The 57,671-nt window shown below is 44.2% G+C and carries 60 protein-coding genes (2 of these 60 cut by a window edge); 37 read left to right on the forward strand and 23 right to left on the reverse strand.

Annotated features, from left to right (window positions below; all coding sequences use genetic code 11):
- The 12 genes from V7O63_RS06990 to serA all read right to left on the reverse strand — a co-directional run.
- On the reverse strand, nucleotides 1-625 hold the 5' portion of the coding sequence (locus tag V7O63_RS06990; RefSeq protein WP_340817669.1) for an isopentenyl phosphate kinase. Its footprint begins 161 nt before the window's first position; 625 of the gene's 786 nt are visible here — the first part of the coding sequence; its start codon is at nucleotides 623-625; its stop codon lies beyond the left edge, outside the window.
- Nucleotides 615-1,535: a mevalonate kinase gene (locus tag V7O63_RS06995; RefSeq protein WP_340817670.1), complete on the reverse strand. Its 921-nt coding sequence runs from the start codon at nucleotides 1,533-1,535 to the stop codon at nucleotides 615-617. The genes V7O63_RS06990 and V7O63_RS06995 overlap by 11 nt, the downstream gene beginning before the upstream one ends.
- Nucleotides 1,536-1,571: 36 nt before the next feature.
- Nucleotides 1,572-2,369, reverse strand: coding sequence for an MEMO1 family protein (locus V7O63_RS07000; protein ID WP_340817672.1), 798 nt, complete (start codon nucleotides 2,367-2,369; stop codon nucleotides 1,572-1,574).
- Between the two features lie 68 nt (nucleotides 2,370-2,437).
- On the reverse strand, nucleotides 2,438-3,094 hold the full coding sequence (gene rpsB, locus V7O63_RS07005) for a 30S ribosomal protein S2 (RefSeq protein WP_340817673.1): 657 nt from the start codon (nucleotides 3,092-3,094) through the stop codon (nucleotides 2,438-2,440).
- 13 nt (nucleotides 3,095-3,107) lie between these two features.
- Nucleotides 3,108-3,284: a DNA-directed RNA polymerase subunit K gene (locus V7O63_RS07010; protein ID WP_340817674.1), complete on the reverse strand. Its 177-nt coding sequence runs from the start codon at nucleotides 3,282-3,284 to the stop codon at nucleotides 3,108-3,110.
- A 305-nt stretch (nucleotides 3,285-3,589) separates the two neighbouring features.
- On the reverse strand, nucleotides 3,590-3,778 hold the full coding sequence (locus V7O63_RS07015; RefSeq protein WP_340817675.1) for a DNA-directed RNA polymerase subunit N: 189 nt from the start codon (nucleotides 3,776-3,778) through the stop codon (nucleotides 3,590-3,592).
- A 10-nt stretch (nucleotides 3,779-3,788) separates the two neighbouring features.
- Nucleotides 3,789-4,193, reverse strand: coding sequence for a 30S ribosomal protein S9 (locus V7O63_RS07020; RefSeq protein ID WP_340817676.1), 405 nt, complete (start codon nucleotides 4,191-4,193; stop codon nucleotides 3,789-3,791).
- Between the two features lie 17 nt (nucleotides 4,194-4,210).
- Nucleotides 4,211-4,630, reverse strand: a complete 420-nt coding sequence (locus V7O63_RS07025; protein ID WP_340817677.1) for a 50S ribosomal protein L13 — start codon at nucleotides 4,628-4,630, stop codon at nucleotides 4,211-4,213.
- Nucleotides 4,631-4,639: 9 nt separating this feature from the next.
- Nucleotides 4,640-5,020 carry a 50S ribosomal protein L18e gene (locus V7O63_RS07030; protein ID WP_340817678.1) on the reverse strand — a complete coding sequence of 127 codons (381 nt, stop codon included), beginning with the start codon at nucleotides 5,018-5,020 and terminating at the stop codon, nucleotides 4,640-4,642.
- A gap of 137 nt (nucleotides 5,021-5,157) precedes the next feature.
- On the reverse strand, nucleotides 5,158-5,634 hold the full coding sequence (locus V7O63_RS07035) for a DUF2240 family protein (protein ID WP_340817679.1): 477 nt from the start codon (nucleotides 5,632-5,634) through the stop codon (nucleotides 5,158-5,160).
- Entirely contained in the window at nucleotides 5,634-6,074 is a 441-nt protein-coding gene (locus tag V7O63_RS07040) for a hypothetical protein (protein ID WP_340817680.1), read from the reverse strand. Before V7O63_RS07040 ends, V7O63_RS07035 begins: the two co-directional genes overlap by 1 nt.
- Nucleotides 6,075-6,166: 92 nt before the next feature.
- The gene (serA, locus tag V7O63_RS07045) at nucleotides 6,167-7,741 is read right to left on the reverse strand and encodes a phosphoglycerate dehydrogenase (protein ID WP_340817682.1); all 1,575 of its coding nucleotides are present in this window, start codon (nucleotides 7,739-7,741) and stop codon (nucleotides 6,167-6,169) included.
- A 402-nt stretch (nucleotides 7,742-8,143) separates the two neighbouring features.
- Between serA and V7O63_RS07050 the strand changes: the two genes are divergently transcribed.
- Nucleotides 8,144-10,537 carry an ATP-binding protein gene (locus V7O63_RS07050; protein ID WP_340817683.1) on the forward strand — a complete coding sequence of 798 codons (2,394 nt, stop codon included), beginning with the start codon at nucleotides 8,144-8,146 and terminating at the stop codon, nucleotides 10,535-10,537.
- 18 nt (nucleotides 10,538-10,555) lie between these two features.
- On the opposite strand, the gene alaXM is transcribed toward V7O63_RS07050, so the two are convergent.
- Nucleotides 10,556-11,308: an alanyl-tRNA editing protein AlaXM gene (alaXM, locus tag V7O63_RS07055; RefSeq protein WP_340817684.1), complete on the reverse strand. Its 753-nt coding sequence runs from the start codon at nucleotides 11,306-11,308 to the stop codon at nucleotides 10,556-10,558.
- 60 nt (nucleotides 11,309-11,368) lie between these two features.
- Between alaXM and V7O63_RS07060 the strand changes: the two genes are divergently transcribed.
- On the forward strand, nucleotides 11,369-12,673 hold the full coding sequence (locus tag V7O63_RS07060; RefSeq protein ID WP_340817685.1) for an MFS transporter: 1,305 nt from the start codon (nucleotides 11,369-11,371) through the stop codon (nucleotides 12,671-12,673).
- A 42-nt stretch (nucleotides 12,674-12,715) separates the two neighbouring features.
- Here V7O63_RS07060 and V7O63_RS07065 read toward each other — a convergent pair whose 3' ends face one another.
- Together V7O63_RS07065 and V7O63_RS07070 are read right to left on the reverse strand one after the other, a co-directional pair.
- Entirely contained in the window at nucleotides 12,716-14,086 is a 1,371-nt protein-coding gene (locus V7O63_RS07065) for an NAD(P)/FAD-dependent oxidoreductase (RefSeq protein ID WP_340817687.1), read from the reverse strand.
- A 126-nt stretch (nucleotides 14,087-14,212) separates the two neighbouring features.
- Nucleotides 14,213-14,410, reverse strand: coding sequence for an MM0924 family protein (locus tag V7O63_RS07070; RefSeq protein WP_340820818.1), 198 nt, complete (start codon nucleotides 14,408-14,410; stop codon nucleotides 14,213-14,215).
- A 218-nt stretch (nucleotides 14,411-14,628) separates the two neighbouring features.
- Between V7O63_RS07070 and V7O63_RS07075 the strand changes: the two genes are divergently transcribed.
- The 6 genes from V7O63_RS07075 (at nucleotide 14,629) to V7O63_RS07100 (ending at nucleotide 22,104) form a co-directional block, all read left to right on the forward strand.
- Nucleotides 14,629-15,738 (forward strand): transposase, encoded by a 1,110-nt coding sequence (locus tag V7O63_RS07075; protein ID WP_340817689.1) that lies wholly within the window; start codon nucleotides 14,629-14,631, stop codon nucleotides 15,736-15,738.
- A gap of 144 nt (nucleotides 15,739-15,882) precedes the next feature.
- Entirely contained in the window at nucleotides 15,883-16,419 is a 537-nt protein-coding gene (hsp20, locus tag V7O63_RS07080) for an archaeal heat shock protein Hsp20 (protein WP_340817691.1), read from the forward strand.
- A 145-nt stretch (nucleotides 16,420-16,564) separates the two neighbouring features.
- Nucleotides 16,565-19,321 carry a PAS domain S-box protein gene (locus V7O63_RS07085; RefSeq protein ID WP_340817692.1) on the forward strand — a complete coding sequence of 919 codons (2,757 nt, stop codon included), beginning with the start codon at nucleotides 16,565-16,567 and terminating at the stop codon, nucleotides 19,319-19,321.
- A gap of 150 nt (nucleotides 19,322-19,471) precedes the next feature.
- Nucleotides 19,472-20,974 carry a homocysteine biosynthesis protein gene (locus V7O63_RS07090; protein WP_340817693.1) on the forward strand — a complete coding sequence of 501 codons (1,503 nt, stop codon included), beginning with the start codon at nucleotides 19,472-19,474 and terminating at the stop codon, nucleotides 20,972-20,974.
- A 2-nt stretch (nucleotides 20,975-20,976) separates the two neighbouring features.
- A complete protein-coding gene (locus V7O63_RS07095; protein ID WP_340817694.1) occupies nucleotides 20,977-21,369 on the forward strand; it encodes a 4Fe-4S binding protein in 393 nt (130 codons plus the stop codon).
- 21 nt (nucleotides 21,370-21,390) lie between these two features.
- A complete protein-coding gene (locus V7O63_RS07100; protein ID WP_340817695.1) occupies nucleotides 21,391-22,104 on the forward strand; it encodes a UPF0280 family protein in 714 nt (237 codons plus the stop codon).
- A 28-nt stretch (nucleotides 22,105-22,132) separates the two neighbouring features.
- On the opposite strand, the gene V7O63_RS07105 is transcribed toward V7O63_RS07100, so the two are convergent.
- On the reverse strand, nucleotides 22,133-22,828 hold the full coding sequence (locus V7O63_RS07105) for an AIM24 family protein (RefSeq protein WP_340817696.1): 696 nt from the start codon (nucleotides 22,826-22,828) through the stop codon (nucleotides 22,133-22,135).
- A 168-nt stretch (nucleotides 22,829-22,996) separates the two neighbouring features.
- On the opposite strand from V7O63_RS07105, the gene V7O63_RS07110 reads away from it, so the two are divergent.
- The 4 genes from V7O63_RS07110 (at nucleotide 22,997) to V7O63_RS07125 (ending at nucleotide 25,609) form a co-directional block, all read left to right on the forward strand.
- Nucleotides 22,997-23,245 carry a thioredoxin family protein gene (locus V7O63_RS07110; RefSeq protein ID WP_340817697.1) on the forward strand — a complete coding sequence of 83 codons (249 nt, stop codon included), beginning with the start codon at nucleotides 22,997-22,999 and terminating at the stop codon, nucleotides 23,243-23,245.
- Nucleotides 23,246-23,250: 5 nt separating this feature from the next.
- Nucleotides 23,251-24,165: a thioredoxin-disulfide reductase gene (trxB, locus tag V7O63_RS07115; protein ID WP_340817698.1), complete on the forward strand. Its 915-nt coding sequence runs from the start codon at nucleotides 23,251-23,253 to the stop codon at nucleotides 24,163-24,165.
- Between the two features lie 33 nt (nucleotides 24,166-24,198).
- A complete protein-coding gene (locus V7O63_RS07120) occupies nucleotides 24,199-24,618 on the forward strand; it encodes a DUF2111 domain-containing protein (protein ID WP_340817699.1) in 420 nt (139 codons plus the stop codon).
- Nucleotides 24,619-25,186: 568 nt separating this feature from the next.
- Entirely contained in the window at nucleotides 25,187-25,609 is a 423-nt protein-coding gene (locus V7O63_RS07125) for a DUF2023 family protein (RefSeq protein ID WP_340817700.1), read from the forward strand.
- A gap of 50 nt (nucleotides 25,610-25,659) precedes the next feature.
- Here the strand turns inward: V7O63_RS07125 and V7O63_RS07130 are convergent, their stop codons facing one another.
- Nucleotides 25,660-25,869, reverse strand: coding sequence for a hypothetical protein (locus tag V7O63_RS07130; protein WP_340817701.1), 210 nt, complete (start codon nucleotides 25,867-25,869; stop codon nucleotides 25,660-25,662).
- 204 nt (nucleotides 25,870-26,073) lie between these two features.
- On the opposite strand from V7O63_RS07130, the gene V7O63_RS07135 reads away from it, so the two are divergent.
- The 11 genes from V7O63_RS07135 (at nucleotide 26,074) to V7O63_RS07185 (ending at nucleotide 36,480) form a co-directional block, all read left to right on the forward strand.
- Entirely contained in the window at nucleotides 26,074-27,312 is a 1,239-nt protein-coding gene (locus V7O63_RS07135; protein WP_340817702.1) for an ABC transporter permease, read from the forward strand.
- 101 nt (nucleotides 27,313-27,413) lie between these two features.
- A complete protein-coding gene (locus tag V7O63_RS07140) occupies nucleotides 27,414-27,989 on the forward strand; it encodes a TetR/AcrR family transcriptional regulator (RefSeq protein WP_340817703.1) in 576 nt (191 codons plus the stop codon).
- A 129-nt stretch (nucleotides 27,990-28,118) separates the two neighbouring features.
- Nucleotides 28,119-28,313, forward strand: a complete 195-nt coding sequence (locus tag V7O63_RS07145) for a hypothetical protein (RefSeq protein ID WP_340817705.1) — start codon at nucleotides 28,119-28,121, stop codon at nucleotides 28,311-28,313.
- Nucleotides 28,314-28,458: 145 nt separating this feature from the next.
- Nucleotides 28,459-29,511 (forward strand): MBL fold metallo-hydrolase, encoded by a 1,053-nt coding sequence (locus V7O63_RS07150; protein WP_340817707.1) that lies wholly within the window; start codon nucleotides 28,459-28,461, stop codon nucleotides 29,509-29,511.
- Between the two features lie 549 nt (nucleotides 29,512-30,060).
- A complete protein-coding gene (locus tag V7O63_RS07155) occupies nucleotides 30,061-30,657 on the forward strand; it encodes a DUF4367 domain-containing protein (protein WP_340817709.1) in 597 nt (198 codons plus the stop codon).
- A gap of 403 nt (nucleotides 30,658-31,060) precedes the next feature.
- Nucleotides 31,061-32,230, forward strand: a complete 1,170-nt coding sequence (locus V7O63_RS07160) for an iron-containing alcohol dehydrogenase (RefSeq protein WP_340817710.1) — start codon at nucleotides 31,061-31,063, stop codon at nucleotides 32,228-32,230.
- Between the two features lie 65 nt (nucleotides 32,231-32,295).
- Nucleotides 32,296-32,721, forward strand: coding sequence for a cupin domain-containing protein (locus V7O63_RS07165; protein ID WP_340817712.1), 426 nt, complete (start codon nucleotides 32,296-32,298; stop codon nucleotides 32,719-32,721).
- A gap of 48 nt (nucleotides 32,722-32,769) precedes the next feature.
- Nucleotides 32,770-34,248, forward strand: coding sequence for a cupin domain-containing protein (locus tag V7O63_RS07170; RefSeq protein WP_340817714.1), 1,479 nt, complete (start codon nucleotides 32,770-32,772; stop codon nucleotides 34,246-34,248).
- Between the two features lie 28 nt (nucleotides 34,249-34,276).
- A complete protein-coding gene (locus V7O63_RS07175) occupies nucleotides 34,277-35,206 on the forward strand; it encodes a DUF3737 family protein (RefSeq protein WP_340817715.1) in 930 nt (309 codons plus the stop codon).
- A gap of 18 nt (nucleotides 35,207-35,224) precedes the next feature.
- Entirely contained in the window at nucleotides 35,225-35,746 is a 522-nt protein-coding gene (locus tag V7O63_RS07180; RefSeq protein WP_340817717.1) for a cyclophilin-like fold protein, read from the forward strand.
- 206 nt (nucleotides 35,747-35,952) lie between these two features.
- Entirely contained in the window at nucleotides 35,953-36,480 is a 528-nt protein-coding gene (locus tag V7O63_RS07185; RefSeq protein WP_340817718.1) for a flavodoxin, read from the forward strand.
- A gap of 133 nt (nucleotides 36,481-36,613) precedes the next feature.
- Here V7O63_RS07185 and V7O63_RS07190 read toward each other — a convergent pair whose 3' ends face one another.
- Complete coding sequence (locus V7O63_RS07190; protein WP_340817719.1) at nucleotides 36,614-37,363, reverse strand: twin-arginine translocase subunit TatC; 750 nt, start codon at nucleotides 37,361-37,363, stop codon at nucleotides 36,614-36,616.
- Between the two features lie 100 nt (nucleotides 37,364-37,463).
- Between V7O63_RS07190 and tatC the strand changes: the two genes are divergently transcribed.
- The 13 genes from tatC to V7O63_RS07255 all read left to right on the forward strand — a co-directional run bounded on the left by tatC (nucleotide 37,464) and on the right by V7O63_RS07255 (nucleotide 51,408).
- Nucleotides 37,464-38,198 (forward strand): twin-arginine translocase subunit TatC, encoded by a 735-nt coding sequence (gene tatC / locus V7O63_RS07195; protein WP_340817720.1) that lies wholly within the window; start codon nucleotides 37,464-37,466, stop codon nucleotides 38,196-38,198.
- A gap of 282 nt (nucleotides 38,199-38,480) precedes the next feature.
- Complete coding sequence (gene tatA, locus V7O63_RS07200) at nucleotides 38,481-38,660, forward strand: twin-arginine translocase TatA/TatE family subunit (protein WP_340817721.1); 180 nt, start codon at nucleotides 38,481-38,483, stop codon at nucleotides 38,658-38,660.
- Nucleotides 38,661-38,724: 64 nt separating this feature from the next.
- Complete coding sequence (locus tag V7O63_RS07205) at nucleotides 38,725-39,753, forward strand: iron ABC transporter substrate-binding protein (RefSeq protein WP_340817723.1); 1,029 nt, start codon at nucleotides 38,725-38,727, stop codon at nucleotides 39,751-39,753.
- 32 nt (nucleotides 39,754-39,785) lie between these two features.
- A complete protein-coding gene (locus V7O63_RS07210; RefSeq protein WP_340817725.1) occupies nucleotides 39,786-41,381 on the forward strand; it encodes an iron ABC transporter permease in 1,596 nt (531 codons plus the stop codon).
- Nucleotides 41,382-41,395: 14 nt separating this feature from the next.
- Nucleotides 41,396-42,445: an ABC transporter ATP-binding protein gene (locus tag V7O63_RS07215; RefSeq protein ID WP_340817726.1), complete on the forward strand. Its 1,050-nt coding sequence runs from the start codon at nucleotides 41,396-41,398 to the stop codon at nucleotides 42,443-42,445.
- A gap of 536 nt (nucleotides 42,446-42,981) precedes the next feature.
- Nucleotides 42,982-44,181 (forward strand): aldo/keto reductase, encoded by a 1,200-nt coding sequence (locus tag V7O63_RS07220; protein WP_340817727.1) that lies wholly within the window; start codon nucleotides 42,982-42,984, stop codon nucleotides 44,179-44,181.
- A 147-nt stretch (nucleotides 44,182-44,328) separates the two neighbouring features.
- On the forward strand, nucleotides 44,329-45,114 hold the full coding sequence (gene larB, locus V7O63_RS07225) for a nickel pincer cofactor biosynthesis protein LarB (RefSeq protein ID WP_340817728.1): 786 nt from the start codon (nucleotides 44,329-44,331) through the stop codon (nucleotides 45,112-45,114).
- A 50-nt stretch (nucleotides 45,115-45,164) separates the two neighbouring features.
- Nucleotides 45,165-46,349: a nickel pincer cofactor biosynthesis protein LarC gene (larC, locus tag V7O63_RS07230; RefSeq protein ID WP_340817729.1), complete on the forward strand. Its 1,185-nt coding sequence runs from the start codon at nucleotides 45,165-45,167 to the stop codon at nucleotides 46,347-46,349.
- Nucleotides 46,350-46,416: 67 nt separating this feature from the next.
- Complete coding sequence (locus V7O63_RS07235; RefSeq protein ID WP_340817730.1) at nucleotides 46,417-47,313, forward strand: RIO1 family regulatory kinase/ATPase; 897 nt, start codon at nucleotides 46,417-46,419, stop codon at nucleotides 47,311-47,313.
- 32 nt (nucleotides 47,314-47,345) lie between these two features.
- Nucleotides 47,346-49,325 carry a DUF460 domain-containing protein gene (locus V7O63_RS07240; RefSeq protein WP_340817732.1) on the forward strand — a complete coding sequence of 660 codons (1,980 nt, stop codon included), beginning with the start codon at nucleotides 47,346-47,348 and terminating at the stop codon, nucleotides 49,323-49,325.
- 43 nt (nucleotides 49,326-49,368) lie between these two features.
- Nucleotides 49,369-49,989, forward strand: coding sequence for a molybdenum cofactor guanylyltransferase (locus V7O63_RS07245; RefSeq protein WP_340817733.1), 621 nt, complete (start codon nucleotides 49,369-49,371; stop codon nucleotides 49,987-49,989).
- A gap of 24 nt (nucleotides 49,990-50,013) precedes the next feature.
- Nucleotides 50,014-50,583: a hypothetical protein gene (locus tag V7O63_RS07250; RefSeq protein ID WP_340817734.1), complete on the forward strand. Its 570-nt coding sequence runs from the start codon at nucleotides 50,014-50,016 to the stop codon at nucleotides 50,581-50,583.
- Between the two features lie 183 nt (nucleotides 50,584-50,766).
- On the forward strand, nucleotides 50,767-51,408 hold the full coding sequence (locus V7O63_RS07255; RefSeq protein ID WP_340817736.1) for a tetratricopeptide repeat protein: 642 nt from the start codon (nucleotides 50,767-50,769) through the stop codon (nucleotides 51,406-51,408).
- Nucleotides 51,409-51,448: 40 nt separating this feature from the next.
- Here the strand turns inward: V7O63_RS07255 and V7O63_RS07260 are convergent, their stop codons facing one another.
- From V7O63_RS07260 to V7O63_RS07280, 5 genes are all read right to left on the reverse strand, one after another.
- On the reverse strand, nucleotides 51,449-52,696 hold the full coding sequence (locus V7O63_RS07260) for an MBL fold metallo-hydrolase (RefSeq protein WP_340820819.1): 1,248 nt from the start codon (nucleotides 52,694-52,696) through the stop codon (nucleotides 51,449-51,451).
- 6 nt (nucleotides 52,697-52,702) lie between these two features.
- On the reverse strand, nucleotides 52,703-54,937 hold the full coding sequence (locus V7O63_RS07265; RefSeq protein ID WP_340817738.1) for a DNA topoisomerase I: 2,235 nt from the start codon (nucleotides 54,935-54,937) through the stop codon (nucleotides 52,703-52,705).
- 314 nt (nucleotides 54,938-55,251) lie between these two features.
- The gene (locus V7O63_RS07270) at nucleotides 55,252-55,749 is read right to left on the reverse strand and encodes a ferritin-like domain-containing protein (RefSeq protein ID WP_340817739.1); all 498 of its coding nucleotides are present in this window, start codon (nucleotides 55,747-55,749) and stop codon (nucleotides 55,252-55,254) included.
- 37 nt (nucleotides 55,750-55,786) lie between these two features.
- Entirely contained in the window at nucleotides 55,787-56,461 is a 675-nt protein-coding gene (locus tag V7O63_RS07275; protein WP_340817740.1) for a peroxiredoxin, read from the reverse strand.
- 1 nt (nucleotide 56,462) lies between these two features.
- On the reverse strand, nucleotides 56,463-56,858 hold the full coding sequence (locus tag V7O63_RS07280; RefSeq protein WP_340817741.1) for a Fur family transcriptional regulator: 396 nt from the start codon (nucleotides 56,856-56,858) through the stop codon (nucleotides 56,463-56,465).
- 247 nt (nucleotides 56,859-57,105) lie between these two features.
- On the opposite strand from V7O63_RS07280, the gene V7O63_RS07285 reads away from it, so the two are divergent.
- Nucleotides 57,106-57,671: the 5' portion of an exodeoxyribonuclease III gene (locus tag V7O63_RS07285; RefSeq protein WP_340817742.1), read on the forward strand. It continues 208 nt past the right edge of the window; only the first 566 of its 774 coding nucleotides appear in the window; the start codon lies at nucleotides 57,106-57,108; its stop codon lies beyond the right edge, outside the window.

Consider the following 57,671-nt stretch of genomic DNA (forward strand, 5'->3'; position numbering starts at 1 on the left):
CTGTTACATCGGTATTGGCCGAACCACCGAGATATTCCTTAATCTCACTGAAGTTCTCATTACTGATATTTGGTATAACCTTGCCTTGGTTGTCAAGGACCCCTTCTTCAGCGCTTCCTATCCCTATCCTTGAGGCTTTCATCTCTATTGCAAGATATGGGACGATCTGGTCCCCGGACAGGACGGATGTCCCGAGCTCGGTATCCATTACCATGTCACCATGCAAAACAGGTACAAAGCCGTTCTCAAGCATCTCCTCTATCTGTTCAAGGAACATGCTCTTTATGCGGCTGTTCTCTGATACTGCACAGGCCATGGGGTGTACCGGCAATGCGTTAACCCCTGCATCGTTCAGGGTTTCAACGACCATTGTGTTGAGTTCCCTTACGGACATGTGTGTTACTATCGATCCTGTGTGGTCGAACTTTCCTGTAAGTCCGAAACGTTTGACCTGTGGATGTCCGAAGGATCCTGCTCCGTGTACAATGATAAGCTTTCCTTCAAAACCGACTATTTCGCCGGCAATACGTCTGATCTCATCCATTCTTGCAGCACCGTCATCTGCACTCTTATCGGTGATGACACTACCGCCTATCTTCAGGATGGTGATATCTTTATTGTCCATTCAATGTCTCCAGTCGTACACCTTCTTTCGTGTTCCTGGTGATTATCGCTTCTCCGCCTGCATCCTCAATGGCCTTTGCGATCGAGGAGGCTGTATCATCCTCTGCCAGTGCTATCATGCATCCACCGCCACCTGCTCCTGTGATCTTGGAGCTTATGGCACCGTTGTTGCGTGCTGCGTATACCAGGTCGGAGAGTTCTGCACTACCCACACCAATGGCATCCAGCAGTCCCTGATTGACGTTCATCAGCCTGCCTATGGTCCCATAGTCCTTTTCATGGACAAGTTCCTCGGCAAGTAATGACATCTGTCCTATATCGGAGAGTATGGGTTCGATGATGTCGGGGAATTCGTTTCGAAGTTTTGCAACATTCCCTACAAGTTCCTTCGTAGAGGAGAATCTGTTAGTGTTCCCTATCACAATGGGACATTCGATAAGCGGAAGTCTTTTCCTTTGCGGTATCATCACAACACCGCCCATGGTACTGACATATGTGTCAGTAGGGCTTGCATTCCCCTGAACCATCCTTTCAACTTCGTGTGCCATCTCTGCAATATCCTCAAGGGATAGCTTACATTCAAAAAGCAGATCAAGTGCCTTGATCGTGGCAACGGTCACAGCTGCGGATGAACCAAGTCCCGAACCAACGGGCAGTTCCGATTCGATAACGATCCTTATGCCTTTAATATCAGCTAACGGCTGCATCTTCTCGATGGCATAGGATACATACGGATGGATCGCGTGATCGATCCCGGTTGTCCCGAGGGTCGACTCTATTATTATGTCGTCACTCTTCTCAACATGGACCTTTGTGCGCAGTTCCACAGCACAACAGATAGCACTCTCTCCGTAAACTACTGCGTGTTCACCAAAGAGGTAAACCTTCCCGGGTGCAGAACATGTGATCACTCAATTCCCTCGTGACATTTGTCCTTATAATTGCCCTTACTCCACGACAATGGCCGCGTATCCCACAACACCTGACATATCTCCGGTGATATCTCCACTGGTAGCATACTTTAACAGTGATACTTTACTGGCACCAAACTCCATTGTAGCTGAAAGCATTGCTGCGATCGGACCGAATCCGCAGGCTGAGATGTTCCTTTCTTCCCTGCGTCTGTAGAACTCGGGAATGTCCATCTTCATTATAGGTTCGATAAGATAATTGTCATTATCTCTGGCAACATCGGCAGATTCATAGTGCGTGAAGTCGCTGGATGCGATGAACACTACTTTCTTTCCGGTATCCTTTGCTGCCCTTGCAACTTCCCTGCCTACCTCTATAGCGGTCTCTTCATCCTGAAGTCCCATGCATATTGGAAGTATCCTGAAGTCACTGCCGAACCTGTGCTGCAAAAAAGGTACCTGCACTTCAATGGAATGTTCGTAATGGTGTGCAAGCTCATCGAAGTCTATGATGGTACCAGCAAGAGCCTTCCCGATCTCCTTATCAGTCTCAACAACTCCGAGGGGAGTGGTCCATGTTTCCTGTGAAAGTGCCACAGGGGAGCCATAACCTGTATGGTTAGGCCCGAAAATGATATAGGTATCTGCCTCTGGCAGCTGGGCATATGCATGTGCTGCTACCTCTCCTGAATATATGTATCCAGCGTGAGGTACAACAGCACCAAGGATGGGCTTCTCTGAGATAGCCACATCCTTAAAGCATCTGCTGAGTTCCTTCTTAAGACCTTTCAGATTTAGTGGATAGAACTGACCGGCAACTACTGTCTGTCTCATACTACTATTCACCCTATATTATAATACGGGTTTTTGGTATATGTAGTATGTTAAACAAGCTGTCAGTTTCAGACTCCTGCTTCAAAGTCTTCAAGTTCGTAAGTGAACATTGAATCGTTGGACTTTGATATTTCCCTTGCAAGCAGCCAGTAGACGAGGGACAGTGCCTTTCTACCCTTGTTGTTGGTTGGGATAACGAGGTCCACGTTGGATGTCATGTTGTTAGTGTCACAGAGTGCCACAACAGGGATACCGACGTTAACGGTCTCTTTGATGACCTGTGCATCTCCGGTTGGGTCTGTTACAATTACCACATCAGGCTCGTAGAAGCTCTCGATAGCAGGGTTTGTAAGGGTTCCAGGGATGAATCTTCCAACCATTGACTTTGCGCCGATCGCTTTTGCGAACATCTTTGCAGGGAACTGACCGTACTGTCTTGCAGAGACCACAAGGATCCTCTGTGGGTCATACTTTGAAAGGAAGTTTGCTGCGAGCTTTATCCTCTCATCGGTTGCCTGAATGTCGAGTACATAGAGACCGTCTGTCCTTACACGGTAGACGAACTTCATCATGTTCTCTGTCTTCTGCTGTGTACCGATGTGTACACCTGCTGCAAGGTATTCGTCTATTGGTACAAGGGATGTTGTTTTCGGCTCTTCGCTTACATCTCCTGTTGTTTCTTCAATGTTAGTTTCAGTAATTGTAGTTTCTTCTGTAGAATCCATAATATCACCTTAATTATATGTCTCTTTTAACTGTGATCGGAATTACTCCGAGTTCAAATTCCCTTTTGGCAAGGAATAATGAGTTCATGCTTGGATCATCGATGAGCACCGGGGCTCCCATAGAAATCTGCAGTGCTCTTGCACCCACAATTCTCGCCTTTTCATACCTGGTATAGTGTTCTGTAGTCAATAGATCACCTGATCAATATCATTATCGAAAATATCAATAGTCCATTTGTTGATAGCTACTCCTATTGCTTCCAAAAAAGGTTCCTGTATGGGTATGAATAGCCATTAATGCGGTCAATGATAACCATGATAGATATATTCTATTCGGAATCCCTCCGAATGTGGTTGCTAGTCTGTCCTTTCCAGTGGTCATACCTGTAAGGGGTATGGGTTGAGGTCTGAACTCAGGTCTCGGTGTGCTTCGCATAGAAGATACATCTTGTATGTACTGAAACCGAAATATGGTCCAGACTGCCCAATTATTCCTTACTGGTATGGGGCAAGTGTATCTACTAGCTCGACATGTGAAAGGATCATCCTTCTGCAGCAGTATCTTGTGACACCAAGGTCAGTAAGGACCGTTGCAGGGTCTTCTCCTTCAGCTACACGCTGTTTGTACTCTTCCCAGCAGTTTGAAACTACTTTTCCACAGCTGAAACATCGAACTGGTAACATATCCTATTGCCTACCTGTATGATTTCTGATATCTGGCACGTGCACCTGGTCCACCAAACTTCTTGGTTTCCTTCTGTCTGGAGTCGTTGACCAGAAGATTACGGTCGTATGCCATATATGCATCTCTGAGATCTGTATCGCTGGTCCAGTCTACAATGCCTCTTGCAATTGCAGTTCTGGCAGCATTTGCCTGACCGATGATACCGCCGCCACTGACGACCACATCGATGTCAAGACCTTCTGCAGCAGCACCAGCGAGTGAAACAGCTTCAAGTACCTTGAGCTTTGCGAATTCAGGACCATAGATCTCCAGTGGCATCTTGTTGATGCGCACCTTTCCATTTCCCTTCTTCACTGTTGCACGTGCGATAGCTGTCTTCTTTTTACCTGATGAGGTTATGATTTTAGTGGACATGATGATCTTCCTCCTGATTAGAACTTAGCACCGAGCTTCTTACTGAGGTCGCCAAGTTTGAGGTATTTGTTAGAACTAAGGCGGTCCATGTTTGCCTCTGCGATCTTTACACTTTCCTTGCCTTCGAACTCTGCAGGAACGCCTACATGCACCTTAAGGCGGGACATTGCGTCTCTTCCTCTTGCACGCTTGTATGGGAGCATTCCTCTTACGGTTCTCTTAAGGATCCTGTCCGGTCTCTTTGGGAAATATGGTCCGAACTCCGGCTTTCCTCTTTTCAGAGTCGCGTCATATTCTCTCATTGTTGTGTACTTTGAACCGGAAATGACTGCCTTTTCAGCATTGATGATGTCAATCTCTTCTCCTGCAAGCAGCTTTGTTGCCACGGTACTTGCAAGTCTTCCCATAATGAGTCCTTCTGCATCGATAATTGTCATTTTGTTCACCTACTGCAAGATCTTGATGCCAGACCCTTTAGGGTTCTCTTTCATCATCTCTTCGATAGTCAGGCACTTGCCGCCGACCTCTGCGATCTTCTCCATTGCAGTTGCGCTGAAGTTGTATGCAGCAACTGTTACTGCCTTGTTGAGAAGTCCTGAACCGAGGACCTTGCCTGCAATAAGGACTGTCTCTCCGTCCTTTGCATACCTGTTGATCTTACTGAGGTTTACCTGTGCGTAGTTCTTGCCAGGCTTTTCCAACCTCTTTGCCACATCTCTCCAGATAGCAGCTTCGTTCTGACGTGCCTCTTCCTTGAGTGCTGCGATGAGCACAGGGGTGCGAGGGTTTGTCTTTCTTTGGATCTTTACGTTTGTATTCTTGCTCATTAATGTTCCTCCGCAAGAGTATGTCTCACTCACGCACGGTTATGCGTTCGAACATCCGTTAGGTGTCAGTAAAGTAAGAACATGAATGGTCTGATCACTCAGACTGGTGTCTGAATAACATTAATAGTACATAAAGATTATGTGGATATTTCCTTTTCGCTGAAGACCTTACTATATACTCTGTCATATATAAGGTCTATATCACAGCCCAGTTCCTTTGCGGTCAGAATTCCCGCAACCTCTATATCCACAAGATCCTCAAGTTGCTCCTGCTTCTTATTTATCAGTGCAGTGGTTTCCCTCGCACTTGTCCCGCAGCTTGCGACTATCATGGCTATTATATCCTCGATGACCGACCTTTCCTTAAAAATAGACTCAGAGGGTTTGAAACCATGCGGTATCTCTATGGTACTTATATCAAAATTGGGTGCAAGTTCCGCTCCCTCGAACTTAAGGAGCTGGGAACCTATTGCTTTGTCCCTTACCTTCGATGCAACATCAGGAGCCATCCACTTCAGGTCAAAGGACAGTACGAATTCAAAATCCTTGATAGAAAGCGAATCTTTGTTGTTTCGTTTGAAGGGTGTTGCAGCTACAAGCATCAATTCATCCATTATGAACCTCTGCGTAGCTCATCGATCACAGTGTCGGCAACCCTGCCACACTCTGTTCGCTTCGGACCATCGATATGGTTGATCTGGAGTACCAGAAGCTCACTTTCGACAATAGCCCTTACAAGATAGATGTCGCCCCTGAATGGAACACGATTGTATTTCCCGTCAAGGTAACTATATCTCAGGTGGATCCTGAAATCCATTATCCCCTCAGGTTCCAGTGTATCAAGCACACCGTCAACAGTATCATAATTAAGAGGGGAGAAATCGACACCATTGGTAACGATCTCAACGCTTATCTCTCGTTTTGCCTGTATTCGGTGTCCTCTTTGCGTTACGGATTCGGTAACGAACATGCCGAACTTCCCGTCCATGTTCGCCATGACCTTCACAAAAAAAGGCAGATCAGAATGGTAGCGATACTTCTGTTCAAACTCCACCGTCCTGTGAGGAAATCGATGATATATTCGTTTTCGCATCATTTTAGTCTGCTACCACCCATGTTTGTATAATAATTGCCTGTTCACCCTATTTAAAGTTTGATGAGCTTGGCATCGATCATTCCCTCAACAGCTCTCATCTCCTGAAGGATCGGCTCAGGAACTTCTGAGTCTACGTTAAGTGCCATTATGGTGGATCCGCCTATTTCAGCTCTTCCTACCTGCATACCGGAGATATTGATGTTGTTCTTTCCGAGGATGATACAGCAGGGTCCTATCACATTAGGCTTGTTGATGTGGTTTGCAACTATGAGGTATCCTGTAGGGATAAGATCGACATGCTCCCCATTGATATTGATTATCTTTCCTTTGCCACCGACGACGGTACCTGTGATGGATGTCTTCTCGTCGCCCATTGTGATCTCTACCTTGATTGTGGAACTGAACTCTTCAGTTGTCTCGGACTTGCTCTCTACGACATCTACCTTCCTTGACTTTGCAAGTGAACCTGCATTGACGTAATTGACCGCGGAACCAAGTGCTACCTGAAGCATTCCTTTGACTGCTGCTACAGTTACGGGTCTTGTGTCCTTCTCGGAGATCTCTCCGTTATAGGCTATCTCTATCTTCTCGTAGTTCTTACCAAGAAGCTGTGCACATGCGCTGCTCATTGTCTCTGCAAGCTGGATGTATGGTGCCAGCATGGTCATTACCTCTGGCTTGACAGAAGGTATGTTAATTGCATTCTTTGCAGTTCCGCCATTGAGCACGGAAACAACTTCCTCTGCAACGGATACGGCTACATTGACCTGTGCTTCCTGTGTGGATGCACCGAGGTGAGGTGTAGCGATAAGTGTCTCACAATCAAGGAGCGGGCTGTCAAGAGGTGGTTCATTGACGAATACATCGATGGCAGCACCTGCTATTTTCTTGCTGTTGAGTGCTTCTGTAAGTGCCTCCTCATTGATGATGCCTCCGCGTGCACAGTTGATGATCCTTGCGTTGCTTTTCATCATGGCGAACTCTTCAGCATCGATGATGTTCCTTGTATCCTTGGTGAGTGGTGTGTGAACTGTGATGAAATCAGCAGCCTTTACAATATCATGAACTGACATCATCTTCACTCCCATTTCCTTTGCCCTCTCGTCAGAGACGAACGGGTCGTATGCAAGGATGTCCATGTTAAGGCCCTGTGCCCTCTTTGTGACCTCAGCACCGATACGTCCAAGTCCGATGACACCGAGCGTCTTGCCGTTGACCTCTACACCCATGAACTTCTTACGTTCCCATTTCTTTGATGACTTGAGAGATTCGTTTGCCTGGGGTACGTTCCTTGCCAGTGCCATCATCATGGCAATGGTGTGTTCTGCTGCAGAGAGCATATTTCCTTCAGGGGCATTGACAACTATAATGCCCTTTTCTGTTGCTGCCTCCACATCCACATTATCGACACCGACGCCTGCTCTGCCTACTATCATCAATTTGTCTGCTGCCTCTATGACATTCCTGGTGACCTGTGTTCCGCTTCTTATTACAAGTGCTTCATAGTCAGGTATCTTCTCAACGAGTTCCTCTTCGGAAAGTCCTGTGAGGACGTCAACTGTGAAATGCTGCTGAAGTATTGTTAATCCCTGTTCTGATAATGGATCACTAACTAGTACTTTCATATTATATATCTCCGCAGATAAGTGCAATTATAAGTGTAATTACAAATGCAATTACAAGTTCCATTGGTAATTGCGCATTCGATCTATAGGTTTAAAGGACCAATGCAATTATATCTTTTTCTACATAGCTCTGTGCGTCATAGTCGCATTCAAGCTATTTTAACCTACTTTGAGAATGCACCATTTTACATATACTTGTCTCTTTAAAAACTTAAGTCCCTGTCTTTTGCTTAGTGGAATATGATATTATTTACATCACTCTCATGTTTTTTCTTTCAGGAAAAAATAGAAACGTATATATAAAATCCTCTGTATTATCTTTAAATACCGGAAGATTCCGGTCATTGGTCAATTCGAACAACAATGGATGCCATGAATGAGTTTTTGATCGAAGGGTCCTATATGAGAAAAGACGTTAGAATATTGTTGATATCAATATCATTTGGTCTCGCATTCTGGGTCTTAGATGCATATCTGATACATCTTGTTTTCAATGCTCCTGTTCTTTCCCTTTCCTCTTCACAAAAGGAATTCTTCCATGACCTGTACGTAAAGGTCTTCATACTCATCGGTTTTGCACTGTTCGGCGTGACCGTTTCAAAAATGTCTCAAAAATGTCAATGTGCTGAAGGTGAATTACTCTCCCAATTAAGGTTTGAGAATATCGTTGCCGATATATCGTCTCATTTTATAGGAAAAAGGTCGGAGAATATCGATGAAGGTATTCATCTTTCCCTGAAGAAGATCGCAGAGTTTGCTGATGCGGACCGTGGTTATCTGGTCCTCCTGTCCCCTGATGGTGAACTGAAGGATAGTATGTACCAATGGCATGGTGAACATGTTGATATTGGCAGCATCGGTAACTTTCCGGGACGTGATTTCCCATGGTGGATGGAACAGATGTTGTCGCCTGAGATCATCCATATATCGGATATATCGGAACTTCCTGCTTCAGCGGAAAAAGAAAAAGAAGCTCTCAAGGCTGCAGGCATAATGTCAGCCCTTTCTATCCCCCTTTTGTCAGATGATATTCTGATAGGTTTTTTGGGTTTTGAATCTTTCAGTCAGAAAAAGGTATGGCCTCCTAATTACATTAAGCTCATCAGGGTCGTGGGCGATATCTTTGTGGACAGCATAGAACGTAAGAAAGCCGAAGCCTCGGTTCTCGATCACCAGATAAGGCTTGCAAGGGCTCAGGAGATATCCCATATAGGGAGCTGGGAGATCGACCTCAGGACAAAGAAGCATATCTGGTCCGATGAGATGTATCGTATAATGGGTTTTATCCCCGGTGAGGTATCGGTCACCAGAAACACATATCTTGATATGGTCCATAGTGATGACAGGGACCATTTCAAGGAATCTGTTGACCGGGCACTTTCAACCCCTGGATACAAGGTAGACATAAAGACAAGGGTCATAAAAAAGAACGGGGCTATATGTGTTCTGCATACATTGGGAGAGGTAGTATGGGATAATGATGGGAACCAGCTTTTCTTTCAGGGGACCACACAGGATATAACCAAAATATCCATTGCAGAAGAGGAACTTCACAGGAAGAACCGTAATCTTCTCATCCTGCAATCAACAGCTCTCATAGCTGCCAGTTCTCTGGAAATGGATGACTTCCTTGGTGATATCCTTGAGGAAATAAATTCATATGTGGGCTGCAGATCCGGTTCGATCTATCTTTTCTCTCCGGAGGAAAAAAGCTTCATGCTTTGTTCATCGACGGGCATATCAGATGGATTCAGAGAACATATCAGTTCCATATCCATGGATGACCCGATACTCGGGATGATCCCTGATATAAAGGATACCTGGATAACGGGGAAGAAGGATCATGTGGAAGTATTTCTTAAAGACCCCCTCACAAATGAGAATGTTGGGAAATTCGTTTTCATACCTATAATCTCAAGGGATGACCTTGCAGGCATTATATTCCTGTTCCCTGATACAGAGACCGTGATATCAAAAGCTGATATGCAGATACTGGGTAACGTGGGTCGGCAGATAGGTATCACTGTGGAGAACATACGTCTTCTTGATGAAACAAGGAATGCTTATGAAGAACTGAAATCCCTTGACAGGATGAAAGACGAGTTTGTGTCCAATATCACCCATGAACTGAAAACGCCTCTTATCTCCATAAAGGGATATAGTGAGGTCATCTATGAAGGACTTCTGGGTGACCTTGATGACAGGCAAAAGGAGTGCATGAAGGTGGTCGTTTCGAATTCGGAACGTCTTGAAAGATTGATAGAATCGCTTCTCAACATCAATTCCCTGAATTTTGAGAGACATCATGTGTTCTCTCCCGTACATCTGAAAGAGATCCTCGACAATGCTGTTAACAAACTTGCCCTGAAGATGGAGGAAAGGGATGTAGGTGTCACAAAGGATTATTCTTTTGAAATACCTCTGCTATATGGTAACAGCGAGTTTCTGACATCTCTCTTTGTCTATATCCTTGACAATGCGATCAAGTTCTCTCCGGAATCTTCAGATGTATCGATAACGATACGTGAGGATGACCGTTATATCCATGTCAAAATAAGTGATCATGGTATTGGCATTCCGGAGAAATGTATGGAAAAGATATTCGAGAGATTCTATCAGGTGGATGGTTCAGCAACCCGTATCTACAGCGGTAACGGACTTGGCCTGTATCTTGCAAAGAATATAGTGGACCTTCATTTTGGTATGATCAGAATTGAAAGTGAGGAAGGTGTCGGTACGGATGTATATGTTTCGCTTCCTCTGTATGATTCCGGGATACATGACCAGGAAAGATGATCATCCCGGATAGGCAACTCAGTTATCTCTGAATTTGAAATATACTCTTCTGTTGTTCTTGCCCTTGTTCTCTGCCTTTGTGATCTCTATATGTGGTATATCTCCGGTATTTGCGATATGTGTGCCACCACATGCCTGTGTGTCAACACCGGGGATGCTGATGACCCTTATGTCCTTTATCTCAGGAGGGAATGCATCCTTGAGCTTAACAAGGGATGGTATCTGAAACGCCTCCTCTCTTGGCATGATATCTATGCTCACAGGGATCTTGCGGTCTATGACCTCATTGACCTTTGCTTCATATGACTTGATAAGCTCCCTGTCGAAATCCTCAAGATTGAAATCAACACGTGTCTTATCTTCACCAAGCTGGTTCCCTGATATCTTTGCTCCGGTCTCGTCATGGATTATCGCGCTCAATATGTGGCATGCTGTATGATATTGCATGAAAAGGTATCTTCTGTCCCAGTCAATGACGCCCTTTACTCTGTCACCTGCCTTCAGTCCTTCAGTTGAGACCTCATGGCTGATGTTGTCATCGAACTTTCCCACGAAGACCACCGGGAACTCTGTTCCATCCTCTTTCACGAGCATACCGGTGTCATGTGGCTGGCCGCCGGAATTTGGATAGAATGCTGTCCTGTCAAGCACTACGAACTTCCCGTCCCTGACACTTTCAACCGTTGCATCGAACTCTTTCATATAACAGTCAGTAAGATACAGTTCTTTCATGGTCCCGATAAGACCCTTATCAGAATTAATTCTTTTCATATCCCTGTTACAGGTCACCAAAAGATCATATAGTATCCGCACCCTGAAAATATTGGGAGTATGTCTGACAAGGGAACAAAAGGGATATCAATATATCCTCTTCTTCTGGTGAACTTTATCGGTACCATGGGACTCAGCCTGGTCCTTCCTTTCCTTATATTCCTTGTGGAGAGGTTCGGGGGGAATGCACTGATATATGGTATCATGTCCTCGATGTATCCTGTATTCCAGCTTATAGGCTCTCCATTACTGGGACGCTGGTCTGACACATACGGACGAAAGAAAGTACTCTTTCTCAGTCAGGCAGGTACCCTTCTTTCATGGATCATATTTTTCATAGCCCTTTTTGTGCCGGTCCTTGCCATTGTAGATGTGAACTCAGGGATACTTGGGAGTTTTGCGATAACAGTTCCTCTGGTCCTGCTGTTCATAGCAAGGGGATTCGATGGCCTGACCGGTGGCAACGTCTCGGTCTCCAATGCATACATTGCCGATATCACGGAGGACAAGGACAGAAGTAAGAATTTCGGGAAAATGTCGGTTTCCACAAATCTTGGATTTATAGTCGGTCCGGCACTTGCAGGGATCCTCAGTGTGACGATATATGGTGAGGCACTACCGGTGTTTGCAGCTATTCTTATCTCTCTAGCAGGTACTATCCTGATAGCTCTCTATGTGCCGGAATCCCGAAGATGCATCCCGGAGGACAGGATACCTGGTGAATTATCAATGACATCTGACATGCCCGGGGGATGCGCAGATGCCACGCCTGTTCAGAAACAGAAGTTCATGGATGTCATGGGATTGAAGCACATTCCTTATATGTTCCTTATCTACTTCCTGATATTCCTGGGTTTCAATACGTTCTACACCGCCTTCCCGGTACACGCAGCCAATGACCTTCAGTGGAGCATCGCAGAACTTGGATTCTTCTTCTCGTTCCTTAGCATCCTGCTTGTCATAGTTGAGGGCCCTGTGCTCTCCTATGTCTCAAAAAGATATTCCGATCCTTTCCTGATAATCTCCGGCAGCCTGATACTGGGAAGCAATTTCGTACTTCTGGCTTTTGGAAGCAGCATCCTGACATATGTAGCTGCTTTGCTGTTCGCAGCAGGAAATGGTTTCATGTGGCCATCCATACAGTCCATGCTATCAAAGCTTGCAGGAAAGGATAATCAGGGACTTGTTCAGGGAGTATCCGGAAGTGTTGTGAGCATTGCCAGCATCCTTGGTCTTATAGGTGGAGGATTCATCTATGAGCTGCTTGGAAGGGGTGCTTTCATAGTCTCTGCACTTATCATCTATCTCGTGTTCGTGCTTTCCCTGCGTCTGAGGTCCTTTGATCTGTCTGGTAAGGATGCATGATATGATCAATTATACTTATGTGGCGAATATAGCTTTCTGCTTTCATCTGAGCATGTACCTGACATCATAGCTGCTTGTCGGATATGCGTACATAGCTTCCCTTACCTGTTCCGATGTAAGTCCTGTTTTGATCGCAAGGGCGAAGAGATTGATGATATCCTCCGCATCAGGTCCGATCACATGTGCTCCGACTATTTTCCCGGTATCTTTTTCGATTATGATCTTGGAGGCGAAGGTCCCAAGACCCGTCCTCCTTGCAGAATAATTATTGCTGAGGTCATTGAAGAGTACCTCGTGTTCCTCAGTCGCATCCTTTTCCAGCAGACCAACACCTGCAAGTGTAGGTATGGTGAACGCTGCTGATGCTATTCCGGAGTAATCGGCAGTATGTTTGTTCTCTTTCAGTATATTGGATGCGATCACATTTGCCTGAAGGCTGGCAGTGGGAGTAAGTGCAGGTCCGGGAATGATGCAGTCCCCTGCTGCATATACCGATGGGTTCGATCTGCTTTGCAGGTATTCGTTCACGGCAATCCCTCCGTGTTCGATATCCACTTCGCCCTTTTCCGGTTCAAGTCCGTCGATCGCAGGCACCCTTCCAAGTCCGTGTACCACCATATCACATTCGTATGTGAGCTCTTCACCCTTCTTTTTATCAAAAGTGACAAGTTCAAGGACATCGTTCTTCTTTCTGATCACCCTGAGCTCCTCTCCGGTAATTATTCTGATGCCTGCTCTCTCTGATGCCTTCACCAGCATTTTCACAAGGTCCGGGTCGAACGTCTTAAGGATGTTCTCTCCCCGGTGAATTACAGTAACTCTGGCACCTGTCCTTGCAGCTATATGTGCGAACTCGAGCGAGATGTATCCTCCGCCGGCAAAAATGATATTCTCAGGTAATTCTTCCAGGTCCAGGAATTCATCACTTGTAGTGAGATGATCGGAACCGGGAATGTCGATGGCCCTTGATGTTGAACCAACGGCCAGAAGGATATATTTTGAGCTTATGAGCCTGTCCCCTACAAGAAGTGTGTTCCTGTCATGGAAACTGACCTCGGCGTGATAGGTGTCTATTCCGGCTTTTTTGAATGCATTTTCCTTTGGAGCGGTGAGTGAGTTGACAAGTTCATCCTTGAATTTGACGACCGATGCCCAGTCAAGTGTGCTGCTACATTCAGGGCCTTTGCCTTTCATCCTGGTCCCTGAATCTACTATATTGGCAGCTCCACTCAATATCTTCTTAGGGGTGCAGCCGTGGAATGCACAGATACCACCGAACCTGTCCTTGTCGGCAATAGCTACTTTCATTCCTGCCTTCCTTAGCTTATATGCAAGGGATGAACCTGCAACTCCGGTACCTATTACAAATGCATCATAATCCGTTTCCATTGGTCTTGCTCCATTAAGTGTCACATATGAATGCACTTCATAAAATTATAGTCTTATGCCAGATCCGCCTATGCCCAATATCCACTTATGATGGGATAAAAAAGTGTTATGTAAAGTATCAGTAAAGGTACAGGCAATATTAAGATAAGATCAGCTATTATCCGGCAGGTCGTCAGGTGTTATCGTGATTATCCTGTCAACAGATATGTGTGAATAACGCTCATCTGTGATCTCAAGCGTAAGTACTCCATCACAACAGGCCTTCACGGTCCCTCTGAATGTGAGGATCCCTCCGCAATAAACAGAAACATCTTTTCCCATAAGATGGCCGACGATGAATGGCTGTATCTTCTCATCCTGTCCTTTGATGGTCATATCTATCAATTATATTATTGTCCGATCTCTATAAGTATTGATCGTTATTCCCATTCCGGCCTTTTGAGTCCATCAAATTAGAATTTTGACTTAAAAGCTTACCTCTTTTTTCTTTAAGACCTCGCCCCCCCCCCCCAAAAAAAACAGTAGCTAGGTCAATAGATTCATATAGTATAAATTTGGCCAGTCTCATGGAGGATATTTGTACTGTGTATAAAGGAGTCCTCTTTGAGGACTCCATTCGAAACTACGTTGGTAAAGATAATGTGTCAATTTGCCGGTTGCTACATTCTCTTAATATCGATGATATCGCACAGCATGTTGAAAACAACTACTATTCCAATAAAGACTGGCATTTCAAGTATCGTGTTTCTTCTATGATAAAACTCACCATTGTCATGTGTTTCAGAAAACTCTCATTTGACAAAACTATCTCATCGCTAACAGATGAAGAAGCTCTGCTTCTTCGTTTTGTTAATACGAACGATGATATTTCAATGCCAACTGGAGCAACACTTCACCACTTTGTGAAATACAGGTTAGGAGAAAATGGATTCCGGGAAATAATGCAAAAAGTAGCTTCGAGAATACTAGATCTAACATCTTCAAAGGACCTAAAAACAGATTCAACACCTATTGAAGCTTCTAGGTACGACAAGCATAGTGATTATAATCCGCATTATAACTGTAAAATGGATAAAGCGCATATCACATTAATCGGAACTTGTCCATTGTACATGACGTATACAAAGGGACTGGCACATGATTCTCCACAACTGGAACAGCATATTGAGTTCTTGAAAAGATTGAATCCTGAAGTTGATTCATATGCTTTGGATGGTGCATATGATTCATTCACTAACTACGCAGATATCTGGAATGATCTTAATGTGAATCCTACAATATCCCTTCCTTCTGATGCTGTTGTCAGTGAGGAAGGAAGAATAGAGAGAATCAATCATTGGATGAACAAGATGTGGAAAAGTGGGGGAGACCCCCACTTTCCACTTAACAGAAAATTGAAGTTCCTCTACAAACATGGAAGGTCAAAGCAAGTTGGAATGTATCTAAGAAATCAGAACATGGAGGATGCAGAATTCCAGAAGAAAAAAGGGACAAGACAAGATTGTGAAAGGTTTCACAAGCATGTGAAGCATATTCTCAAATTTGATGTTAGATCAATCAGAAAAGGAAGCAGAGAACTCTATGTTACCATGAACTTTGTTGTTTATCAATTGATGCTGATTGCAAATTTGCAAAACAAGGTCAAAAATCCAAATTCATTTGCAAATTATGTGTGAGAAAAAGCTTGTCAAATTAGAATGGAGAAAAAGATGAGCTAATTTGATAATCTCCTTTTGTTCATATCCTGCTCCAAAAGAGTGAAATAGTTCCCAAAAGATAAATAGTGCGGATCCTATCTACCTATCAAAGTGGTGTTATCTATGGCTGATAAAAGAAAAAAACGAGGTTTCTTTGACGATATCTTTAACGAAGGTAATTTCACTGATATTGAAGACATCATAGAGCATATGATGGAAAAGTTCGGTATCGACCTCGATGATGTTGAAAAGCAGCCATTCTTCTATGGTTTCTCTGTAACAGCTCATCCCGGGGAGGAGCCTGAGATAAGGGAGTTCGGTAATGTCTTCCCTGACGACGACGATGAGGAACTGGATTCAGTTATACAGCAGTTCAGGGTGAATGAAAGGCAACCTCTTATAGATGTCTTTGAGATGGATGACCGGGTCTATGTAACGATCGAGCTTTCTGATGTGGACAGGGACGATATAGGCCTGAATGTTACTGAAACCGTACTTGAGCTTAAAGCAGAGAATGAGGAAGTGCTCTATTCTGAGAAGGTCGACCTTCCTTCAAGTGTTGACCCGGATACTGCAAAGGCGACATATCGTAATGGTGTCCTTGAGGTAGTAATGGATGTGAAAGAGCTTGGGGTCGCTCGCTCGGTCCATATCGGATAATCTTCATAATATATTTCATCTCATTTAATTTCATTTTATTTTTGTTGTTTTTTACCTGATTCTTATTTTTGATGTTCGACCATCATGTATATAAGTAATACATAAAATCTATATTATCTTACAGAGTAAGTTGTGGAGTACAAGAATGTCGGTGGATAAAGGGGCTGGTAATTGCAGATATGGAGTATTTCCGGGAAAGATGGATCTGGCTCATTCAGATATGTTGTCCAGGCTCGATGTCGGTGTGGTATGCCTGGATAAAGACGGCAGGTTCATTCATTTCAATAAGACCATTCAGGATATTACGGGTATCACGGATGCAGATGTCATTGGGAAAGAGCTCCATGAGCTTTTAAGTTCATACAGGTACAGTGGTAATTCTCTCCTGCGCAACTTAATGTCAGCAGGGGATCAGAACCACGGATCTGAAAATACCTATCTCAAACTGGTTACACATGATGGCTATCTGAAGTATCTGACATGCGAACAGATGCCATGTGTGGATGAGAATGGCATTTGTAATGGTACTATTTTCTTCATAAGGGACGAGACCATCAGAACAGTGTGCTCGAATGATCGTCTGTTCAGCAATTATGAAATGGATACATCCCATCTTCCCTTCGTTTCCTTTTTGTGTAAAGGGGATGATACCTGGTCGGTGGAGTATGTCTCGGATAACATAGTTCAGTTCGGCTACGATCCGGCTGCTCTCCTATCCGGAAAACTGTCATTTGCCGATATAGTTCATAGTGATCATATTGAAAATATAAGAAATGCTGTTGATTCATGCACTGATGAATATTTCTCGCATGAATATATGATCCTCCCAAAACATGGAGAACCACGCTGGGTACTTGAAAGGTCATATGCTGTGCGTGATGATGATGGCAATATAACTCATTTCCATGGTGCTGTCCTTGACATCCATGAGAGGAAGCTGGCTGAGAAAGAACTTGAAAGTATGAACCTTCAGGAGAGGGCTCTTTCAACACTGGGAAGCAAGGCTCTTTCCTGCAACAATGTGGATGCTCTTATGGACTATGCAGTCGAACTGGTTGCGACCACCCTTGACATTAAATGTTGTTTGATCATGGAAAGGTTGTCAGACGGTCGTTTTCTTTTAAGATATGGATATGGGGTGAGTGATTGGTGTATAGGTTCTGTTATAGTAGGTGGTGATTCCGCTTCCCAGGCGGGAATGACCGTTGTATCGGGAAAACCTCTCATTATGCGTGATACTGAAAAAGAGAACCGTTTCCAGGTCCCTCGTTTTCTTTATGAGCATGGTATCCTGAGTGGGGTATGTGTGATCATCGGCAGTATGAACTCACCATTTGGTACATTATGTGCCTATGCGGATGAGAAAAGACAATTCTCTGAACATGATATCAACTTCCTTAAGTCCGTTTCGAACATCCTTGCAGAATCCATTGGATTACGTGAATCGATCGGTTCACTGGAACTATATAAAAAAATGATAGGGCATTCAAATGACTATATTATGGTCCTTGATACGGTGACAAAGAAGTTCGATCATGTAAGTGACAGAGTTATTGAGGATCTCGGTTTTTCGGAATCCGAACTGATGTCCCAGAATGTATTCGAACCCGGTTGCTTCATGAGAACGATGGATATGTTCGATGTTATCAGGAAAGCAGCTGACGAAGGTACTTTTGTGGTGGCTTCCGAGTTTATAAGAAAGAACGGCACGTCCTTCCCGGTGGACATAAGTTTCTCATTCGTGGAGAACGAAGGCAGGATATACATGGTGCTGATAGGCCGTGATGTCACTGAAAGGGAAAAGGCTCATCGTATCCTTCATGAATCCAGGACCAAGCTGAGTGCTATCTTTGAGAATGCTACTGACCTTATATGTCTGTCCGACCTGCATGGCAGAATACTGCAAATAAATAAGACTATGACAGAATTCATGGGTTACCAGAATGGTGAATTGGTGGACTCATCTTTGGAGGACCTGTTCTCTCCTGACATCAGGATGGATGTACAGACGATCATAGCAGAGGTCGTGAGCAAAGGATCCATTACAGTTGAGATCGATATGTTGAAGAAGAATGGTGATTCCCTTCCTATGGAGATAAAGATCCAGCTGATAGAATACAATGATAAGAAACGCCTTCTTTCAATGGGTCGTGATGTAAGTGAAAGGAGACTGCTGGAAGAGGCAATAAGGGGACATGCAGAGCAGCTTGAATACTCAAATAATATCAAGGATATGTTCGCTGATGTTACCAGCCATGATCTCATAAGTTCAGTATCTCTTATAGAAGGATATGTGGATTATCTTACTGGTGTCGAAGAGGATAATGATAAGGTACGCATCCTTGAAACTATCACGGCTTCCACTGAGAAACTGAAAAGAACGATAAATTCAGCTTCTTTATTTGCAAAGATGAACAGTTCTAAAGAACTGGAACTTCAGACAATGGACCTTCGATATGTTTATCGTAATTCTGTGGACCGTCTCTTTGAAAGGATCACAAGTCGGGATATAGATGTTGCACTTAATGCCCCCGATTCCTGTCCTGCATACATGAATCCTATCATGGAGGAAGTTTTCTTCAACCTGCTGTCAAATGCCATAAAATACTCTCCTGAAGGTGATGAGGTACTTGTTGGTATTGAAAGTGCAGGTGACAGGTGGAAGGTCAGTGTCTCAGATCACGGTCCCGGTATATCGGATGAGGATAAGTCAAAGATATTCGACCGTTTCAGCAAAGCATCGAATTCCGATGTGAGTGGGAAGGGACTTGGACTTGCCATAGCCAGGCTGGCGTTGAAATGTCATGGTGAGGAACTCCACGTCGATGATAATGTGGATGGCAAAGGCAGTACTTTCTGGTTCAATGTACGTGTATCGGATGAGTTCGATGATTTCCAATGAAAACCTTAATTAAGAAACGTATTCATAGGTCTTGGTCCTGTCATTTGTTTTTGTGTGTATTGTCTCTAAATTGCAGTGTCATGCATGCAATAACCACAAGTAATATATAGGTACTAAAAAATTACTTTTTGTACTTGTAGAGGTAGTCGAATGGTTAAGAAAACAATTCATGAGATCAACAGCAGAATAAGGGACGGAAGTGTCAGCGTGGTCACTGCCGAGGAAATGGTCCACATAGTCGGTGAACTGGGTGCAGAGGGCGCTGCAAAGGAAGTCGATGTGGTAACTACCGGTACTTTCGGTGCAATGTGCTCGTCCGGTGTATGGTTGAACTTCGGTCATTCGGAACCTCCTATCAAGATGCAGAAGGTATTCCTGAACGATGTGGAGGCTTACACGGGTGTTGCCGCGGTAGATGCCTTCATAGGTGCCACACAGATATCCGAGACACTTGGAATGGATTATGGTGGTGCGCACGTAATTGAGGATCTTATACGTGGCAAGTCCGTTAACCTTCATGCGATATCCCATGGCACTGACTGTTATCCGCGAAAAGTGCTCGATACTACCCTGACCCTCGAGGACATGAACCAGGCGATCATGATGAATCCCCGTAATGCCTATCAGAAGTACAATGCTGCTACAAACAGCACCAAGAGTACTATTCACACTTATATGGGATCACTTTTACCTTCCTTCGGTAATGTCACCTATTCAGGTGCAGGTGTACTCTCACCACTCTCCAATGATCCTGATTACATGACCATCGGTACCGGTACGAGGATATTCCTGGGCGGCACACAGGGTTACATAACCGGGCAGGGAACACAGCATTCCTCTGGTGGAGGATTTGGTACCATGATGGTCCAGGGTGACCTCAAGAATATGAGTCCCGATTACGTCAGGGCAGCTAACTTCGCCGGATATGGCACTTCACTCTATCTTGGAATGGGTGTCCCTATACCCATCCTCAACGAACAGATCGCACAGGCAACAGCGGTCACAGATGCAGATATCACAACCAATATACTGGACTACGGGGTTCCAAGCAGGGACCGTCCGGCCGTTCGCCAGGTGACTTACGCGGAACTGCGCAGTGGCTCTGTTGAGATAGATGGTCGTGATGTCCCTACATCCTCTATGTCAAGTTTCAAGAAGTCAAGGATGATTGCCTCAGAGCTCAAGGAATGGATCGCAAGGGGTGACTTCTTCGTGTCCATGCCTGCTGAAAGACTCCCAAAGGACGTATCCGCAAGACCTATGAAACAAACAGAAGGTATTGCCCTTGTTTCTGATATTATGGCGGTCAGTGTGGTGACCATTGGCATGGGAGCCAGTATCTATGATGCTGCAAAGACTATAATGGATACCGATTTCAATCATCTTCCTGTTGTCGATGAGAATGAATGCCTTGTGGGGATCATCACCGCATGGGACATATCAAAGGCAGTTTCCCAGAACAAGTTCGATCTTGTGGAGGATATAATGACCCGTAAGGTAATAACGTCAAGTGCTGATGAGAGGGTCGCGGTAGTTGCAAGAAGGATGGACCAGGATTCCGTATCAGCAATGCCTGTGATCAACAAGGGAAGGCGTGTTATTGGAATGATCACCAGTGATGATATCAGTAAACTATATGCCAGGAGGTCATAAATATGAAGATCAAGATCAACATCTCAAGTGATATCCTGACAAAGCCTATAATGGCAGAGGCTATTCTTGAGACAGGCGTGCTGCTTAACATCTCCCAGGCACATTTCGACCGTTCCCACGGTGAGGTTGTTGCTGATGTGGAAAAGGACAAGTTCGAGCTTATGTGTAAGGCACTTATGGACAGGGGTGCAAAGGTCACGAAGCTGGATACTCCTATCAGATGGGATGAGAATGAATGCGTTGAATGCAGTGCATGTATCTCCGTCTGCCCTACAAAGGTTTTCGCACTGGCTGATGATTTCAGTCTGGAAGTTGACGAGACAAAGTGCATCCAGTGCGCAACATGTGTTGATATGTGTCCTCACAATGCGCTGTCACTTGAGAATAACAAGTGACATCTCTACTTTTATTTTACCATGAAAGAACATTTCAGACTTAAAGAGACCATCGTGACCATTCAGGCCGATGACCTCTCCTATATTGAAATAGCTAAGGAAGCTATCAGGGAGAAACGAAGCGAACTTGAGTCCTACATAGCCTCAGACCCGTTCTTCCAGAGCACCCTTGAACCCTATGATGTTGAAGGTGACTTCCCGGAGGTCGTCAGGAGGATGATCGAAGCCGGAAATGCCATGGGTATCGGTCCCATGAGTGCTGTTGCAGGCACTATCTCCTCTTTTGCGGTGGAAGCCATGGTTGAGGCTGGTGCGACCTTTGCGATAGTGGACAACGGTGGGGATATTGCCATCATCAATGACCGCCCGGTCCTGATGGGAATCTATGCAGGTAATTCTCCACTGAAGGATATAGGTTTTGTAATGGAAGCACGTGATTCCATTACAGGTGTATGTACCTCTTCCGGCAGTGTCGGCCCTTCGATCAGTTTCGGGATGGCCGATGCGGCAGTTGTTTTCTCTGACAATGTATCGCTGGCAGATTCCGCAGCTACAGCTCTTGGTAACGGAACTGATATAGGTAAGGAAGCTGTGGAAAGGTCCTTCGATGTTGTGAAGGATGTTCAGGGTATCAAAGGTGCCATTGTCATTCAGGGTGAGTTCATGGGATTCTGGGGCGACGTGCCTGAGATACAGAAGGCCGATGTAAGGTATGAGTGTATAACTAAAGGTTGACACAAAAAAGAAAAACAAAAAAGGGACTTTACGCCTGTGGAACGACGTAAGGTATCTCCTCATAAGGCTGTATCACAACAAAGCCGTCTCCCCTGAAAGCCATCTGTATGCTTTCACCGCTTGACCTTCCTACTAAGGTCTTCAGTGATATGTCTGTTTTAATGTCCGGCATAAGATTGCCTGACCATGCTACGGTTGCATTGGGATCGGTGAACACCGGTCTGTCCTGTGAGACCATAAGTGTCAACGGGTCGTAGTGTGTAGTGATGGCAACCATTCCTGTTCCTTCGAGCTTGACGTTGAAGAGTCCTCCTGCCATCATGCCTGCAACCTTCTTCATCATCTTGATGTCCCAGCTGATGCTTTCCTCGAATGCCAGAAGGTCGTTACCGTTCACATATATTGCTTCATTGTTCAGGTTGAGTATGGATATCTTCTTCCCGCCGTCTGCAAGATAGACCTTGCCGTTCCCTTCTGCTTTAGTAAGGGAGACACCCTCTCCTGTAACAGCCTTCTTCATCATTTTTCCAAGTCCGTGCTCAAGTATGCCTTCTCTTGTGAATTTCACATCACCAAGGTATGCAACCATTGCCCCTCTTTTCATCCATGCACGTCCGTTCAGGTTAAGCTCCAGCATCCTGTCACGCTCAAGTTCGAACTTGCCCTGACCAAGGTCCTTCTGGCCTGTATTCCTCACAAATTCACTAATTGAATATCTGGACATTTCTATTCCTCCATATTCATTATAAATATTGTTCATTTGTGATATACTTTTTCAAAAGATGGCGATCATATCGGTTAACAGCGAAAATCGAGATTTCACAGTCATTAATTTGATATACTCTCCTAACTAATAGAATATTGACCAATAAAAAAGGAGTGTGGAATATATATGGTAAAGGTTACTTTAGTTCATTCTGAATGGTGTCATTTCTGTCCTACTGCAAAGAAGATGTGGCGGGAATTAAGTGAGCAATGCGATTTCGAATACGAGGAAGTAGAACTGGACACTCCTGAAGGAAAAGAGCTTGCAAAGAAGTTCAAGATCCGTTCCATACCTACAACGATAATTGATGATGAGGTTGCCTTTGTAGGAGTTCCTGATAAAACACAGGCAAGCAATGTTTGTGATGCCAGTTGATAGATATGCATGATCTTATCATAATAGGTGGAGGTCCGGCAGGTCTGACCGCAGCCATCTATGCGGTACGTTATGGTCTTGACACCCTTGTACTTGAGAAGAACGTTGTTCCCGGTCAGATAGCAACCGCTGACAGGGTGGAGAACTATCCCGGCTTCTCATCGATCACCGGCATGGAATTGATGCAGAGGTTCAAGGACCATGCAGAGAGCATGGGAGTGAATGTACAGGTCACTGGTGTAAAGACCGTTAAGGATCAAGGTGACAAAAAGATAGTTATCACCGATGATGGCGAGTTCGAGGCCCTTGCGGTGATAGTTGCCACCGGCGCCAACCCCAGACGTCTTGGTGTGCCCGGTGAGGACAGATTCCTGACAAAAGGTGTCTCCTATTGTGCCACCTGCGACGGTCCGTTCTATGCTGGTCTGGAGGTTATCGTTGTAGGAGGTGGCGAATCAGCAGTCACTGATGCTCTGGTCCTTGCGGATATCGCCAGCAAGGTCTATGTTGTACACAGGCGTGATGAACTGAGGGCATGTTCTCTGCTTCAGAAAAGGGCATTCGATAAGGAGAATATCAGTTTCATATGGGATACGGAGGTTCAGGAGATCAAAGGCGACGAGCTTGTGGAAAAGGTCATCCTGAAGAACGTGAGGACAGATGAGATAACTGAGATGAATATCGAAGGTATCTTCATTTATGTGGGTATCAATCCGAATACTTCCATGGTGGATGTGGATAAGACGGATGTAGGTTTCATTGTGACCGACGAGAAGATGGAAAGTTCGGTAAGTGGTATATTCGCTGCAGGCGATTGCAGGCGGACTTCCATGTGGCAGGTTGTCACAGCCGTTTCAGACGGAGCGGTTGCTGCAATATCTGCACATGAGTACATCCTGTCTGTAAGGTCTGATACTTAATTTCCTTCATTCAACTAGAAAGGTGAGTCAAAAATGAAGTGTGATGAAGAACTCAATGGTAGTTTCTGTTTGAAGATTTGCTCCGACTCCACGGCTGAAGACCTGGAGCCCATAGCAATTGCCGTACACACCCTGCTAGGAATACCGACAACCATTCGCAGTCTCAATTGTAAGGGTATCCGTATGGAAAGGGGCATGATCATTGACAGGGACTACACAGGCCCGGTCCTTGAGGAGGTCATGAGAACGAACATAAGTATCAGGACAGTGCCAAAAGAAGGTGTTTACAAGGGTAAGTCAGTTGTGGTGGCTCCTATAAGGACGACCAACGATGAAGTTGTTGGTGCGATAGGCGTTGTTGACCTTGTTGCAGCACTTGATATCCTGGTTATGTTCAGGGAATATCCCGGTGTTATTGATGAAGTGGAAGAGTCACGAAAAAGGATGAAGTGAAGTACTTGTTGCAACCCGGTAATACCTGGCCGGGCCACTATCTTATTTTGTCTGTTCTTGCTATCTGTTCCGTGTGATAATTCCGGTCTTATCTTTTTCTTTGTATTCGTGCCTGATCATGTGGACCGCTGAGGTCATGCTTGGTAGTATCTTGTCATATCCTGTTCTATTTCGAAGTTATTATCTTCTTTTCTCGTTCATTCTCATACTCATGGAGGTTCATACCACTATATTTGTTAGGCATGCCAACATAATTATATAGTAATTAATCATTATATGGGTTGTTACTATGCAACACAAAATGCCTTAAAAGAAATATGATAACTATTGAAGCTACAAAGGTCACTTCCTTTAGACAAACACTCTTCTCCGTAAGTGTTGCATAGTAGCATTCGATGTTCACAGGAATATTAAGAAAAAATGAAAAATGGAGTCTTAGGAATGGAATGGAAATTGCCAAGAAGGACACAGCAACGATTCAGACATTTCAGGGTATGGCATGGAACTATCACATCTCCAGATCCTGATGAGTAATGGCCATTGGGACCGAAAAACGCAAGGTGATAAAATGACCTATTACAAAAATACAGGCGCTATTCAATTGAAAGAGATGAATGAGGAGATACTGGGTTCTTACTTCCGTGGCAACATGCAGGTTCTGAGACATCACATATATGAGTACCAGAAAGGTCTGAGGGACCTTATACTACATACTTCCATTGCCCCTATGGAAGGTGATATCATTGATCTTCTCGAGAAAAAGAATGTGAGCTATCTCATCAGGAAGGCTTCGGATAAGAAGATAAATGTGTTCTTCGGAGACAAAAAATGCATCAATGTTCTCAGAAATATCGGTGACAAGAGTCTTTCTGATTACACGGATGAAGAGGATTTCATACTTGGTATAATGCTGGGATACGACCGTGTACAGCAGTGTGACCGTTATCTCAGAAGAAAGAAAAGGAATTCAATGGCGGAGTTGTTCCTGTGAGATGCACGGGAAAGCGTTATACTCCGTCTGTTGTCATGAGGTCAATGTCCTTATAGTTCTTTGAACTTCTGGAACTTGATCGCCCTGCTGATCACAAAAGCTACTATCGATATTGCTACTGCCAGCAGTATTACCATCAATATGTTCCCGTTCTCTGCCGCTTTCATAAGGCTATAGAAAAGGAAAGCACTCAATACCATACCCACTAGCAGCAATACGGCTGCTGGCATACTGTATATTTTTCCAAGTGGTCCTTCCATAGTGTTCAACAACACCTGATCCATATTATAGTTTTCTATTAATTTCCAGTTCATCAATATTATAATATTGTTTTTCTCTGGATATCCCATAATTTTAGCATAAGTTTTTATATGTACGATTTTAATTCATTTGAATGACTGAACAGTCATTCCAAGGTCATCAGTAATAAAGGCAGAATAGAATTAAATTGGGAAGAATAAGCAATGAAGAAAAGGACCTATCTTAAACTTGCTACAAATATCCTGATCCACAGTAAGATCAGAAGCTGGCTCACTATCATAGGCATTGTCATTGGTGTTGGATCAGTGGTCACTATCATGGCACTAAGTGACAGCATGGAAGCGGACATGGAAGAAAGGTTAGCTGATCTGGATCTTACCCTTATTACAGTGACCCCTGGCTATACACAGGCAACTTCAGGCTTTAGAGGAGGTCCGGGTGGTTTTGGTGGTGATACCTCGTCCTCTGATGCAGAACTGACAGACAAGGATGTAATGGCAATAAAACTTGTAGAGAATATCGATCACATCTATGGCCAGATATCAGGAAGTAATCTGGATGTCTACTTTATGGGTGAGACTGCAGGACTTTCTGTGACAGGAGTAGACCCGCAGGTGTGGCAGTATACTGTGACCTATGAGGTGGAATCCGGCAGATTGCTTGAACCAGCTGACAATAATGTTGTAGTTATTGGTTACAGGATAGCTCATGAGATGTATGATCAGGAGATAGGCCTTAACCGCATACTTGCCATCGAAGGCAGATCCTATCGGGTTATAGGCATACTGGCAGAAGGTGAAAGCGACCGTGCTATTATCATGCCCATCGATTCTGCAGTGGATATAATAGATGATGCAGAAAAAGATGTATTTGACAGTATAATCGTAAAAGCAGATGATGTCGGAAACGTTGAAACGGTCGTAGAGGACATCGAAGAGAAGCTCATGATCTCAAGGCATGTCATGAATGATGATGACCGTGATTTCAGTGTTTCGGATTCATTGTCCATGGCAGAGTCTTTCAGTGAGATGATGTCGTCATTCACAATATTCCTGGGAGCAATAGCAGGTGTTTCACTTGTTGTCGGTTCTGTAGGTATCGCAAATACAATGTTCACATCAGTATTGGAAAGGACCAAGGAGATAGGTACTATGAAGGCGATCGGGGCCAAAAACAGTGATATTCTCATGATCTTCCTTTTCAACTCCGCACTGGTTGGTTTTGTTGGAGGAGTGCTCGGCATATTGCTAAGTCTGGTTCTGACATCTTTCTTCCCATATCTTGGACTTCCAATGGCACGTTCATCCACTGGTATGACAGTTGCTCCTGACCTGATGCTTCTGGGGATTGGCATAGCAATGTTCATAGGGGTGATCTCAGGCCTGATACCGGCGTACAATGCATCAAAAATGAAGCCTGTAGATGCACTGAGGTATGAGTGAACCAGATTTGTCCGAGAATCGGGAAATGACACAAACTATTTATACAACAAACCATTTTTATTAATATAAAATGACTAAATAGTCAATCCAAGAGACCACCCATGAAAAAACAGGTTGAAGATAAGAAAGCAGCCCTATTAGAGGCTGCCCTGAAGCTCTTTACTGAAAGGGGCTTCCATGGTACATCCACAGCCCAGATATCAAAAGAAGCAGGTGTAGCCACAGGCACTTTATTCAATTATTTCCCTACTAAAGAGGATCTCATCAATGGTCTGTATTTTGAGGTAAAGGGTGACCTGAGCCGAAAAATGGGAAAAGATGTCCAGACACAGAATACCTTTAAGGAAAAATTGAGGAAAATGTGGTATAATCTGGTCGAATGGGGACTGGATAACCAGGAAGAATTCCTTTTTGTAGGACAGTTCTGTTCTTCTCCTTACATAACAAGCCATACCCGTGAAGTAGTTATGGAAGAGTATGTTTTCTTCCATGATCTTGTGGCGGAAGGATTAGCAAATGGTGAGCTTGGAGATTACCCTCCAGAAATGATAACTTCAATGTTCTATCAGTCAAGCAGGACAATAGTTGACTACATTCTTTATTCTGAACCAAAGGACAGGAATAAAGCTATAGAAGATGGATTTAAGGTTGTCTGGGAGGGGCTTGCCAGAAAATAATATTTTTTTCATCGATTAAATGAGTGAGCAGTCACTCATATGCTTTTAATGGTGCATCCACTTCAAGGATATCAGGTGAATGAAACAATAATAAAAAGTGATGCGGCTTATGGGTGAGGAACTATTCCTTTGCTGATGGAATGGCTACGGCATGGTATGAGTCAGGGTGCAGCAGCAGCTTTCATGATTACCGGACCTGCAACGAAGATCACGAACCTTGGTGCTGTGAAGATCGTTCTTGGTTCCCGGCAGTTCAGCATATTTCTAGTATATACAATAGTTTTCGCAGTTACAACAGGACTTATTATAGATAATTCTCTATAATATATTATAGTGAAGTTATGCAAGAAAGGTATTTAGAAAAATTGGTGTTCTTGTGATCCAAAAAGTAAAAAAGTTAAAACTTAGAAAGATCGTGTTACATTCATTCTTATTTTTGCTTCTATTTTGTGCAGGTCTCATATTATTTATGAATATAGGCCCGGCTTTTGGTGGGGACCCGACCACAGAACAAATAGAAGAATATCAGCAATTAAGTAATTATGTTGATGGACATTTTGTAAATGAGCTCCCTACAAGTACATTCGTTGATCAGTCAGATACTTCATCAGCGAACTATTCTTTTGATCCAGATGTATCAGATCGTGATCCTACAAGTCCAATCCCTGTTTCTACTATTGACTGGGACAAAGTGAACAGTGAAAATGATAGTCTTACGTGGTTAGGACACTCTGCTTATCTGCTTAGTATTGATGACAAAAAGGTCTTGCTAGATCCCATGCTGGGTCCTGTTGCATCACCTGTCTCATTTGTTGGGATCAACAGATATGAGTACAGTGAAGATATCATGATGAACATCATTGATGAAATGCCACCGATAGATGCAGTTCTCATAACACATGACCATTATGATCATCTGGATTACCAATCCATTGTAAAGCTAAACAGCAAAGTATCGCATTTCTTTGTCCCTCTTGGATGTGGTGCTCATCTGGTCAGATGGGGCATTCCTGAAGAGAGGATTACAGAGCTTAACTGGTGGGAAGAAGCGGAGTATCAGGGCATGACCGTTGCTTTGACACCATCCAGACACAATTCCGGAAGGGATCCGTTCAGTATCGATACCACACTATGGGGTGGCTGGGTCATTCTTGGAAATGGCACCCGGATATATACCAGTGGTGATGGTGGCTATGGTCCACATTTCAAGGAGATCGGGGACCAATACGGACCTTTCGATATTACACTGATGGAAGGTGCTCAATATGACCAGAGGTGGGCTGAGATCCATATGACACCGGAGCAGTCTGTTCAGGCTCATGTGGATGTGAATGGTGAGACCATGATGCTGATGCATTGGGGAGCATTCACGCTGGCTAACCATGCATGGAATGAACCAATAGAAAGGGCGCTTGAAGAAGCAAATGAGAGAGAAGTGAACATAATTGCTCCAATGATCGGTGAGACAGTCCTGTTGGACTCAGATCTGCAAACATCTCCACCTTCATGGTGGGATCTCTGATCTGCAAATTCAGGCTCTGTAGAAAACGTATAGATATTACTATCTATTGTCAAAATCTGGGCTCTGTAGAGATCCTGTCAATTCCAGCTTTGAAGTCAACACCTATCAATTCCGAATAAAACCAATTGTTTTCAATTAGTGGAAATGGAACGTGCCGCCTGCGGCGGGTGGCCGTACTGTTCTTTGTTCCCAAATGATCTTTTGCAGAACTATCATAAACACAAGGATGCGATGGACAATAGTTTTGCTAACTGGAAGTCATGAATAACTACAACCATCGCGAAGGATCCGGCGAAGCTGGCACGGTTCAAACAGATGAAAAATAGTTGATTGACCTATTGATTGACTTAAATTCATTTCTGTATTCAAATGAGGATCTCTACAGAGCCAAATTCTGCAAAAATAATCACTATTCTGAAAGACAAATAAAATTATTATTAAAAATAGTGCATATTTTGAAGATTAAGCCATAAAGTAATTATAAAGTAGTTGCTACTATATTAAAAATAAATACTGAGGTCTAGATCTCAAGAGTGGAAGGGTATAATTATGATGGGTAGGGAAGTATTGATTATTTTGTTAATTTTGTTATCTGTATTTTTTACAGCAGGTTGTGTGGATGAACAGGCCAACCAGGGAGAAATTGCAGAAACAAATATTCAAAAAGAAAAGGAACTACAGGATTCTACTTCGATAGAAGAAAATTTATCTGTTGCTGAAGTGCAAACAGATATTTCAAATAAAGATGAACCTCCTGTTCGTCTATCACTGGAAGAAGTGCAGGACAGGGCAGGTTTTGAGGTAATTTATCCTTCATATATTCCAGAAGATTATAATTTCTCCCATGCGTTTATTCATAAAAGCGTTGATGGAACAGCTCTAGAGGGTGTTTTGGAAAGTGTTGATATATGGTACAAGAACGACACTGATTTTATAAGTATCAGTGAAAGGATCTATTATAATGATTCTTTTAAGTATCAGGCAACTGATTATGATGAAACTGTCAATATCAATGGACATGAAGCTATATACATAGAATTTTCACAGACTCATGCTTTGATATGGGACGTAGACGACATCCAGATATATATTTTTGCTACGACTAGTAAGGAAGAGGCTTTAAAGGTGGCTACATCTATAAAGTGACCTGTAGGGTCCTGCATTTTCCTTTTTTATATTTGGCTTCGTAGAAATCCTAGATATCAATTAGTTTTAACTATGGCCAAAGATAACGATTATTTAAATCTGCGTTTATCTGCGTGACCTGCTGAACGGAAGTTCAGCAGGCACTCAACTCCTTTGGAGATGAGTGTATCTGTGGTTTATAGCAAAGTAATGGTTTTTCTATAAGCCCAAATTAATTCCATTCAAATATTCTGTATAAGATTACCCTTATATAGTAGCAGACATATTATACACTTGACTGATTAGTCACTCATCATTGTGTATACTTAAGAATACAGCATGGTTATATCAATGACTGATTGCTCACTCACTATGTTGTCTGAGAATATAAGACTTTTCAGGAAAGGAAAATTGAGGATCTAATATGAGTTATAATATGTATGTACCTACCAGAACCCTGTTCGGTGCTGGTCAGTTAAACAATTTGCATGAACAGAAAATGCCTGGCAAGAAGGCTATGATCGTTATCTCTAATGGTAAGTCTACAAGAGAGAACGGTTATCTTGCAAGGACAGAAGAGCAGCTGAAACTGGCAGGTGTGGAAATTGCGGTCTTTGACAGGGTTGAACCTAACCCGCTAAGATCAACAGTTATGGCAGGCGGTGCTTTTGCAAAAGAGAATGACTGTGACTTTATAGTCGCTCTGGGGGGCGGAAGCTGTATGGATGCGGCAAAGTCGATCGCTGTAATGGCCACCAATGATGGTGATTATTGGGATTACATTCCTTCCGGCAGCGGAAAAGGAATGCCGGTAAAGAATAGTCCTCTACCGCTCATAGCCATCACAACCACAGCCGGAACTGGGTCAGAGACCGACCCCGGTACAGTGATCACTCATGAGGAAAAGCATGAGAAGACCGGATTTATGCATGAGGAACTTTTCCCTGTTCTGGCTATTGTCGATCCTGAACTTATGCTGACCGTACCACCGAAGTTCACTGCATATCAGGGATTTGACGCATTGTTCCACAGTGTAGAAGGGTACGTTTCCAACGGTGTCAATCTTATGAGTGACATGTATGCGATCACTGCCATAGAGAATATCGCGAAGAACCTTGCAAAGACCGTGGAGAACGGGAATGACCTGGATGCACGTGAGAAGGTTGCTTTTGGTAACACTCTTTCCGGTACAGTGATGTGTGTAGGCCTTGTAACCAGTCAGCATTCACTGGAACATGCGATGTCAGCCTATCATCAGGAACTTCCGCACGGTGCAGGTCTTATCATGATAAGCAAGGCGTATTTTACACATCTTATTGACAAGCACGTCTGTGATGACAGGTTCGTACAGATGGCAAAGGCCATGGGAACGGAGGATGCCAAAGAGCCGATGGATTTCATCAAAATGCTCGTGAAATTGCAGGAAGACTGCGGTGTTGCAGATCTTAAGATGTCCGACTACGGAATCAAGCCAGAGGAATTCGAGACAATGGCCAGGAACGCAAAGGATACCATGGATTTCCTGTTCACCTGTGACAGAACCAATCTTAGTGTTGATGACTGTGTTGCCATCTACGAGGCTTCCTACAAGTGAGGATAGTCCTCTTCATTTTTGACAACTGAATGAACTGTATTACAAAGTCAAGGGTGATTCAAAATATGACCAATTCAAATGATCTAAGTGAAAGTGCAATTTTCCCTAAAGGAGTAGAACTTCCTGAATTTTTAAGCAAGTACTTTACAGGTAAAGTATGGGTTAGCATGCTGGTTGATAGGGATAATGAATTCAATTGTCCCATCGGCAATGTAACATTCGAACCCGGATGCATAAATAACTGGCATAAGCATCCCGGAGGGCAGATTCTGTTAGTAACAGGCGGACGTGGCTACTACCAGGAAGAAGGAAAGCCTGCATGCGAACTCAAAGCAGGTGATGTAGTGACAATAGCTCCGGATGTAAAGCACTGGCATGGAGCAGCACATGATAGCTGGTTCGTACACCTTTCCGTTGAGACAAATGCCACCGCAGGTCCGGCTGAATGGATGGAACCGGTAGCTGATGAAGACTACAAAGAACTGGAATGAATTATGTCTAAAAATAACAAAACCAGGTTACTGATGCTGTGTTTTTCTTTGATCTTCATTTTTGCAGCAGGATGCATTAGTGATACTGATGGTGAACTGGAAGATGACACAATATTCCCAAGAGGGAATAATGTAGCCGGAAGTCCGCTCGGGGAGAGTTTTACAGGAGACGTATGGGTCGAAATGCTTGTGACTGACGATACCTACAACTCCCCATCATATAACGTAATATTTTCACAAGGAGCAAGGACCGATTGGCATTCACACCCGGGAGGGCAGCTTCTGTTCGTAACCAGTGGAGAAGGATATTATCAGGAAGAAGGTGAACCTGCAAGACCACTGGAAGCCGGTGATGTTGTGGAAATTGCACCAGGTGTCATACACTGGCATGGTGCAACAGCAGATAGTACATTCGAACATGTCGGAGTAACCACCAATCCAGATGCAGGTGCTGCAGAATGGTTTGGAGACGTTACAGATGAACAATACAATAATTTAGTCATTAATACAGAACAAAATTCAGAGGAAGATAACATGGTAGAAAATAACGAGCAGGGAAGATATGATCCAGGAGATCTTACATTCGAACTAAGTGAAAATGTCATTTTAGAAGAGGTCAGATTCAAGAATAAATTCGGAGCCGAGGTTTCAGGACACTTATACGTGCCTGAAGACATAAACAGATCCCAGAAATACCCTGCAATTATTGTTGGAACTCCTTACGGCGGAGTAAAGGAACAGGGAGCAGGACTCTATGCTCAGGAACTGGCACAAAGAGGCTTTGTTGCTATGGCATTCGACGAATCCTATAATGGAGACAGTGGTGGAGAACCAAGACATATTTCATCCCCTGACCTGTTTGTTGAGGATTTCAGTGCAGCTGTTGACTTCATCGGTACAAGAGACTTTGTAGACAGAGAGAAGATCGGAGTTATTGGAATTTGTGGCAGTGGAGGATTTGCAATTACTGCAGCCCAGGTTGACCCACGTATCAAAGCAGTTGCTACTGCAAGTATGTATGATATTAGCAGCATGTTCAGAGATGGATTCGGATATTCATTGACCGATGAGCAGCGTGCTGCAGCTTTAACCCAGATGGCTGAGCAGAGATGGGTAGACTTCGAGAATGGCAGCCCATTGGTGCCTGAAGGATTCCCTGGTGAACCAGCAGCAGCAATTCCGGAAGGTTTGGATCCAATTACAAGTGAGTTCTTTGAATACTATGCTATGGAAAGAGGATTCCATCCAAATGCAGGAGCATCATTTACTGCAACAAGTGGTATGTCCTTTATGAACTTCCCTCTGATGAACTACATTGAGACAATTTCCCCAAGACCAATTCTTTTCATCATGGGAGAGAATGCTCACTCCAGATATTATACAGAAGAAGCATATGAAAGAGCAGCTGAACCAAAAGAGCTGGTAATTGTCCCAGGTGCAAGACACATCGATTTGTACGATGGCGGAGACAATGACTATATTCCATTTGACAAGCTGGGATCATTCTTCAAAGAAAATCTGGCATAAAAACAGGTTCAACTATATGAGTCTAAAAATGAATGCATTTAAGGACTTGATATTGGATGAAGAGCGTGCTCTGTATGCCATACAGAACGCTACGATCTCTCGCTGTACCTTTGATGGTCCTGCAGATGGCGAGTCTGCTTTGAAGGAAAGTTCAGACATACACGTTTCAGATTGCGACTTCAGACTACGTTATCCCTTCTGGCATGTAAAGAATGCTCTGATCGAGAATATTCGAATGACCGATACATGCCGTGCTGCATTATGGTACAGTAACCAGGTGACAATAAAAGATAGTCATATGGGAGGCATCAAAGCTGTACGGGAATGTGAGGATATCACTATTGAAAACTCTAACATTGTATCACCTGAGTTTGGATGGTTATCACACAGGCTAGCCATGAAGAATTCAGAGCTTGAGTCTGAATACCCATTCTTCTACAGCACAGATATCCTGCTTGATAACTTTGAATTGAAAGGCAAATACTCCTTTCAATATGTGGAGAATGTCGAGATAAGGAATTCCCGACTGGATACAAAGGATGCTTTCTGGCATAGCAAGAATGTCACCGTCTCAGACAGTATCGTAAAAGGTGAATACCTTGGCTGGTACTCTGAAGATCTCAAACTTGTCAGGTGTAAAATAATCGGAACCCAACCGCTTTGTTATGCAAAAGGTCTGGTCCTTGAGGATTGTGAGATGATCGATTGTGATCTTTCATTTGAATACAGTGACGTTCATGCTACAATTACAGGTTCAGTAACAAGTGTAAAAAATCCACGCAGCGGACACATCAGTGCCGATTCTATTGGAGAACTAATACTGGATGACAATAAGCTGGCAGATGATTCATGTGTGATCGAGGTACGGGAAGGAATGAATAATGAAAAAATTCAAAATTCAGATACTTATAATGAAAATATACTGAACAATAAGAATGCGCCTGTTCAGGAAATGTGACAAAGTGAGGAATTCCCAATGAAAAATACTTCGGAATATAATGCTAGTGCAAAAAGGATAGTGATTTGTTTAGGAGTATTTTTACTGGTATTTTTAGCGATCGGATGTATTGAACAAAATAAAATGGATCAAAACTCCATCGACAATCAATCAGAAGAGGAACAGGGCGAAATCATCCGTGAAGAGGAGGAAACTAAAATGCAAATAAGTGTTCAATCAAACGGAAAAACAACGATCTTTGAGCTCAATGATGGAAATGCTGCAAAAGATCTCTATGAACAGTTACCCTTAACGATCGATGTTGAAGATTTCAGCAATAATGAAAAGATATTCTATCCACCAAAAAAACTCGATACAACTAATACACCTATGGCAAATGCAAAAGCTGGAACGCTTGCATATTATGCTCCATGGGGAGACGTTGTGATGTTCTATGAAAAATTCGGTTCTGCAGGCGGTCTGTACGAGTTAGGTAATGTCGTATCAGGTGGAGAGCATATCAAAAATATGTCCGGCACGATACTCATAGAGAAAGTGTAAATGGATCCACGAATTGGTCTGGAAATAAATACAGTAAGCAGAGAGGACAATTTTAGTGACCACAAAAGAGTGTACGTGTTTCGATGAAACCGCAAAGAAAATTCGAATAGGTACTTTTTCGCATTCAAGCGACATACGTGAGATCACAGGTCTGATCAATGAAAAGGTGTTCCTGCAAATTAACAAACATAAAGCGTGGGATATAAATGACGAATTTTAATGAAAAGAAGTGTCTGATAGCATATTATTCCCGTAAAGGGAATAACTATGTCAGTGGAAAAATAGTGAATTTGCAGGTAGGTAACACAAAAGTAGTAGGCGACATGATCCGGGACATAACCGGAGGCGATGTTTTCCAGATCGATACTGTAAGACCTTATCCAAAAGACTATACAGCAACTACCAACGTGGCAAAAAAGGAATTGAATGAAAATGCCAGACCTGAGCTTACCAGCCATGTAGAGAATATGGAGTCCTATGAAGTGATCTTCCTGGGTTATCCTAACTGGTGGGGAACCATGCCAATGGCGGTCTGCACATTCCTGGAAGAATATGACCTTTCAGGAAAGACCATTGTTCCGTTCTGTACACATGAAGGAAGCGGAATGGGTCGTAGTGAAAGTGATGTTGCAAAGCTTTGTCCGGAATCAACACTTTTGAAAGGACTCGCTTTTCACGGTTCACGTGTAAGTGCTGCAAAAAAGGATGTTGAAGGCTGGGTGGGATCATTCTGAATGATGTCTTGAACTATCATGGAATACTGGGGTCGAGTCTTGAAAAAAGGATGTCCACGAATTTCATTCGGGACTGATGATCCTTGTTTCAGTTCAGATATTTCCATGCAAGTAACATGGAATATCAATTTTATTACATACCGTCCTTTTTTGTTTTTTGTCTTCCTCCAAGGATCTTTGCAATGACCAGACTGATCTCAAAGAATGCTATTAGAGGTAGTCCGATCATTATCTGGCTAATGACATCTGGTGGTGTAAGTAATGCTGCCAATACGAAAAAAGAAACATACAGATGTTTTCTATATTGAATGAATGCTCTGTAAGGAATTATATTCTTTCTAATAAGGAATATCATTAACAAAGGCATGTCAAATATCAATCCGAATATTATTGTTGTTGCAAATACAAAGGAGATGAACTTGAATATGGAATATGTTGCAACAACTCCGGACGCATCAGCATTTAGAAACAGGTATTTAATGAAAAAAGGGAGCATTATAAAATATGAATATGCCACTCCGAGAATGAACATAAATAGAATTGCAATGAACGAGACAATTATCCAAAACGAACCTGCCTTGATCCTTATTTCCAAATTAAAACGATTGATGATAGCTTTCAGTGCAAAGAAGATGATCAATGGGGAAGATATCATGAGGGCTAATATAAGCGTCATCTTAAGCTTCAGCATCATGACCTCAAGAGGTGCTACATAGACAACAGTCGCTCCTTCCGGCAAAAGATCAAGTCTGATCCTTTCGATCATAAAACCGGTCAATGGGAATGAGATTGATGCCCCTGCCAGAAATACGATGGCAATATATGCCAATTTCTTGCGGACTTCAGATAGCATGAAGTTAACGTCTTCTAAATGGGACATCATACTTAATCTTCATCTTTTCTAGCATTTTATTCTTTTGGAAAAGGCAATATATTTCTCATCCAAATAAGTTTTAATTCATTTATTACATACAGTTAACCTGATGGTCGATACATATGACAGAATAGCAGGTGTTCCCGGAGACCTCGATACTCCACTTTCAGAGCACTTTAAAGAATTAAGTCATAGGATGATGATCGTTCTTATCGCTCTTTTTGGCATAATGATCGTTTTATACCCTTTCAGTGAAAATGTTCTTATGAGGCTGTGGGACAATTTCATACCTCAGGGTGTTGGAATGTTTGTATATTCTCCTCTTGAATGGGTAATTGCAAAGCTTAAACTCTCTCTTGTAGTTTCTATTGCGTTTGTGTTTCCTTTATTCCTGTATGAAATGTTCAAATTTGCTTCAAGGGGCTTGTATTCCAATGAAAAGAAGTTCTTCGTGACAATTGTACCGTCCTCTTTCATACTTTTCTTTTTTGGAGCCTACATATCCTATTATCTTGTTCTGCCTTTCATGTTCGATTATGTCATATTCTATTCGAATGGTGTGGCAATCTCACAGATATCTGTTCAAACCGTAATGTCATCTGTGACAACACTTATTCTGGGATTTGGTTTGATATTTCAGTTGCCACTGATCATGATCGCTGCAATAAAAATGGGGATCGTTGAGTACGAGTTCCTTAGAAAAAAGAGGATCTTTGTTTATATGACCTTACTGGGTCTTTCTGTATTCATATCCCCTGACCCTACGTTTATTGCTCAATCAATATCGGCTTTTGCCTTTGTCATATTGTTCGAGATGGGTCTTTTATTGGCAAGATGGGTTTAGTAAGACACATCAAAGAATTTAATGTCTATGTAGAAATAAATGCTATCTTAAGAGCCAAATCCTTCTTTTCTTTTTCAACAGGATCAGGGAATGGGTACGAGGATCACTAACCCAATTAGTTTTCATGACAATATATCCTCTAAACAAAACTATATATATAATTGAACACTATTTCGCATCATCAACACAAAGTAGGCACAACTAATATTATATGGGCCATAAATACCAATGGATCAAGAATGAGATAATTGATCGAATATAGCTAAAAAAGAGGAAAAACGTATGATAGGCGGAATCGGTACCACTGAACTAATTGTAATATTTGCATTGGCAGTTCTTCTGTTCGGTGCGAACAAGCTTCCTGAACTTGCTCGCTCAATGGGGACATCAATTGGAGAATTCAAAAAAGCACAAAAAGAATCAGAAAGAGCTGTAGATCGAATGGCTGATCCTGATGTTTGAGATCGTTGAATTAATAGGATCCACGACTGCTTAATTTGTATATCAAAAAACAGAGATCGATAATATGCAAAGACGTACTTTCATAAAACAAGCTGCTACTGCAGCACTCGGCATTTCAGTACTGGGAATTGCAGGAAAGATATATTCAAGTACCCAGGCGAATGCAACACAAACCTTAACAATCTATTCAGGCAGAAAAGAAGACCTTGTATCCCCACTTATCGAGAAGATCGGATTGGATATGGGAATCGATATTCAGGTAAGATATGGGAAAACAGCTGAACTGGCATCCACTATATTAGAAGAAGGAGCAAACAGTCCTGCGCACCTGTTCTTTGCTCAGGATGCCGGTGGTCTGGGAGCTCTTAGCAAGGAAGGAAGACTTCTTGGTCTGTCTCCGAGCCTTCTTGAAAAAGTTGATCCTACCTTCAGGTCCCCTAAGGACGAGTGGATAGGTATAACTGGACGTGCACGGACTGTCGACTATAATGTGGAACTTGTCGACCCCAACGAACTCCCTGATTCCATATGGGGTTTCACGGACCCCAGGTGGGGCGGAGGTAAGATCGGGTGGGCACCTACAAATGGTTCCTTCCAGTCCTTTGTCACAGCTTTGAGGGTCCTTGAAGGTGATGACAGGGCAAGGGAATGGCTTGAGGGCATACAGGCCAATGACCCCCAGGTATATCCAAAGAACACCCCTATCGTCGAGGCACTGGGCAGGGGCGAGATCCATGTTGGTTTCGTGAACAACTACTATCTCATGAGGTTCAAGTCCGATGACCCAGATTTCCCTGTGGAGCACCACTACACGAAGGGAGATGCGGGTTCCATCATCAATGTGGCCGGTGTCGGAATACTTGATACTGTGGAAGACCGGGAACTTTCAGAACAGTTCATCGAGAGACTGCTGAGCCTGGAGTCACAGCAATACTTTGCGGGTGAGACCTTTGAATATCCACTCATAAGCGGTGTGGATGTTGAAGGCGGTCAGAAACCACTCTCAGATATCAACACACCGGATATAGACCTGAGCGACCTTGATGACCTCAAGGGTACGCTGGACCTCCTGAATGAAGTGGGAGTACTCTAAGACCATTTCACTTTCGGTATGAAAGAACTATGATGAAGATCACAACCCTATTGGGCAGAAATGCCGGCCTTGACAGGATCCTTTCAGTATTCTCTTCCACAGTTGTACTATTGGTATCCATCCCTCTCTTCTATCTGGTGATAAGAACCTATGGTACAGGTCCTGAAATACTTGACATTGCTCTGGCCCCGAAGAACATTGCGATCTTTATCAACAGCATTGTCCTGGCAACCCTGGTGACCACATTCTCGGCACTGATAGCAGTTCCTCTGGCATTCCTTACTGTCAGGACTGACCTTCCATGGAAACGTTTCTGGAGTATTGCCACGGCACTCCCGCTGGTCATCCCAAGTTATGTGGGAAGTTTCGTTATCATTTCAGCCATAGGCCCAAAAGGGAGTATGATCCACAATTTGCTCAAACCACTTGGTGTGGAAGGTCTGCCTTCAATATATGGTCTTCCGGGAGCTGTGCTGGCCCTTACGCTGTTCTCTTATCCGTATATTCTCCTGACTGTACGTTCAAGTCTTCAGAACCTTGATCCATCCCTGGAGGAGGCTGCCCGCAATATGGGATGCAGCCGATGGGAGACTTTTGTGCGTGTTACTCTGCCTCATATAAAGCCCTCCATAGCTGCAGGCGGGTTGCTGGTTGCACTGTACAGTTTGAGCGACTTTGGAACTCCTTCTCTTATGAGGTTCGATTCGTTCACAAGGGCAATATTCATCCAGTATCAGTCAAGCTTTGACAGGAGCACAGCTGCTGTGCTGGCCATGATGCTGGTCTTGCTCGCATTTGTGATCCTTGTTCTGGAGTACAGGTCCAGGGCTCGTGTCAACTATCACGGAGCCAGTGCTGTTACAAAACGTCCTCTCCCGATCATAGAGCTTGGAATCTGGCGAACACCTGCACTGATATTCACATCTATTGTTGTGCTGTTTGCTCTGATAATGCCTCTCGGAGTGATCGTATACTGGCTGTTCAGAGGTTCGTTCGATCTTGACTTCCTTATGGGTCTCTTCAAGCTTTGCATGAACTCCGTATATGTATCAGGGCTTACCGCTGTGGCTGCCATAATAGCAGCCCTTCCAGTATCGATATATGCTGTACGCTATCCGCGGAAGCTAAGCAATATGCTTGAGAGGGCCACATATCTTGGTTCCGGGCTTCCGGGGGTAGTGGTAGCTCTCTCCCTTGTGTTCTTTGGAGCAAACTTTGCCACGGGTCTTTATCAGACAACAGCAATGCTCATCTTTGCCTATGTGGTGCTCTTTCTTCCAAAGGCCGTGGGAACTGTGAGGTCTTCCCTTCTTCAGGTAAATCCAAGACTGGAGGAGGCTGCCAGAAGTCTTGGAAGCGGACCGCTCGAAACCCTGGAAAAGGTGACAATTCCTCTTGTAAGGCCGGGACTTGTCAATGGAGCTGCTCTTGTGTTCCTGACCACCATGAAAGAGCTGCCTGCAACCCTTATACTCTCCCCGATAGGTTTCCAGACATTGGCGACTCGTATATGGGCGGCCACAGATGATGCATTCTATGCTGAGGCTGCGGTAATGGCGATATTCCTGATAATTGCATCAGGTCTGTCCATGTCGATAATACTCAAACAGGAAAAGGCAGCTTTTTAAAAAGGAGTTGAAAGATGATGGCATTGATCGAGATAAAAGATATTGTAAAAACATATGAAGGTTCTCCAGCTGTTGACGGAATAGGTTTCAGCATAGAAGAAGGTGAGATCTTTGCAATGCTGGGTCCAAGCGGTTGCGGTAAGACAACAACCCTTCGCCTCATCGCCGGATTTGAAAGGCCGGATGGTGGTGAGATACTTCTGGGCGGAAATATGGTTGCAGGTGTAAATACATTCGTGCCACCTGAAAAGAGAAAAGTGGGTATGGTTTTCCAGGATTATGCTCTTTTTCCCCACATATCCGTCAGGGAGAACATAGCTTTTGGTCTCAGGGACCTTGAAGGAGAAGAGAAGGATAGTGTTGTGGACAACATGCTTGAATTTGTAGGTCTTTCCGGATATGGCGGCCGTCATCCGCATAAACTTTCAGGAGGGCAGCAGCAGCGCGTGGCACTTGCAAGAGCACTGGCCCCATGTCCTCTAATGGTGGTTCTGGATGAGCCTTTCAGCAACCTTGATACTGATATGCGGACCCAGATGAGGGAAGATATGCTGAAGATACTCAGAACTTCAAATGCCACCACAATCCTTGTAACACACGATCAGGAAGAGGCTTTTTCCATGGCTGACAGGATCGCGGTGATGAATAACGGTAATATAGAGCAGATAGGTACTCCTGAGGAGATCTACCATCACCCTGCCACAAGCTTTGTAGCTGAATTTGTAGGTAAGGCGGATTTCATAGAGGGTGTCATTGAGGATGAAGGTATTCTCACCGAAATAGGGCTGTTTACAAACAAAACATCTCTGAAGAAAGGAGAACGTGTAGAACTTATGATCAGACCTGATGATATTGAGATTGTGCCTGATATCAATGGTTCGTGCATTATTAAAGAAAAGAGATTCAAAGGTTATGAGGTCCTGTACACTATTTGCCTGAAAAATGGGACAATTGTCCATTCTACCGCACCTTCATCGATCATTCAGGAAACCGGCTCAATGGTAGATATCAGAGTGAAGGTTGACCATGTGGTTGTTTTTCAGAATGGTAAGGCTGTTTTTTGAGGCTATGGATATACAAAAAGCAGTTAACTATTTTTCCATCTGGAAAAACCTGATAATTTCATTGGGCACTATCCTATAACTTTTGTTTATAACAGAATTTCGGCACTGTAGAAATCCTAGTTATCAATGAGTTTTCAGCTAGGGCCACAGATAAACACAGATACATCCATCTCTTTCGGAGTTGGATGCCTGCTGAACTTTCGTTCAGCAGGTTACGCAGATAACGGTTAGTCAAATCTGTGTTATCTGCGTGCATCTGTGGTTTATAACAAAGTAGAGTTTTTCTACAGAGCCAGAATTTCAGTACTTCGCAATTTTTTCCTTTCCTTCTTTATCTTATCGATATGCATCTACCTCGAACACTGAACTACTAATTTGACCCTTTATTTTCTTCTGAGTCATTATTTATTTTAGTTTATAACTGTGAGTGAGTGGTCAATCAAAGCAACTATATACTAGCAATCCTGTATATGACTGACTGTTCAGTCATTATTATGTTACATAACTTACTATAATTCAAATTCAGGAGAACTAAAATGTTATACAGGAAAATGCCAAAGAACGGAGACGAGCTTTCTATACTCGGTTTCGGAGCTATGCGCCTTGCCTCTAAAGAAGACGGCAGCATAGATGAAGAGAGAGCCACCAGACAGGTGCGCGATGCTATCGATCAGGGAGTGAACTATGTTGATACTGCATGGCCTTATCATATGGGAGAGAGCGAACCTTTCCTGGGTCGTGCTCTTGCTGATGGATACCGCGAGAAGGTGAAGATCGCAACAAAGCTTCCTTCCTTCCTTGTAGAAACCAGGGAGGATATGGACAGGTTCCTCAATGCCCAGCTGGAGAAACTGAACACTGACCATATAGACTACTATCTTCTCCACTACCTTGTGGGTGACCTGTGGGATGATATTGAAAAACTTGGAGTGCTTGATTTTCTTGAACAGGCCAAAGCTGACGGTCGCATCATCAACGCCGGTTTTTCCTTCCATGGTGCAAGTGAGGATTTCAATCGTATAGTGGATGCTTATGACTGGGACTTCTGCCAGATCCAGTACAACTTCCTTGATGAGAAGAACCAGGCAGGAAAAGCCGGATTGGAATATGCGGCTTCAAAAGACCTTGGTGTTATCATTATGGAACCTCTCCGTGGAGGAAACCTTACAAAGAACGTGCCGCAGGCTGTAAATGATATCTGGGATGAGGCTTCGACAAAGAGAACCCCTGCAGAATGGGCTCTGCGCTGGATATGGGACCACCCGGAGGTCACAGTGGTCCTTTCCGGTATGAATGATGAAGCACATATCGAAGAGAATCTCAGGATAGCAGGGGAAGCACATCCGAATTCCCTGACAGAAGCAGAAATACAGCTGGTAAACAGGGTAGCTGACAAGTACCGTGAACTGATGAAAGTAGGCTGTACTGGCTGCCAGTACTGTATGCCCTGTCCTGTGGGTGTGAATATCCCTCTCTGCTTCGAGGAGTACAACAACATGTACCTGGTCGATGACCCTGAAGGTGAGAAGTTCCTGTATGCCGCAAGACTTGGGGGTGTTGTAGAGTGTGGAGAACCTGCACTTGCATCCCAGTGTGTCCAGTGTGGCAAATGTCTTGAGAAATGTCCTCAGCACATTGACATACCATCTGTTCTTGGTTCCGTTGTGGAAGAAATGGAAGGTCTGGACATAGAGCAGAGGATTGCGATGGCAAAGGAGATGTTCAAACAGGTATAATTGTCTGATTTTTGCAAAATAATAAAAGAGTATGTTGTTTGGCTTATTAAACCTAAGAACCAAACAATATTTCTGTTTTATTTGATTCTCTTCAGTATCATCAGGTTCAGTTAATTATATTATGTATCCAATGCAGAAGTGAAATAAATGGATCTTAAAAGCGTACTAAACAAGCTTAAAAATAATGAGATGGACATCGAAACTGCAGAATCGGATATCCGTTCAATGGGCTATGTCCCGGTCACAGACATTGCCAAAATAGACACTTTCCGCAAGCATCGAACGGGCATAATGGAAGCCATCCTTGCAGAGGGTAAGGACCCGGCTGATGTTGTGGAAATTGCAAAAGCACAGGTTGCTGCAAGCGGGAGAGTTCTTATCACAAGGCTCAGTGAAAGTCACAGGGAAATGATCGAGGCCATGTTCCATTCCGATAAGCTTGAGTGGGACCTTCATTCAAAAGGTGTTGTGGTCCATGACGGAACTCCTGCACCAAAGACGGGTGGAGTTGTTGCGATAATCACTGCCGGAACCGCTGACATAGACGCAGCAGAAGAGGCAAGGATGGTAGCTCATGAGATGGGATGTGAGACAATAGCGATCTATGATGTAGGAGTTGCCGGTTTCCACAGGCTTGTCAATGAGATGCAGGTATTGCGGGAAAAGAAACCGGATTCAATTGTTGTGGCAGCAGGAAGGGAAGGAACTCTGCCAACTGTTGTCTCAGGTCTTGTAGATGTACCCGTTATCGGACTTCCCGTATCCACAGGCTATGGAGCCGGTGCAAAGGGTGAGGCTGCATTACTCTCGATGTTGCAGTCCTGTTCCGTGCTCTCAGTGGTGAACATCGATGCGGGATTCGTTGCCGGATCATTCGCAGCAAGGATAGCCAACAGGGTTGCTGAGGCAAGGGGTAGCAGGTCTCAGGAATAATCGCTTGTTTAATGTTTATAGTTTGAAATATACAACACGGAACTGATATCATGAAGTCCCTGATATTTGACCCCTTCTCCGGTGCAGCCGGTGATATGATTCTTGGGAGCCTTATCGACCTTGGTGCAGATGGACAGAAGATACGTGAGATGATAGAATCTGCAGTAGACGTATCTGTCTCTGTGGACCGAAAGAACAAGAAGGGTATCGATGCCACCGACGTTCACATACATGTACCACATGAGGAACACTCGCGGCATTATACTGAGCTTGTAGGTATCATCAGGTCTGCCGGTCTACCTTCACAGGTTGAGAAAAGTGCTCTTGATGTCTTTGAGATCATGGCGAGGGCGGAGTCGAAGGTCCACGGTGAATCACTGGAAACGATCCATTTCCATGAGGTAGGTCAGAATGATGCCCTTGCTGATGTTATCGGTTCATGTGCAGCAATCCATGAGATTGGGGCTGATGCCATATTCTGTACTCCTGTGAATGTAGGTGGTGGCAGGGTAAAAGCTGCGCACGGTTCAATGGCCGTACCCGCACCTGCAACCCTTGAGATATTGAGGTCAGGCAATCTCCTTTCATACGGAATGGGTGACAGGGAGTTGCTCACACCAACCGGTGCTGCATTATTGTCCTATTTTGCAAAGCCACTGGAGAACCTTCCAAAAGGAAGGGTGCTTTCAGTCGGTTACGGTGCAGGTGATGCAGATACCGAAGACCCCAATGTACTTCGCACCCTCATCATGGAAACAGCCGATGTGCTCACAAAGGACCGCATCGAGGTTCTGGAGACCAATGTGGACGATGTCACAGGTGAGGTTCTGGGTAATCTTTTCGACAAACTGCTGGCAGCAGGAGCAAGGGATGTTGCGATAACTCCCACAATTATGAAAAAGGGAAGGTCAGGCCATATCATCAAGGTCATCACAAAGGCCGAGAACAGCGAGAATGTCGCCAGAGAGATGATGAAGGAGACCGGCACCCTTGGAATACGTGTGATACCAACGGCTCATCGTTTTGTTGCAGACCGCAGGATGGATGAGGTCAGCATCTATCTCAGGGGCGAGGAGTTCACGGTTGCTGTGAAGATCGCTCAGGATAAAGCTGGCGAGATCTTGCATATGTCCGCAGAGTATGAGGATTGCCGCAAGGTTGCCGATAAGGTAGGATTGCCGCTGAAAGAGATAATCCGCCGGGTCGAGGAAGAGGCCTGGGGGAAGTTCTCATAGCTTCCCTCTATTTTTGTATAAGGTCTAACCACAAACAATCTAAACTATAGCACCAATCAGGTAGCAAATGATAGACGACGTCGTGAAGTTATTCAAAAAACTGGGCACTAAAGATCTGCGCATACTCACAGGTATCGAGATAGGCATGAAGGATTTCGAATGGGTGCCGATAGAGGAACTGATGAAGTATACGCGCCTGCCGTATTCCACTCTTGAGTACAAGCTGGGTTTGCTCATAAAGAACAACATGGTTGTCGGGGTAAAGAATCCCTATGAAGGTTATCAGATCTACTTCGATGGCTACGATGCCCTGGCTCTCAATGCATTTGTGAAGAGGGGTACTATCAGTGGCATTGGTGATGAGATAGGTGTGGGTAAGGAATCCGTGGTCCATGAGGCTGTAAAAGAGCCGGAACTTGGGTTAGGAGAACCACAGGGAGTCATTCTCAAATTCCACAGGGAAGGTCGGACCAGTTTCAAGTCTGTGAAAAGGACGCGTTCACATCTCAATGACAGGGAACACTTCTCATGGATATATGCAGCAAGACTGGCTGCAAAGCGGGAGGCTGAGATCATCAAGGAATTATATCCCGATATTTCAGTCCCGAAACTCATTGACAACAATCGTCACGCACTTGTCATGGATGTGGCAAAGGGGACCCTTCTGTACAAGACAAAGCTTGAGGCCCCTCAGTGGTTCCTTGATGAGATAATCAGGCAGATCGGTCTTGTCTATGGGAAAGGTTACATCCATTCCGATCTTAGTGAGTACAATATCTTTGTCAACGAGGATGGGGTGCAGTTCATCGACTGGCCTCAGTATGTAGAAACATCTCACCCTCATGCGGATGAGCTTCTTGAAAGGGATGTCTCAAATGTGCTCAAACACTTCAAGCGCAAATACCGTATCGATATGGATGTGGCAGACGTAGTATCCGGCATAAAAAGCGGTATGTGGTCATAGATATATCATAGAAGTGACATAGAATATATTGTATGCAAAACGGGGTTATATACGGCATCGACATAGCTAAAGGCTCTTCAAGGGCACAGGAGGCACCCCGATATGCCGTTGCCGTTCTAAAGGACGGGGAAATAAACCATTACACCATGGTCCGGCTTCACAGGATACTCCGGATGCTGAGCAATGACCGTCCTGACTACATTGCTGTTGACAATATTCTCGAGCTCGCTGCGAATAAGAAGGAGCTTATCCGTTTTCTTGAAAAGCTACCTGAGAATACGAAACTGGTACAGGTCACCGGAGGTATTCACCAGAGATCACTGGTCCGTCTTGCAAAGGAACATGGTCTTTCCTTCAACCAGTTCGACCCCGGTCAGGAAGCAGAGGCATGTGCCATCCTTGCAAGTCTTGGTGTTGGTGTTGAGGTATCACTCTTTGAGGACATAACCCGGATCAAAGTGAGCCGTGCCAGGTCCCTTGGCAGGGGTGGGTGGAGCCAGAACCGCTACCGCAGGAAGGTACATGGTGCGGTGAAGGAAAAGAGCAGGGAGGTCGAGAGCACTCTTCGCAAGTTCTCCCGTGAGACAGGCTACACCTATGCTGAACGTATCACCGAAGGTTTTGGCGGATACGTCAGGGCTGAATACACGGTGAAGGCCAGACGTGACCGTGTACCGGTAAAACCATCCTCGAATGCTGATGTGCAGGTAACGGTAAAAAGTGTGGAAAGGGACAAGATCCAGTACATCCCTCTTAAAAGACCGGGACGCAAGTACACCATCGTGGGCATCGATCCCGGTACTACTGTAGGTATAGCCATCCTCTCACTTGACGGGGAACTGCTACTTTCCGACAGCATACGTGGAATATCCCATGATGAGGTCGTCAGGATGATAGCCGAGTACGGCAAGCCTGCCATAGTTGCCACGGATGTATATCCTACTCCGTCTGCCGTGGAGAAGATCCGCCGCAGTTTCAATGCTGTTATATGGAATCCGAGGGGGGAGATCAGGGCGGAGGATAAGATAGCCCTTGCACGCAAGTTCGGATATTCCAATGATCATGAACGTGATTCTCTCACAGCGGCACTTGCCACGTATAAAGCATACAGGAACGTCTTCTCCAGGGTGGAGAAGCGCGCTCCGAAATATATGGACCTTGACAGGGTTAAGTTCCATGTCATAAACGGGGACCCGATCGACGAGGCTATTGAGAAGGTTGCGTCGGAATCTAAGATACAGGTGAAGATGAAACCGGAACCGGAGCCTGTAAAGGAAGATGTTACGGACGTGGATGAGCAGGTAAAGAAGCTGCGTGAGGAACTCTCCCAGCGTAATTCCCAGATAAAACAGCTCAAAGAGTATGTGTCAGAACTCAAGTATGAATCAGGCCAGAAGGACAGGAAGATAGAGAATCTTGAGATGCGTATCAACAAGATCAGGAATTCCACCTATAAACAGGTGAGAAGGGAAAAAGAGATGCAGATACGTGATTCTGAGATCACACGGCTGAAAAAGGAACTTGCAAAGACAAAGAAGTCCCTGCGTAACCAGCGCAAACAGAACAAGCGCCTGAAACAGATACGCAAGAAGGAAGTAAAGGGTGAGGGTCTGCCTGTGAAGGTCATATCCTCGTTCACAAGGGAGGCCATTGAACACACGAAGGAACTCTATGGTCTCAAAGAGAATGATGTGGTATATCTTGAGAATCCAAGTGGTGGTGGTCCGATAACCGCTTCACTGCTGATCGAAGCAAAGGTGAAGGCAGTGCTGATAAAGGAGGACCTTCCACATGCTGCTCTTGAGTCATTCTATGATGGTGATGTTCCTGTGTTGAAAGATATACAGGTCCATCGTGTGGGTGATCTGGCATCGGTTAACCCTGATCAACTTGAAGAGGCCATTGATAAATGGCAGGAAGAAGCTGAAGAGCGTCGCAGGGAAAAAGAACATGAACAGGTCAGGTCCATTCTCGATGAATACAGAAGTGAACGCAGAAGAGGTCTTGCATGAGGCCTGATGCCAGGTACGAAATTGATATGCGGGGTACGTTCTTATGAAAAGGACATCACTCCTGCTTGCCGGTGGTCTGGGTACCCGTCTCAACGGAAGGGAAAAGGCGCTCATGTTACATCAGGGATCGACCTTACTGGAACGTGCACTTGCGGTCCTTGATGATGTATCCGATGAGGTCATCGTGTCCCTCAGGGATGATGAACAGATACAGGATTTCTCTGATTATCTTGATGACCGTATCGTTGTCACGGATCGTGTAAGGAACGCGGGTCCTCTTGCAGGTATGCTTGCTGGTTTTGAACGAGCTTCAGGTGACTATGTATTTGCCGTGGCATGTGACATGCCTTTCCTGAACGAGCAACTCATCGACATGATGTTCAATATGGTGGGAGAACATGATGCACTGGTCCCGATAAGTGAATATGGTATGGAGGAACCACTTCATGCGATATATCGCAGGGATGTCATGCTTGAGGCGATAGAGGCTTCTCTCGGTGAAGGTCAGCGAAGTATCCGTGCACCAGTAGCATCCCTTGAGAATGTACTGTATCTTGATGCTGAAACTATCATGGCTGTAGACAAAGATCTTAAGAGTTTTGTTAACATAAATACTCCGTCAGATGTTCAAAGGATAATTAACTGGCAGTCCGATGATGGATAATTGACCTGATAGTGATGTGTCACAATGATAGACCATGGTATTGTAATAGAGAAGGCGATCTGGAGAATTGCGGATGAGTATGACCTTGATGTTGAAGCCGTGGAAAATGCTATCAATTTCTCGGAAAGACCGATCGACCTTGATACATTGGTGGGGCAGGGTATATTCTGCTTCAGGGGACCCAGTGAGAATGTCAAGTATGACAATGCTGCCCTGTGTCTTTCAAACAAGATACTTGCAAACCCGGGTGTTGCAAAGAATATCTTATCCATTCTTTGTGAGCGCATCAAAAAGTGGGACCATGAGGATATAAATGATCTTCTTTCCTTATTGAAAATGTCTATCACGATAATGGAACTGAACCCGGATGAGTATCCGGGCCTTAAAGCATGCAGTATCGACCCTGAAAAACTGCCTTCTGAAGAGATCCCTGCTGATCTGGTTAACCGGGATGACAGGTATCGTGTATGGGCCATGGACAAACAGGGGATGTGTCTTGTGGGAATAGATGCAAACGAAGTTGTTCATATCGATGACATCAGGCATGCTCTTAATGACGGGGATGTGGATGCGGGAGATATCATCCAATGTTGAGATATATAATTCATGTTCTCTAAATAATTTTATATATTATTTCTAATATGTCCATTGTACATACGAATAATTTCGATAACTTAATAAATATGTTATGTACATTTAGGTTAGAAAAAGATGGAAATATCCTGCATAGATATGACATTATGCAAAAATATTTTGATCTTGGAGTTGGTATGCTGAATGGATCCTGATACGCCGGAAGAATGGTTCAAATTAGCGTTTGATGCCGATGATCCGGAAGAGAAGATAGAATATTTCACTCTTATCTTAGAACATGAGGATCTTGACCCGGAACTATGGAGCAACGAGGCTATTGCCCTGGTATGGAATAATAAGGGCATTGCACTTTCTTTTTTAGGACTGGACGAAGAAGCGCTTGAATGCTTCAGAAGGTCCATTGAACTTTACAAAAGCGACATTGATGTATGGTGTAACATGGGTGTGGTCATGTTCAATACTGGTCGCTATGAGGATGCCATTAAATGTTATAGCACGGTTCTGACCATCGACCCCAATAATGATGATGCCTGGATCAACAAAGGGGATATCCTTGAAGTTATGGGTAAGCACAACGAAGCTATCGATTGTTATAGTAAGGTTCACAAGGAGATAGAGCTGGATAACAAGTTCGCTGTTGTGTGGCACAAGAAAGGTATCTCTTATTTTGGTCTTGGTAGATATGATGATGCAGCTAACTGTTTTAACAGGGTCCTTAAGATCGATCCCGACCATCTGGATGCGGTTGAGAAGCTGAAGGCTGCAATGGTCAGAACAACAAAAATGAATGAGGATATGAAGTATTCAGGTACTTCATACCAGTAGAAATAACCTGTATCGTAGATTATCTTTTTAGATCACATTACTATACAGTGAAACGCTCACCCAGTTCAGGAGCGTGGGCATCGACCCCGATCTCTTCTCTTATCCAGTCTGCAAATCCTTCACAGTTGTCCCCATGCATGGTGAACACACGTTCCGTTCCCCTGTCACAGAAATCCTTTACCATTTCCTTGAGCTCTTTGTCTCCTGAATGGGCAGAGAAATCATATTGTTCTATCTTTGGTTTGAGGTGCCTGATCGCTCCATCGGTTTCGATGTTGCCTGTATCCATGGCCATTCTGCCATTCGTTCCCTCAACCTGGTAACCGGTAAGTATTATCTTTGATTTGGGGTCTTTACAGAGTCTGTCTATGTAGCGGAGAACAGGTCCACCGTTAAGCATTCCCGCCGTTGTGACTATCACGGACGACTCAAGGCGAAGGCTCTCCCTTTTCCTTCCTTTCACCATTGTAGCGTTATCAAATGCTTTTTTCAGGTGTGTGGGATTACGGATATAGTCGGGATATTTTGACATGATCTTGTATGCCTGCACTCCCATGCCATCAACATATGGTCTGATCCCATGCGCATCCAGCAGCATGAGCAGTTCCTGTGTTCTACCGATCGCGAAGGCGGGAACGATGACACTGCCGCCGATGTCAAGTGTATCCATAACGGAATCTATGAATGCTTCCTCTACTTCTCTGCGTGGAGGATGTTCGTCGCCAAAATATGTGCTTTCGGTGATGAGCACATCAGAATCGGGAAACTCAACCGCACCTGATACCAGTCGTGTATCCGAGGTATTGATGTCTCCTGTATAGAAAATGCTCTTGTTCTCTTTATCCTTGATATGTATCGCTGCAGCACCTGGTATGTGTCCGGCATTGAAGAACTCAACATCATATCCACAGGCGCGGAACTCAACACCTGTATCAACCTGTTTGGTCTGGTGCGCGAACTTTGAGAGGTCGATGGAATCATATATTGGCATCTCACCCTCTCTTTCAGCTATCTTCAGAGTGTCCTTTGCCAGCATGTTTGCCATGTCGAATGTCGGGGGGGTCATGTAGACATCAGGTTCGAGGTCCATAAGGTTTGGAACTGCACCGGAGTGATCGATATGAGCGTGGGATACCAGAATTGCTTCAGGCCGTGATCCGTTCACCGGATACTTTACGTTCTCTCCCGGGGATACTCCGTAATCCATCATTATCTTCTCATCGACAAGTACTGCCGATCTTCCAACCTCTCTGCATGCACCCTTGAATTCCAGTTCCATCTTACCCATCTCCATTCAGACGATATCCGCCTGCCATGCTTTTAGTTTCTTAACAGGTATACTTGTAACTTTTGCAAGTTCCAGAGCATCTGCTTCACAAAGTTCTTCCACACTGCATATGCCTGCATCTGCCAGTTTCTCAGCAGTGACCTTTCCGATACCTGATATGTCGTTCAGGGTCTTTGGCCGTTCCTTGCCCTCATTCTGCTTCTTCCTTTCCTCTTCCTGTGTCTTCTGCCATTCAATAAAATTGCATTCAGGACATCCAAGGTTCCATGGGCGTTTGCCTGCATTGACAATGCGTATGTGATAAAGTCCGTGATCATCACATTGCTTATCCGTTACTACAACCTGACCTGAACGTGGCAGGGGTAGTGAGAAATTACAATCCGGGTAACCTTCGCATCCAATGAAACGGGAACCACGCTTGGATCTCATGACCATGAGGTTAGAACCACATTCTGTACAGGTTCCTATGATCTTATCCTCACGAAGACCGGCACGCAATGATTCACTGATGTCATCCTTGTTCTTTCCAAGTTCGGAGAAGACGAGTTCCAGCATTTCCCTTGATTCGTTCAGAACATCATCTTCAGGAATGCCTCCTTCTGCTATCCTGTCCATGTCAGCTTCAAGTTTGCTGGTCATATCAGGTTTTGATATGGTAGGTGCGAACTTCTCAAGTGTATCTACAACAGCGATCGCGGTCTTTGTTGGCTGGAGTGGGTTTCCATGCACGTATGCGCGTGAATAGAGCTTACTGATGATCTCGTGACGGGTAGCCTTTGTGCCAAGTCCCATCTCTTCCATTATCCTGATAAGCCTGCCCTGTCCGTATCTTCCGGGAGGTTGTGTTTCCTTTGCTTCTACTTCCAGCTTTGTAACATCATGTTTGTCGCCTTCCTCCATCTTTGGAAGCAACCTGTCCTCCGGTGCATTGTAGTGGTAGTACCATCTCCATCCGGGCTCTACGAGCCTTGCACCGCTGGCCTTGAACTCCTCCCCTTTGATATCGAACTTGGACCGGATGGTCTCCCATTTTGCAGGGTCTGCAAAGGTTGCGAAGAAACGTCTTACAACCATCTCATAGAGTTTCCATTCCTGCTCGTTCATCTCGGTCTTCTTAGCAAGGGATGCCGGGAAGATAGGAGGGTGATCCGTGGTCTCTTTCTTACCTCTGGTAGGAACAAGTTCCTCTTTCTCCAGCAGTTTAAGCGCATACTGCTTGAAGGCACCGGTCTTGAAGATCTCTATCTGTGCCCTCAGGTCGATACTTTCGGGATAGACTGTGTTATCGGTTCTCGGGTATGAGATAAAACCGTTCGTATAAAGGGTCTCAGCGATCCTCATTGCATTGGCAGCCGTAAAGCCAATGGAACTGGCAGCGCTGATAAACTCGGTGGTGTTAAAAGGAGTTGGTGGTTTGTCGGTCTTCTCGGAGGTCTTGAGTTCCGTTACCAGAGCCTCATCGCCCACAGCTATCCTTTCCATAGCTGAATCTACTTCATCCTTTTCCCAGAAACGTTTGGTACGGTGCTCGACCTTGAACTCCTCTCCTGTTCCGCTCTTCAGCATTGCCGAGAGTTCCCAGTAGGGCCTCGGGATAAAGGCATCTCTCTCCTTCTCACGCTCTACTATAAGGGCAAGTGTCGGTGACTGCACCCTGCCCACTGACAGGAACATCTTTCCAAGACGTCCTGCGGCGAGGGAGATGTAACGGGTAAGTGACGCACCCCATACAAGGTCTATGACCTGCCTTGAATGTCCTGCATCCGCCAGATCGAAGTCGACATTGGAAGGATTTGAGAATGCTTCATTGATGGCCTTTGGTGTGATCGCACTGTAATGTACACGATCGAATGGCACATCAGGGTTCACTCCCCTGATGATATCAAGGGCTTCAACGCCTATTAGCTCTCCTTCTCTGTCGTAGTCAGTTGCAATGGTTACTTTAGCGGCTTCTTTCCCAAGCTTCTTTAAGGCAGCTACTATCTTGACCTGGGTCGAGGATGTGATGATCTCTGCACCTATGAGTTCGTTTGCCTCTACCTTCTGCCAGTTGTTATATGCCTTTGGAAAATCGAGCTTTACTATGTGTCCGCTAAGGCCGATGAATACTTTTCTCTCCTCACCTGATCCGTCTTCGTAAGTGTCTACTCCACTTACGCGAACCTGCTTTGGTTTTTTGGGAGTCAGGATTGCCGCTATCCTTTTTGCTGCAATATGTTTCTCTGCTATGATGAGATGCATGTTATCTCCGTATGTCTTGAATGGTGCAATATAATGATAAAATGTTCATTTGATGCTATACTTTTGATAAAAGATCTTTATTTTTACAGGGTTATTTAATGATTAAATCTAACAAACATCCTTGTAAATATATCTATCGCAGAAACAATTGATCAGATGGCCCTGCAATTATGCAAAAACAAGCAACGAATTGCATCTCTGGTAACTAATGAATAAAAATGAGAGTAATAATTCAAAAAAGTAGATGAAACATTTCCTGTTCCCACCACCAGGAAAGAACAGGAAATGCCCAATCCCACCCATATGAAAGAAGGTTAGTCCTTTCTTTGCATAAGTTCGATATCTTCCATGACTGCCTGAAGGTCATCCTCGTGCTCGATCTCATCCGTGAGGATCTGTAACACTATCTCGTAGGTTACAGGGTCTTTATCCTTGACCTTTTCAAGGATGTTGTTGTAGACCTGGATGGCACATTGCTCTCCCTTGATGTTCTGCTCAAGGATCTTCTTTACAAATGGATCATCAGGTGCTTCATATCCACAGTTTGTGACATCGTACCATTCCTGGGGAGAGAGTACAGGTGTTCCGCCAAGCTGTAAGATCCTGTTAGCTACCATGTCTGCATGACGAAGCTCATCATTTGCATGCTCTATAAGTTCAGCTACGGCAGCTTCCCTCATAGGACCTTTGACAACCTTTGCACCGACCCAGTACTGGTAGTATGCTAACCATTCATCTGCAAGTGCTTTGTTCAATAAGTCTATCAGTTCGTTGACATCTAACCCTAATATTTCCACGCCTTTTGTTCCCATAATAGGTCACCTATGGATTATATCTTTGCATTTGTACTTAAGACTGTTTCTTGAGGCACATGAACCAGTCGAGGCAGTACTTTCCTTCCTCTTCGGTCTCGACCCTTTCCTTTGCAGATCCGCATGATCCTGGAGGTGGGATTATGACATCATCGCCTGGTTGCCAGTTGGCAGGTGTTGCGATGTTCTCAGCATCGGATTTCTGCATTGCAAGGATAAGTCTCTTGATCTCATCCATGTTCCTTCCGTTGGAAAGTGGATAGTAGACGATGGCTCTTATCTTTGCTTTTGGGTCCATGATGAAAACCGCTCTGACAGCCTGTGTTGTGGAGGCATTTGGCTGTACCATACCGAACTTCTTTGCAACTTCCATCTTAAGGTCTGCAATGACCGGGAAGGTCACCTCAACGTCCTTCATTCCATTGTACTCGATCTTCTCTTTGATCGTCCTGAGCCATGCAATATGTGCATAGATACTGTCAATGGAAAGACCGATCAGCTCTGTGTTCAATTCCCTGAACTCTTCCTGCATGCTGGCAAATGTCATGAACTCTGTTGTACATACAGGTGTGAAGTCTGCAGGGTGGCTGAAAAGAATTACCCACTTCCCCTTGTAATCTTTAGGAAAATTGATCTCCCCGGCAGTTGTCTCTGCTTTAAATGACGGTGCATCGTCGCCGATAAGTGGCATCGTTACAATTTCTTCTTCCATATTACTCCTTCTCCATACATTTCTTGCAGATCCCGTAAAAATTGGTATCTGCTGATTCTATTTTGAATCCGTCTATCTCTTTTGCTATTTTCATAGCATATTCATAGAGCTCTTCAGATTCGTAGTCTTTCATTTCTCCGCATTCAAGGCACATTGTGTGGTGGTGAGGTATCAAATTGGATTCGAACCTCGAAACACCTTTAACATTGACTTCCTTGATCAGGCCTTTTTCAGACAAAAACTTCAGATTGTTATACACAGTAGCTTTACTGATACGGGTAAGTTTTTGTCTTACTCCCTCAAAGACATCATCTACAGTGGGATGACCATCAAATTCCTTAAGGAAATCCAGGATCTCTATCCGCTGGTTCGTATATTTGATGTCTGCTCTTTTCATACTTGTCTCACCTTCCGACCATTATATTTGAATGGTTTTCATGTAAGAACATATTCTAAATAATAATTATTATTATTTAAGTTTTGTTCTCAAATGATATTTGTGTTTAATAATAATCTCTAATATTATACATCATATACATATATTACGTGATCAGGCAGAGGTAAACGGATACAAAATAGATGTCAGGCAAGATACTTATCAGATAAGCTCTCAAATACTGCTCAGTACTTGAGGTGGCATAAGAATGAGCAGGATCAAAATTGTTTCATGGAATGTGAATGGCATCAGGGCAGCCCATAAAAAAGGTTTCCTTGACTGGTTCAATGAGGAAAGGCCGGACATACTCTGTATTCAGGAGACCAAGGCCAGAAGGGAACAACTCCCGGAAGAGCTTCTTGAGATCGATGGCTATTACAATTATTTTGCCTCTGCGGAGAAAAAAGGTTACAGCGGTGTTGCACTTTATACCAACAAAGAACCTGTTGACATCAAATGCGGCTTTGGTATCGACAAGTTCGACAGCGAAGGAAGGACCCAGATCGCAGACTTCGGGGATTTCGTACTCTATAATATATACTTCCCCAACGGCAAGGCATCAGCTGAAAGACTTGCCTACAAGATGGAGTTCTATGACGCTTTTCTTGAACATGCCAATACCCTCAGGTCCCGAGGCAAGAAGATCATTGTCTGCGGGGATGTGAACACTGCTCATAAAGAGATCGATCTCGCCCGGCCAAAGGAGAATGAGAAGATATCAGGTTTCCTTCCCCAGGAGCGTGCATGGATCGACAAGCTCCTTGATAATGGTTA

The sequence above is a fragment of the Methanolobus sp. WCC4 genome, assembly GCF_038022665.1.
Lineage (GTDB): Archaea > Halobacteriota > Methanosarcinia > Methanosarcinales > Methanosarcinaceae > Methanolobus.

Coding starts and splice junctions, on each gene's coding strand:
- hsp20 (WP_340817691.1), top strand. CDS start 15,883: ATGGCTGATAAAAGAAAAAAACGAGGTTTCTTTGACGATATCTTTAAC.
- trxB (WP_340817698.1), top strand. CDS start 23,251: ATGCATGATCTTATCATAATAGGTGGAGGTCCGGCAGGTCTGACCGCA.
- V7O63_RS07160 (WP_340817710.1), top strand. CDS start 31,061: ATGAGTTATAATATGTATGTACCTACCAGAACCCTGTTCGGTGCTGGT.
- V7O63_RS07130 (WP_340817701.1), bottom strand. CDS start 25,869: ATGGAAGGACCACTTGGAAAAATATACAGTATGCCAGCAGCCGTATTG.
- V7O63_RS07210 (WP_340817725.1), top strand. CDS start 39,786: ATGAAGATCACAACCCTATTGGGCAGAAATGCCGGCCTTGACAGGATC.
- V7O63_RS07235 (WP_340817730.1), top strand. CDS start 46,417: ATGATAGACGACGTCGTGAAGTTATTCAAAAAACTGGGCACTAAAGAT.
- V7O63_RS07085 (WP_340817692.1), top strand. CDS start 16,565: ATGTCGGTGGATAAAGGGGCTGGTAATTGCAGATATGGAGTATTTCCG.
- V7O63_RS07020 (WP_340817676.1), bottom strand. CDS start 4,193: ATGTCCACTAAAATCATAACCTCATCAGGTAAAAAGAAGACAGCTATC.
- V7O63_RS07015 (WP_340817675.1), bottom strand. CDS start 3,778: ATGTTACCAGTTCGATGTTTCAGCTGTGGAAAAGTAGTTTCAAACTGC.
- V7O63_RS07270 (WP_340817739.1), bottom strand. CDS start 55,749: ATGGGAACAAAAGGCGTGGAAATATTAGGGTTAGATGTCAACGAACTG.
- tatA (WP_340817721.1), top strand. CDS start 38,481: ATGATAGGCGGAATCGGTACCACTGAACTAATTGTAATATTTGCATTG.
- V7O63_RS07095 (WP_340817694.1), top strand. CDS start 20,977: ATGAAGATCAAGATCAACATCTCAAGTGATATCCTGACAAAGCCTATA.
- V7O63_RS07075 (WP_340817689.1), top strand. CDS start 14,629: ATGGAGGATATTTGTACTGTGTATAAAGGAGTCCTCTTTGAGGACTCC.
- V7O63_RS07280 (WP_340817741.1), bottom strand. CDS start 56,858: ATGAAAAGAGCAGACATCAAATATACGAACCAGCGGATAGAGATCCTG.
- V7O63_RS07205 (WP_340817723.1), top strand. CDS start 38,725: ATGCAAAGACGTACTTTCATAAAACAAGCTGCTACTGCAGCACTCGGC.
- V7O63_RS07025 (WP_340817677.1), bottom strand. CDS start 4,630: ATGACAATTATCGATGCAGAAGGACTCATTATGGGAAGACTTGCAAGT.
- V7O63_RS07245 (WP_340817733.1), top strand. CDS start 49,369: ATGAAAAGGACATCACTCCTGCTTGCCGGTGGTCTGGGTACCCGTCTC.
- V7O63_RS07060 (WP_340817685.1), top strand. CDS start 11,369: ATGTCTGACAAGGGAACAAAAGGGATATCAATATATCCTCTTCTTCTG.
- V7O63_RS07150 (WP_340817707.1), top strand. CDS start 28,459: ATGAATATAGGCCCGGCTTTTGGTGGGGACCCGACCACAGAACAAATA.
- V7O63_RS07260 (WP_340820819.1), bottom strand. CDS start 52,696: ATGGGTAAGATGGAACTGGAATTCAAGGGTGCATGCAGAGAGGTTGGA.
- larB (WP_340817728.1), top strand. CDS start 44,329: ATGGATCTTAAAAGCGTACTAAACAAGCTTAAAAATAATGAGATGGAC.
- V7O63_RS07265 (WP_340817738.1), bottom strand. CDS start 54,937: ATGCATCTCATCATAGCAGAGAAACATATTGCAGCAAAAAGGATAGCG.
- V7O63_RS07120 (WP_340817699.1), top strand. CDS start 24,199: ATGAAGTGTGATGAAGAACTCAATGGTAGTTTCTGTTTGAAGATTTGC.
- V7O63_RS07000 (WP_340817672.1), bottom strand. CDS start 2,369: ATGAGACAGACAGTAGTTGCCGGTCAGTTCTATCCACTAAATCTGAAA.
- V7O63_RS07090 (WP_340817693.1), top strand. CDS start 19,472: ATGGTTAAGAAAACAATTCATGAGATCAACAGCAGAATAAGGGACGGA.
- rpsB (WP_340817673.1), bottom strand. CDS start 3,094: ATGGATTCTACAGAAGAAACTACAATTACTGAAACTAACATTGAAGAA.
- tatC (WP_340817720.1), top strand. CDS start 37,464: ATGGTCGATACATATGACAGAATAGCAGGTGTTCCCGGAGACCTCGAT.
- V7O63_RS07030 (WP_340817678.1), bottom strand. CDS start 5,020: ATGAGCAAGAATACAAACGTAAAGATCCAAAGAAAGACAAACCCTCGC.
- alaXM (WP_340817684.1), bottom strand. CDS start 11,308: ATGAAAAGAATTAATTCTGATAAGGGTCTTATCGGGACCATGAAAGAA.
- V7O63_RS07180 (WP_340817717.1), top strand. CDS start 35,225: ATGAAAAATACTTCGGAATATAATGCTAGTGCAAAAAGGATAGTGATT.
- larC (WP_340817729.1), top strand. CDS start 45,165: ATGAAGTCCCTGATATTTGACCCCTTCTCCGGTGCAGCCGGTGATATG.
- V7O63_RS07110 (WP_340817697.1), top strand. CDS start 22,997: ATGGTAAAGGTTACTTTAGTTCATTCTGAATGGTGTCATTTCTGTCCT.
- V7O63_RS07275 (WP_340817740.1), bottom strand. CDS start 56,461: ATGGAAGAAGAAATTGTAACGATGCCACTTATCGGCGACGATGCACCG.
- V7O63_RS07255 (WP_340817736.1), top strand. CDS start 50,767: ATGGATCCTGATACGCCGGAAGAATGGTTCAAATTAGCGTTTGATGCC.
- V7O63_RS07050 (WP_340817683.1), top strand. CDS start 8,144: ATGAGAAAAGACGTTAGAATATTGTTGATATCAATATCATTTGGTCTC.
- V7O63_RS07240 (WP_340817732.1), top strand. CDS start 47,346: ATGCAAAACGGGGTTATATACGGCATCGACATAGCTAAAGGCTCTTCA.
- V7O63_RS07105 (WP_340817696.1), bottom strand. CDS start 22,828: ATGTCCAGATATTCAATTAGTGAATTTGTGAGGAATACAGGCCAGAAG.
- V7O63_RS07100 (WP_340817695.1), top strand. CDS start 21,391: ATGAAAGAACATTTCAGACTTAAAGAGACCATCGTGACCATTCAGGCC.
- V7O63_RS07250 (WP_340817734.1), top strand. CDS start 50,014: ATGATAGACCATGGTATTGTAATAGAGAAGGCGATCTGGAGAATTGCG.
- V7O63_RS07215 (WP_340817726.1), top strand. CDS start 41,396: ATGATGGCATTGATCGAGATAAAAGATATTGTAAAAACATATGAAGGT.
- V7O63_RS07135 (WP_340817702.1), top strand. CDS start 26,074: ATGAAGAAAAGGACCTATCTTAAACTTGCTACAAATATCCTGATCCAC.
- V7O63_RS07035 (WP_340817679.1), bottom strand. CDS start 5,634: ATGGATGAATTGATGCTTGTAGCTGCAACACCCTTCAAACGAAACAAC.
- V7O63_RS07190 (WP_340817719.1), bottom strand. CDS start 37,363: ATGATGTCCCATTTAGAAGACGTTAACTTCATGCTATCTGAAGTCCGC.
- V7O63_RS07165 (WP_340817712.1), top strand. CDS start 32,296: ATGACCAATTCAAATGATCTAAGTGAAAGTGCAATTTTCCCTAAAGGA.
- V7O63_RS07220 (WP_340817727.1), top strand. CDS start 42,982: ATGTTATACAGGAAAATGCCAAAGAACGGAGACGAGCTTTCTATACTC.
- V7O63_RS07185 (WP_340817718.1), top strand. CDS start 35,953: ATGACGAATTTTAATGAAAAGAAGTGTCTGATAGCATATTATTCCCGT.
- V7O63_RS07140 (WP_340817703.1), top strand. CDS start 27,414: ATGAAAAAACAGGTTGAAGATAAGAAAGCAGCCCTATTAGAGGCTGCC.
- serA (WP_340817682.1), bottom strand. CDS start 7,741: ATGAAAGTACTAGTTAGTGATCCATTATCAGAACAGGGATTAACAATA.
- V7O63_RS07175 (WP_340817715.1), top strand. CDS start 34,277: ATGAATGCATTTAAGGACTTGATATTGGATGAAGAGCGTGCTCTGTAT.
- V7O63_RS07125 (WP_340817700.1), top strand. CDS start 25,187: ATGACCTATTACAAAAATACAGGCGCTATTCAATTGAAAGAGATGAAT.
- V7O63_RS07155 (WP_340817709.1), top strand. CDS start 30,061: ATGATGGGTAGGGAAGTATTGATTATTTTGTTAATTTTGTTATCTGTA.